Source organism: Pseudomonas sp. A0308 (assembly GCF_044218815.1).
Taxonomy (GTDB): Bacteria; Pseudomonadota; Gammaproteobacteria; order Pseudomonadales; family Pseudomonadaceae; genus Aquipseudomonas; species Aquipseudomonas iridis.
Map to the genome: position 1 here is coordinate 1,032,396 of NZ_CP162581.1, position 53,815 is coordinate 1,086,210.

Genomic DNA, 53,815 nt, shown 5'->3' on the forward strand with positions numbered 1-53,815 from the left:
ATACAGTGGCAAAGAGGATTAACAGCAGCCAGCCGAACTGCCCTTCGGCCACAGTCCATTGCGGATGCACGAGCAGTAACGCCACCAGCAGCACAAATAGAATAGGCAAGCAGGCCAATCGCGCCAGCACTCCGGCGACGACCAGTAGCGGACAGAGGACTTCGGCGAAGATTGCCAGGATCAGGGTAAGGTGGGATCCAAGGTGGAAAGGGTCTTCGATCAGTTGCAGTTGCGCGGTGAAGTCGAGCAACTTGGGCATGCCGTGCACGCAAAGCAGAAACAACCCGCCGCTGACCCGCAGGAACAGCAAACCGACGTCGCCCGACCGTTCATCGCATTGTGAAGCGTTCATGACCCGACCCTTGAAATGTCATTGGCCTGAATGATGCCGATGCCGGGCGGGGGGAAATTGAACAGGTGTGCTCAGTTGGTCGTTCGAGCCAAATCTCAAGTGCACTAAAGATCTCTGTGGGAGCGAGCCTGCTCGCGAAAGCGGTGCGTCAGTCGGTCAATATGCCGCTTGGCACACCGCTTTCGCGAGCAGGCTCGCTCCCACAGTTCTCACGGTCGTTTCGTCAGACCGGGGGGATATCCAGCGCTGCCGACATGAACTGGCTGATCTGCGCCCTGAGCCATCTCTCGGCAGGATCGTTGTCATGCACACCGCTCCAGGCCATCGACAATTGCGCGGCATCAATCGGGAACGGCGGGTCTTCGGCGCGCAGGCCACAGCCTTCAACCAGCGCACACGCGGCGTAATCCGGCACGGTGGCGATCATTTCGGTGCCGGCGAGCAAGGCGCGCAAGCCACTGAACTGCGGCACGCCAAGAACTACGCGGCGCGAGCGGCCAAGCTTGGCCAGGTCGAGGTCGATGTTGCCGCTCAAGTCGCCCGAGAACGACACCATTGCGTGCGGACGCTCGCAGTATTCGTCGAGTGTCAGCGGCCCCGGGCGATCATCGCCGCGCAGGACTTTGCAGGGAATGTCGCGCAGTTTCTTGCGTTTGGCGTTGGCAGGCAGATCCGTGGTGTAGCTGACGCCGACGGAGATTTCCCCGGAGGCCAGCAATGCCGGCATCAGCAAGTAGTTGGCACGGCGCACCACCACGACGATGCCCGGCGCCTCTTGCTGCAAATGGCGCAACAGCGGTGGAAACAGACCGAACTCGGCATCGTCCGACAGGCCGATGCGGAACACGTCGCAACTGCTCGCCGGTTCAAACTCCTTGGCGCGACTGACGGCCCCGGAAATGACGTCCATCGCCGGTTGCAACTCCTTGAGGATCGCCAGGGCGCGGGCGGTCGGTTCCATGCCGCGACCGTTGCGCAGCAGCAACGGATCATCGAACAGGTCACGCAGACGCCCGAGCGCTGCACTCACCGCCGGTTGGCCCATGAACAGTTTCTCGGCGACGCGGGTCAGGTTCTTTTCGAACATCAGCGCTTCGAAAATCACCAACAGGTTCATGTCGACGCGACGCAGATCATTACGGTTCATCGGCTCGGTTTCCTTCTATGGCCAGCCACACGCACGTGCTACGCACTTTAGCCGATCAATGACGCTGTAAACGCCGTGCCAGCGCGAAATTAACAACGATTAACTCGTCAGTCACAGCAGCGCATTCAACAATGAATGCCTCTGCGCAGCGTTGTTTTTTTGATTGAGGGAGAGCGCTGACCGTGCCTTCCCCACCGACACGGACATTGGCCATGGCTCAATTACACCCCACCGTCGCCCTCGCCCCTGCCTGCGAACCGCGCAAAAGCGGAATCGGCGGACTCAGCCCGCAACGCGAACGACGCGTCAAACAACTCATCCTCGAACGCCTCGGTGAAAGCCTGGAAGTCACCGAACTGGCCCACGCCTGTTCACTGTCACGCAGCCACTTCTCCCGGGCATTCAAGTGCAGCACCGGGCTCTCGCCGCAAGACTGGATCCGCACCCAACGCATCGCCCGCGCCAAACTGCTGATCCAGCACACCGACCTGAGCCTTACGCAAATCAGCCTGGAATGCGGTTTCTGCGATCAGGCGCATTTCTGCCACATGTTCACCCGCAGCGAAGGCATCAACCCGTTCGCCTGGCGCTGCCAGATCATGGGTGAACCCAAAAGACAACGCTCACCCTGCGCCGTGTTTTGACCGTTGCTCCTGCGTCACCCGTTGCACTGATCGCAAAACCTGAGGATTATGCCCGGACACCCCAGAATAGACGGCCTGCGCTTGCGCCCAGCGCTGTTTCGCTCTGTCCGCCGCAGCATCCCAGGAGTGAGCTGTTGAGTCTTCCCCCGAATCAGGCCCTCGGTTTCGGTCCCTATCGGATTCATCCCGGGCAACGGCTGGTGCTTGAGGGCGATCAGCCGTTGCGACTGGGTCGGCGAGCGATGGACATTCTCCTGACTCTGCTGGGCCACGCCGGCGAGGTGGTGAGCAAGCAGCAATTGATGGCCGCAGTCTGGCCGGACAGCGTCGTCGAAGACATCAACCTGCGGGTGCACATGGCAGCGCTGCGCAAGGCTTTGGGCGACGGTCAGGCTGGCCAGCGCTATATCGTCACCGTGGCGCAACGCGGTTACAGTTTTGTTGCGCCGATCCTGCACGAGACTATCGAACAGCGACCGGCGGGCGATGCCGACGGTCGGCACAATCTGCCCCTGCGGCGCACGCGGATGATTGGCCGTCAGCCCCTGGTCGACCGGTTGATGACGCAGCTGCCACGCCGGCGCTGCATTACCCTGGTCGGCCCCGGCGGCATCGGTAAAACCACTGTGGCTTTGCGCGTGGCTGAACAGTTGATCGGGCATTATCGCGACGGCATTCGACTGGTGGATCTGGCGCCGCTCAACGACCCACAACTGATTTGCTCGCACCTGGCGGCCCTGCTCGAGCTGTCGCTGCTCGACGGCGATCCGCTGGTGTGTCTGGTCAATGGTTTGCGCCAGCGCCAGATGCTGCTGGTGCTCGACAACTGCGAGCACCTGATCGACGCCGTTGCAGCGCTCAGTGAGCGCATTCTGCGCGGCGCGGCACAGGTGCATATTCTTGCCACCAGTCGTGAAAGCCTGCGAGCGGAAGGCGAATTTGTGCAACGTCTGGAAACCCTCGATTACCCACCGTTGCCTGTCGAACTTGACCGGGCCCAGGCGCTGGGTTTTTCCGCGTTGCAGCTGTTTGTCGAACGGGCGACCGAGGCGCAGGAAAGCTTTGAATTGAGCGATGCCCAGTTGCCGCAAGCCATCGAGATTTGCCACCGACTGGACGGTATTCCACTGGCGCTGGAACTGGCGGCGGCACAAGTCGCCGAACTGGGGCTGGACGGCTTACTGAGGCACTTGCAGGGCCGTTTGCCACCCTTGACGGCGGGTGACCAGAGTAGCGCCGAGCGCCACCTGACGTTGCGTGCCACGCTGGACTGGAGTTTCAACCTGCTCGATCGCTGCGAGCAAACCTGCTTGCGTCGACTCGGTGTGTTTCGCGGCGGGTTTACCCTGGAGTCGGCGGCGGCCGTCATCGTCGGGCAGCAGATCGACCCCGCTGCGGTGTTCGCCTCGATCACGCAATTGGTGGCCAAATCCTTGCTCAGTGTCGAGGTGGGTGATGAAGAGGTGTTCTATCGCCTGCTCGATACGACACGCCGCTATGCCCTGGAAAAACTCGATGTCGCGGCTGAACTCGATGAGACTCGTCAGCGCCACGCCGAACGCTGCCTGGCCCTGATGCATCAGGCGCAATCGCACTGGGAAAACACCCCCACTGCGTTGTGGATCGAGCGCTATGCCCGAGGTCTGGAGGATTTGCGCGCAGCGCTGGAGTGGAGCCTGAACAGAGCCGGGCCGGATAATCTGGCCATTGAGCTGACCGCAGCCTCGGCGCCGTTGTGGCAGGAGCTGTCGCTACTCAAGGAGTACGGCGATTACGTGCGGCGGGCGTTGCGCCTGCTGGATGAAATTGGCGCCCCCTGCCCGCATCTGAAAATCGCCCTGAAACTGGCCTTGGGCAGTGCCTGTTATCACACCTGGGGCGCCACCCCGGAGACTATCGGCGCTTTTGTCGACGCCCGCCAACTGGCCCACACACACGCTGATATCTCCGGCCAACTGCGCGCGATATCCGGGCATCTGGCGGTCAACCTCAGTTGTGGGCGCTACCGGATGGCGCTGGAGCAGAGCGAAGAATTCGACCGCCTAGGCCCGCAGGGCGACCCGTTGCTGTCGCTCAGCACGCACCGCTTGCGGGTGCTGGCCCTGCATTACGCCGGCGACCAGCCACAGGCGCGCATTCATGCCGAGCAAGTGCTCGAACGCATGGCGCACAGCGGCCACCTCAACCGCTTTACCCACGGTTTTGGCGTGCAATACGACCAGAGTGTCGCCTCACTGACCGTGCTCGCCCGGGTGCTGTGGCTGCAAGGATTTCCCGAGCAAGCGTGGCGCACGGCGCGACAGGCATTGGACATTGCCGTGCAGATCAATCACGGCACCTCGATTTGCTACACCCTGGCACTGGCCAGTTGCCTGATCGCCCATTACAACGGTGACAAGCAGAACGCCCGGGCACTGTTGCATCTGTTGCTTGAGCAATCGCAGAAGCATTCGGTGCTGTTGTTTTATCGCTGGGCGCTGCACTACGCACAGGTGATCGACGCTGAAACCACTATGCCGGTGCCGACGGATGGCAGCGGGCTGGTGCGGGAAATCATGGTGACGCTGGATGAGCGATTTGTTGATGATGATTTGCTGACACGGGCGCTGGCCGGTGATGCGGGTTGGAGTACGGCGGAGATCTTGCGGGCTCGGGCGAATGCGTTAATGGTTGATGACTCAGGGCGTCCGAGCGGACGGCTTCGCGAGCAGGCTCGCTCCCACAATGGTTTCGTGTTAAACGCAAATTCTGCGTACCCCCAAAATCCCTGTGGGAGCGAGCCTGCTCGCGAAGAGGCCAGCTCAATCACCGCAAATGTTCAGGAGGCAGAAGCCATCCTGCATCAAGCCCTGTGCATCGCCCGCACCCAAGGTGCCCTGGCCTGGGAGTTGCGCAGCGCCACCTCGCTCGCCCAGCTCTGGCAACGTCAATCCCGTCATCGCGAAGCGCTGGATCTGCTGACGCCGATCTATCAACGTTTCACCGAAGGCTATGCCACGCCGGACTTGCGGAAAGTGCGCCAGTTACTCGACGAATTGCGCGATCCCGTGCTCGCCTGACGCATGACGCACACGACTGATAAAGCGTGCATGTCGACGCTCCAGTTCAATGCCTTCACCACTGCGCTCAAGTTGCTCGCGGGCATAACGCCGGGTGGTATTGAGCATCCGGTATCTGCCCGTGCCAGCGCCCCGCTCCACCGCCAACAATGACGTGTGCACCAACCGTTCGATGATCGCCGCCAGCTGCGACGCAGACAGCATTGGGCAAATGATCACGCCCTGAGCGGCCTCCAAAGTGAAGACCCGTTTGAACACCGACAAGCGTTGCAGCACGCGCTGTTCCTGCTCGTTCAAGCGTTGATAACTCCAGTCGAGTGCGGCCTGCATGGATTGATGACGAGGCACTGCCGTGCGCCGGCCATGGTTGAGCAATTGCAGGCCGTTGGCCAACTGCGCGTGCAATCCGACCAACGCCAGTGCGCCGATCTGCGCAGCCGCCAGTTCGATCGCCAACGGCAGGCCATCGAGCTGACGACAGATCTCACGTACGGTGGGCAGATCCTGTTCGCGCAAACTGAAATCATGCTGTCGAGCCCGGGCGCGGCTGACAAATAGCTGCACTGCCGGATAGCCCATGGCCTGCGCAACACAATCGACTGCCGAACTGTTAGGAAAAGTCAGCGGTAATAACGGTTGAACGGTTTCCACCCTGGCCTGCAAGACTTCACGACTGGTCGCGAGAATCGTCAGTTGCGGCGCGGCGTCCAGCAGCGTCTCGACCATTGCCTTGCAGGCCTCGCGCCGGTATTCGCAATTGTCCAGCACCAGCAATGCATGACGCACGCACAGCGTGGCGAAATCGCAATCGAGGGTGCGTAACAGGTGTTCCAGCAAGGGGATTTCGACATCGATCTGCGCCAGATCGACCAACCACACGCCATCACGAAAATGTTGCAGCAGTAACTCCGCCACGCGCAGCGCCACGGTGGTCTTGCCGACACCGGCAGGCCCGGTGACAGTCATCAGTCGACACAGCGGCAGACGCCGCACCATGCCGCCAATCAGTGCATCGCGGCCGGTGACCGGGGTCAGCCGCGCGGGCAAGTTGTGCTGCGGTGATTGCAGCCCTTCGAAGACTGCTTGCGGCACGCTGTCGTAATGCACCGGGGCGATAAAGCTGTACCCGCGCTGCGGCACAGTGACGATATAACGCTGACCATCCTGACCATCGCCCAACGCCCGCCGCAGTGCAGCAATGTGCACGCGTAAGTTGATCTCTTCGACCACCGATGTTGGCCAGATCCGAGCAATCAATTGCTCCTTGCTGACCACCTGCCCCGCCCGCTCGACCAGCAACTGAAGAATGTCCAGCGCGCGACCGCCCATGCGCAATTGCCGATCCCCGTCGAGGATCAGCCGCTGGCGTAAATGAAACGCGTAAGGGCCGAAACGCAGCACCGCCGCCGTGTTCACATCGTTGAAATTGTCCATGCCAACTATCTTGGCAGCCTCAGATGACGGCACAACCGCCACACAGGACGTCGCACGGACATCCGGGTGCCCTGGACGGACAGAGCCGCTCTAGCTGAACTGTTCGCGGTACTGCGCAGGGGTCAGGCCGAGCTTTTCAGCGAATAGCGAACGCATGTGCCGCACGCTGCCGAAACCGCTTTTATAGGCCACGGTTTTCAGCGGCAGATCGCTGGTTTCGAGCAAATGACGTGCACAGTCGATGCGCGCACTTTGCAGAAACTCCATCGGCGTCATGTTGACGTCACGGGCGAACACCCTGGCGAAATGCCGCGCACTCATGTTCGCTAGCCCCGCCATGCGCTCGACGGTAAACGCCTCGTCGAGGTGTTCCAGCACATAGTGCTGCACCCGGGTGACGGGGGTTTCCTGCGGAGCCACAGCAGCCATCAACGGGCTGAACTGCGCTTGACCGCCCTGGCGCTTCATCACCACCAGCAACACTTTGGCCACATCCTGAGCGATTTTCTTGCCATGATCCCGGGCGACCACGGCCAACGCCAGATCGATACCCGCAGTGACGCCGCCCGAGGTAATCAGATTGCGGTCTTCGACGTAAATCTGATCGGTCGTCACATTGGCTTTCGGGAATCCCTTGATCAGGCGTTCGGTATAGTTCCAGTGCGTGGTCACGCGATAACCGTCGAGCAATCCGGCATGGCCCAGCACGAAAGCGCCGGTGCAGATCGAGCCAAAACGCTCGGCACGCTGCACGGCCCCGGGTAACCAGGCGAACAGCGTCGGGAATTTTTCGTTATAGGCCCCCGGGCCACCCGGCACCAGCAGCAAGTCATAGCGCTCGTCGCTTTCACCGATAAGCAGGTCAGCGTGCACGCATACGCCATTGGAGGCGCGCAGCGGGCCGCGTTCGGTCCCAAGGGTAATCAGTTGATAGTGTGATTTTGCTTCCAGAAAGCGATTGGCAACCGAAAACACTTCCATCGGGCCGGCCATATCGAGCAGGAGAAAGTCGGGGAACAACACCATTGCCACGGTTTTCATGGTTTTACATCACTGATCAAAAAAGAATAAACGCGAAAGTCAGGGTGAGCATTATGGCCAAACGCGCTCTGAACGTTAGAAAAGAATGCGTGAACTGGCGAGCAGAACTGTCAACCTGATCGCGACAGTCTTTCAATTTTCATCTACTTATTGCTTCAAACGGTTAACAGTAAGCTTCTCCTCACTCGGACGAATTCACGTCCCGCCAGGAGATTTCATTATGCTGACTCTTCGCAAAGCCTCCGATCGTGGCCTCGCCAATCATGGCTGGTTGAAGTCGTTCCACACCTTTTCCTTTGCCAGCTATCGCGATCCGCGTGAACAGGGCTTTTCCGACCTGCTGGTAATCAACGATGACCGCGTTGCCGCCGGTAAAGGTTTCGGCCAGCATCCGCATCGCGACATGGAGATCTTCTCCTACGTGCTCGAAGGCGCACTGGAACATAAAGACACTCTGGGCACCGGTTCCGTGATCCGCCCCGGCGACGTGCAACTGATGAGCGCCGGCAGTGGCGTGGCGCACAGTGAGTTCAACCATTCGGCAACCAAACCTGTGCACTTCCTGCAAATCTGGATCGTGCCGGAAGTCAGCGGCGCCAAACCGCGTTATCAGCAGGAGCACTTCAACACCCAGAAAAAACGCGGTCGGCTGCAATTGATCATTTCGCCTGACGGCAGCAACGGTTCACTGAAAGTACGCCAGGATGCGCGAGTGTTTGCCGGACTATTCGATGGCAAAGAGAGCGCTACGCTGGAACTGCACGCCAATCGTTACGCCTACGTGCATGTGGCGCGCGGCAGTGTTGAACTGAACGGCCAGCGATTGCAGGAAGGTGACGGCGTGCGGGTTCGCGAAGAACAGGCGCTGACGTTGAGCAATGGCGTGGATGCCGAGGTGCTGGTGTTTGACTTGCGGCCGCACGAGTTGCCGCAGATGCCATGAGGTTGCTTGACCACCACAAAAAACGGCCTTCTCATGAAGGCCGTTTTTATGGCGGTGGTGTAAGTGAGGGTAATGCCAGCGGTGACGGTGCGTGGATATCCTTGCCCGCTTGAACCGCTGCCAGGGTGGTTTGTATCGCGACATACATGTTGGCTTGGTTCGCGTAATAGGCACCTGCGACGATGGCAACGATTCCAAGCAACTGGACGACAGTGGCTGCCCAGACATTAGCCTTGACGGTAGCCCCTTGCCTCGCGGCTTCCTCAGCTCCCCGGGAAATTTTTCGCATATCCTGCGAAATCAGGTCGTAACGCTTGTCTCTTTCAACTTGAGTCTTGTCTCGTTCAATTTGAGTCTGATCTCGCGTCTTGTCCCGCTCGCTCTGAATCGCAAGGAACTCGCGAATTTCTGCGCGTACACCATCGATTCGAGCGTCCATTCTGCTTTCAATGGTCTCGATCCTCGCATTGAATTCTTCGCGGCTTACCGTGCTCATGACTTGAGTATTGCGACCTTTGCTCGATGTCTCACTGACTGGATATTGATGTAACTCACTGGCTTTCAATCCGATCCGCTTCCTTGGTTACCGATACCCGTCCCTGGTTGATCACTCACAAGCGTGATTTCTATCGCTACGAGTTGCAGCAACAATAGAGCCCATCAACCAAGCCCGCAAGCCAGCGGATTCTGCCTAAGTTGTAGGCCGTTTCGTCGAGCAACGTAGCTTCTCCAAAACACGCCAGACACTCACCCATTCTCCAGCGCAAACCCTTCGACAATCTGCTCGATCACCGCCCGAACCCGTGCGGTGTGGCGTAAATCCGCATGGGTCACCAGCCATACTTCATACGGCTGCGGACGATTACGCTCTGGCCAGAGCCTGACCAAACCATCGTGTTCGCCCATGTACACCGGGATTTCTCCTACCCCCAGACCCGCCGCAATCGAGCGGCGCACCAACAGGCTGGAACTGAGACTGGCGACGATACGCCCGCGATGCAGCGGCTCAGCAACCAGCGTCATATCCTTGTTGTTCTGCAGATACGGCTGGTAAACCACCAGGTCATGCCCCTCGAAAGCCGCGCCCGGAACAGGAACGCCATGAGTGTCGATATAGGTCTGTGAAGCGAACAACCCCACCGGCCATCGGGCAATCCGCCGTGCGATCAGGTCCGGATTGTCAGGTCGGGTATTACGCACGGCGATGTCCGCCTCGCGCTTGGCCAGGCTGAGGATCTGCGTCGAGGCATCAAGTTGCACGCGCACGTCCGGATGCTGCTGGTGCAGACGGGCGATGGCCGGGATCAGAAAGTCGATGGCCAGCGAGTCGGTGGTGCTGACCCGCACGTTACCGGTCAGGCGATCATCCAGCCCCTGAATCTGCCGCTCCAGCTCCAGCGCCGAGTGCTCCATTTTCTCCACGTTCTTGAGCGCCGCCTCGCCGACAGCCGTCAGCGCGTAACCCTCAGAAGTACGCAAGAACAGCGTCGCGCTGAGGGACTTTTCCAGCGCCGTGATCCGCCGCCCGACGGTGGCCTGATCCACGCCCAGAACCCGCGCCGCGCCACGCAATGTCGATTCACGACAAACCGCGAGAAATACCCGTGCATCGTCCCAATTCATCCTGCCCCCTTGTGATGCAGATTTGCATCGCTGCGCAGCCAATTCGCTGCGCGAATGCAGCAAACATAGCCGATATGCTGGGCGCCATAAACCTTCTTGAGATCGCGCTCATGCGTACGTCATCCTCAGCATCGGCAATCTTCGCCGGACTCTGCGCCAGTCTGGTCAGCATCGGCCTCGCACGCTTTGCTTACACCCCGCTGATTCCCGCGCTGATTCAGGCGCAGTGGTTTTCTGCCAACGATGTGGTCTATCTCGGCGCGGCCAATCTGGTCGGCTACCTGATCGGCGCCCTGCTCGGGCGGCCAATCGCACGATACCTCGGTAATAAAAATGCGTTACGGCTGATGATGCTGTTGGTCACCGCTGCATTTTTTGCCTGTGCGTTTCCGTTGTCGGTGAGTTGGTTTTTTGCTTGGCGGTTGCTATCGGGAATTACCGGTGGCGCGATCATGGTGTTGGTGGCAGCGACGGTGTTGCCGCATGTACCGGCAGCCCGAAAAGGACTGGCCAGCGGCGCGATCTTCCTTGGCATCGGCCTGGGGATTGCCGGCTCCGGGACGATTGTCCCGCCACTGTTGAGCCTGGGCCTTCAATCAACCTGGCTAGGGCTCGGCGCATTGTCGTTGCTGTTGACCGCGGTGAGCTGGTTCGGCTGGCCTGCTGACTTGCCGCATCCGGTTGCGACCCAAGAGCGCGCGGCGGTTCAGCCAACCCCACCGGGCGTGTATTTACTGTTCGCGCAATACGCCTTCATGGCCGCAGGTCTGGTGCCAGCCATGGTGTTTCTGGTGGATTACGTGGCGCGCGGGCTCGGAGCCGGAGCGCACGTCGGCGCGCTGGTATGGGTGATGTACGGGTTGGGCGCGATTGTCGGACCGGTGACTTATGGTTTTCTGGCGGACAAGTTGGGGGCGCGGACGAGCATTCGTGTGGTCCTGGTGGTGCAGGCGATTACGCTCGGGTTGCTGGCGACTTCCCACTCATTTGTAGCGCTGGCAGTGCTGGCGGTGATTCTCGGTTCATTCCCGCCCGGCATCGTGCCACTGGCTCTGGCCCGCGTGCACGAATTGATTCCTGAACATCATCGCCAGCAAATCGCCTGGAGCCGGGCCACCGTATCGTTTGCCACGTTCCAGGCACTGGCCGGGTTTGCCTATTCGGCGATGTTCAATGCCTCGGGTGGACATCACACGTTGTTGTTCGCGATTGCCGCAGGCGCGATTGCAGTGGCGTTGTTGCTGGAGCAGGCAATGAGGTGGCTGCCCTCTTCCATTGAATCGCGTGTTTGCACTCACTGAAGGGAATCATTGCCTTTAAACCACGCTCCCATCTACAGAACCTTTAATCACAGGAGTCGACATGACTTTACCCAATGAAATGACCCGAATCGAAATTACCCAGCCCGGTGGCCCTGAAGTCCTGCAACCCAAGCGCGTGCCGTTGCCGGTGGCTGCCGAAGGCGAGGTGCTGATCCGCGTGCACGCTGCCGGCATCAACCGGCCGGATGCCTTGCAACGCGCCGGAAAGTACCCGATGAAGCCCGGAATGAACCCGATCCCAGGCCTGGAAGTGGCCGGCGAAGTCGTGGCACTCGGTGCTGGAGTCAACCAGTTTGCCCTCGGCGACCGCGTGTGTGCGCTGACCAATGGTGGCGGCTACGCCGAATATTGCTGCGTTCCGGCCGGCCAGACCCTGCCCATTCCCGACGGACTCGACTGGGTGCAGGCCGCCGCGATTCCGGAAACCTTCTTTACCGTGTGGGCCAACCTGTTCGGTCTCGGCGGCGCCAGCCGAGGGCAACGCGCGCTCATCCATGGCGGCACCAGCGGCATCGGCACCACGGCGCTGATGCTGTGTCGCGAATTTGGCATCGAAGCCTTCGCCACGGCCGGTAGCCCGGCAAAATGCGCGGCGATCAGCAAGTTCGGCGGCCAACCGATCAACTACCGCGAAGAGGATTTCGCTGCGGTAATCGCCGAGAAAACCGCTGGCCAGGGCGTGAATGTGATTCTCGACATCATGGGCGGCTCGTACTTCAACAGTAACGTCAGCGCTCTGGCGATGGATGGGCGATTGGTGATGCTGGGCTTCCTTGGTGGCGGCAAGGCAAACGACGTCGATCTGCTGGCGATCCTGGGAAAACGCGCAGTGGTCACCGGGTCGCTGTTGCGCGCGCGCACTGCGGCGGAGAAATCGGCCATTGCCGATCAGTTGCGCGAGCACGTTTGGCCGGTGCTGAGTGCCGGTCGCTGCCTGCCGATCATCGACAAGGTTTATACACTTGAAGAGGCGGCACAGGCCCATGCGCACATGGAGGCCGGCGATCATATCGGCAAGATCGTGCTGAAGGTGAATTGAGCCGCTGCAGCATTTTGTAATTGTTGCGTACGGGCGGTGGTCGAAAATATCGCGCGCAGACCGAGGCATCTGGTAAAAAGCGTTCTTTGCCTGCGCCGTGGTGAAACGTTTAATGTTCCTGTCCTTCATGACTCGTCTGCGCCGTCGCCGCTTGGCGTTCGCCTGCATGGCCGCTTTGATTATCGGCATGCCGACGAGTTGTGCCGTGCTGGAACATACCGAGCGCAAACTGCTGTTTCGCATCGAGCCGGGGACTGCCGGCTGGTATCGCGGTTTGCCGGGCAGCGTGCAGGAACTCGATCTGCAACCCAAGAGCTTCAAGGCCGGGGAAAACATTCATGCCTGGTGGTGGCCGGCGGAAAAAGCCAACGCCCCGGCGATCCTCTATCTGCATGGCGTGCGCTGGAACCTCACCGGGCAGTTGTTCCGCATCGAGCAATTGCGCGCGGCGGGCTACTCGGTACTGGCCATCGATTACCGCGGATTCGGCCAGAGCAAGGGGGATCTGCCGTCCGAAGGCAGCGTTTACGAAGATGCGCGGGTGGCGTGGGAGCGCTTCAAACTGCTGCAACCGGATCCGAACAAACGCCTGATCTACGGCCACTCCCTGGGTGGTGCGGTGGCGGTTGATCTGGCCGCCGAACTTGGCCAGGACGCCGCGCGCGACAAGACGCCGCTTCCGGTGCGCGGCTTGGTGATCGAATCCACCTTCACCTCGCTGGCGGATGTGGCTGCCGCCGTGGCCAACACCTCGCTGCCGGTGCGCTGGCTGCTGTCGCAGAAATTCGATTCCATCGACAAGATCGCCGACATTCACATGCCGTTGCTGGTGGTGCATGGCATGGCCGATGCGTTCGTGCCGCCGCGTTTCAGCGAGCAACTGTTCAACGCGGCTCAACAACCCAAACGCTTGTTGTTGGTTCCTGGCGCTACGCACAACAACAGCATGGCGCTGGGCGGGCAGAATTATCGCAAGGCGCTCGACGCCTTGATGCAGACCAAACCGTTGCCACGTGTCGCGGGGCCGGCGCCGCTACGCAGCGCACGCGACTCCTAACGGTAACCGCGAGCCTGTAAATCGAAGAGCTGCGCGTAATGCCCGGCAGTCTCAATCAAATCATCGTGGTCGCCCTGCTCCAGAATCCGTCCCTGTTCCAGCACAATGATGTGATCAGCATTGCGCACACTGGAAAATCGGTGCGAGATCAGCAACGTCATGCGACCTTCGGTGTGCTGGCTGAAATGTTCAAACACCGCCGCCTCCGCTGCCGGATCGAGGGCCGAGGTCGGCTCGTCGAGGATCAGGATATCGGCCTCACGGCGCATGTACGCCCGCGACAGAGCAATCTTTTGCCACTGCCCACCCGACAACTCCTGACCGCCGGCAAACCAGCGGCCGAGTTGTGTGGCGTAACCGCGCTCCAGCCCCTCAATGAAGCGCGCAGCCATGCCTTCGGCAGCAGCGTCTTTCCAGCGCTGTTCATCACTGAATGCCGAAGTGTCGCCAACCCCAATGTTTTCACCGACGGTGAACTGGTAACGAATGTAATCCTGGAAGATAACCCCGATGCGTCGACGTAACGTGGTCTCCTCCCAATCCTGCAAATCGCTGCCATCGAGCAGAATGCGCCCCTGATCAGGCCGATAGAGTCGCGTCAGCAATTTGATCAGTGTGGTCTTGCCTGAGCCATTTTCACCGACCAGCGCCATGCTTTTGCCGGGTACCAGATGCAGGTCGATGCCCTCCAGTGCCGCACGAGTCGCCCCCGGATAACGGAAGCCGACGTTTTCAAAACGCAGACCATCGCCCGGTCGCACGCCAGCGGTGAGATGACCACTATCGGCCAACACCGGCTCAGCGAGATATTCGTAAAGGTTCGACAGGTAGAGGCCGTCTTCGTACAGCCCACTGATCGCACTCAAGCTGCTGCTGACAGCGCCCTGCCCTTGCTTGAACAGCACCAGATACATGGTCATCTGGCCCAGACTTATATTGCCGTGCACGGCATCGATCACAACCCAGGCATACGCCACGTAAAACGCCGCCGTGCCGAGCAATCCAAGACCAAAGCCCCAGCCATCGCGACGCAACGTCAATTGCCGGTCTTCGGCGTACAGTCTGGCGAACGTGTCTCGGTACCGTTGTAAAAGCAACGGCGCGAACCCGAACAGTTTGACCTCCTTGATGTACGCCTCGTGGGACAGCAAGGTTTCGATGTAACTTTGCTGGCGGCTCTCCGGCGCTCGACGGGTGAACAGCCGAAAGGCATCGCCGGAAAAGTGCGCCTCCGCAAAGAACACCGGTAGCGCGCCAATCACCAGCAAGACCAGTGCCCACGGTGAAAAATGCACCAGCAGCACACCGAAGCTGATCAACATGATCAGGTTCTGGACCAGCCCCAGTGATTTCATGACCAATGCCAGGGGCCGGGTCGAGGCTTCGCGGCGTACGCGCACCAGCTTGTCGTAGAACTCGGAGTTCTCGAACTGCACCAGTGACAGGGTCTGCGCCTTCTCCAGAATCAACGTATTGACCTTCTGTCCCAGTTGCACCCGCAACAACGACTGCTGCACGGACAGCGCCCGTTGCGTTGCGGACATCAACGCCAACACCCCGGCCTCCATCAGCACGTAACGCAACACCGGCCACAACGGCGCATCGCCCTGCTGCGCATGCAACTGCATCGCCGTCACCACCGCATCGACAATCCGTTGGCCCAGCCACGCCGCCAGCGCCGGCAACACACCGGCAACCAACGTCGCCAGCACCAGTCCCAGAAACAAACTGCGCGACGTGCCCCAAACCAGGCGCAAGGCACGCTGCGCCTGGTCGAGTAACGAAATGACGCGCGATAAAACAGGCATAGGGCATTGAGCTCGGCAAGGGATGAGAGTGCGTCATGGTACTCCAGCGCCGACGTTACGAATCTTCGAGGCAAGAAAAAGCCCGACCTGAAAAAGTCGGGCTCGATGCTGCAAGCGCTTACTCGAACGCGCCGTTGAGGACTTCATAGATGAGGCCAGTGGCGAGGGCAACCAGTATCAGATCCGTACCGGCTTGCTGCCATTGGTAACCGTCGTAGTGCGGAAGGTGGCCGAGCAGACGATTGTCGAGTTTCTTCGCAATACCCGGAGGCAGCGGTTTGCCACGCGCGAGATTTTTCTGGACTCCCGGGGGCAATGCAGGGCCGGGTTGCCAATAATCACGGTATCCACCGACCAATCCGATGACCTGGCTGCGGTCGATGGCCGGGCCATGGCTGCGATCCCCATGGTCAGCGTTTTTGCCTTTGTTTCCTGCCCCTTGTGCACTGTGCGGGTTGCCTTTGCTATTGCCCTGCCCCTTACCGTTGCCGGGATCCGCGAGCGCGGCCATCGGGCCCGCGACCAGAACCAGCGACATCACACCTGCAATGCATCGAGTTGATCTGAACATATCCATACTCTCAGACAATGGCGTGATTCACAGGATAGTAGATCGGGATCCTACAGTCGTTGGCAGTGCTGATTTGTCCCTAACGCTGAGCCAGTTCGTGGCGCACACATTGCTCGTAGTAGGTCTGCTTGACCGCCGCCGGCTTGAGTTTAGAGGTGCTGTTATAGGTTTGTTCGGTAATCCCCATCGCGGTCATGCGCATCCACGGCTGCTGGAATTTGCGCACCTGCAACTGCTTGCGTGCGCCATACAAAGAGATGCCTGACAGCTTGGATTGCTGCGCACCTGCAGCGATATCCGCCCCCCAGTTACAGGCAAAACGATGGCCTTTGCTTAACTCTTTCGCTTGGAGTCCTGAAGCAAAGACAGCCAGGGAAAGCGTTGCAACGGTCATGACAATCGTCCGCATATAGCCAACCTAACCTTATGAAAAAAGGAGAGTTTGACGATGAAAATGGTACTCGGGGGCCAGCAATTTGCCCTACCACTCGTCCAGCACCCTGCACCTTTGTCTCTCTCGCACCTCCAAACCGGTACATCCCCTCGCGTGAAGGCTTAGATGATGAACAAGAAAATTGCGCTGCTATCGCTTGCCAGCCTGCTCATGATTGGTCCGATGAGCGCCTCGGCAACAGAGAAAAACACTGCTGAATCTGCCGCCCCACCGAATGCCCTGCCGGGCGTCAATCACTCGAAAAGTTCGAGCGCACATGATGATAAGGCGAACAAAAAGGGCGAGGAGTCTTCAGGAGGTAATGCCGGCGCGCAGGCGCATGAAACGGAAAAGGATGCTGCGACTTCAAGTGATTCAGAGGACATGAAGAAAGAGCCGAAACAGTAGCGTCTGTTGAATGGGCTGTTCGCAATTGCCCACCCAAGGCTCGACGATCCTTGCATCAAGCTTCACCTAAGCTTGAATAGCAGCTGTCTGCTGTTATTAAATCCGCCTCTGATGTCATCAGAGGGCCTATTGATGCGCCCTGCGGGGCGACGCATACAACTTAAATGCTCACCTCGGCGCCCCCTTCACCAAGGAAGACCCATTGCACGACTCTAAATACCTCGAAGACCTGCGCTCCCGATTCAACTGCGCAGAGAACATGGAATTTACTTTTTTCTGGGGGCACCAACCCGGCAAGAAAGGCGTTACCGCGTCATGCTTCAGCCAATGGTATATCGCCGAATTCATTGTTGATGGGCAACGCTACCGTAAGCGGCCAGCGAACACACCTTGCGCAGATTAGGCAGGCGTCCACTGATGCGGCAGCAGTCGCTCCATCTCGCTGGCCCGCTGCGTCGGCAGCCGCGTCAGTACATCCTTGAGATAAGCATACGGATCATGCCCGTTGATGCGCGCTGACTGGATCAGGCTCATGATCGCGGCCGCCCGCTTGCCGCTGCGCAGCGATCCCGCAAACAACCAGTTAGACCGCCCAAGCGCCCACGGCCGGATCAAGTTCTCGATCTGGTTGTTGTCGATGGGCACAGCACCATCTGCCAGGTAGCGCGTCAGCGCTACCCAGCGTTTGAGGCTGTAATCCAGAGCCTTCGCTGTGGCCGAACCCTCGGGCACAATTTCACGCTGGGCCAGCATCCACTCATGCAGCTTTTCAGCGATGGGCACTGCTGTTTCCTGGCGTAATCGCCAACGGTCTTCGTCGCTCATTTCCTTGGCGTGTCGCTCGACTTCGTAAAGCCCGCCAATCGAGTGAAGCGCCTGCTCCGCCAATTGGCTTTTATTGGCTACATGCAAGTCAAAGAACTTACGGCGTGCATGGGCCATGCAGCCGATCTCGGTGATGCCCAGCTCAAAGCTGGCCTTGTAGCCGGCAAAGTCATCACAGACCAGCTTCCCGTTCCAGGTGCCCAGGAAGTTGCGCGCATGTTCGCCGGCACGGCTGGGGCTGAAGTCGTAGACAACAGCCTTGAGTGCCGAAAAAGGCGTGCTGCTGTAGGCCCAGACGTAAGCACGATGGGTTTTCTTCTCTCCCGGAGCCAGCATTTGTACCGGCGTTTCATCGGCGTGAACCACGCGCTGGGCCAGCACCACTTCGCGCAACGCATCGACCAGGGGCTGAAGCTGCACGCCGGTTTGACCCACCCACTGCGCCAGTGTCGAGCGCGGGATGGCCAGGCCGGCACGGCCGAAGATCTTTTCTTGCCGGTACAGCGGCAGGTGGTCGGCGAACTTGGCCACCATCACGTGGGCCAGCAGGCCGGCAGTGGGGATACCCTTGTCGATTACCTGCGCCGGCACCGGGGCCTGGATCAGTGTTTCGCACTGCCGACATGCCCATTTCCCACGCACATGCTGTTCGACGGTGAACACGCCCGGCGTGTAGTCCAGCTTTTCGCTGACATCTTCACCGATGCGCTGAAGCTGGCAGCCGCACGCGCACTGGGTGTTGTCCGGCTCGTGATGGATCACAGTACGTGGGAACTGCGGTGGCAACGGCACACGCTTGGGTTGCTGGCGTGGTTCTGCCTGTGCGGGAGCGGGATGAAGGGCTTTTAACTCCGCCTCGATGGCTTCGAGGTCGGTATTGAGTAGGTCATCGAGCAGGCTGCCCTGCGCCGGGCTGATCTGCTCGCTGCGCTTGGCGAACTTGTGCCGTTTAAGGATGGCGATCTCGTGAGTGAGCTGCTCGATAATCGTTTCATCACGATGGATCTTTCGGCTCTGGGTGTCGACCTTGGACATCAACTGCGCAGCTAGTGTGCGCAGTTGTTCGGGGGTCATTTGGTCGAGATCGGGCAAGGAAGTCATGGGGTGGATTTTACCAAAGCAGCCCGACTGCTTCAGCTAAAAGGCAGCATTTAAAGCAATGTAATTGCACCGCCCGCACCGACTCGTTGCCAGGGTAATCCAAGTACCAGCGCCTGGAGTTGTTCGGGGTCGAGTTCGACCTCCGTTCCACGATGGAGGCCTGGCCAATGAAACTTACCTTGGTTCAAGCGCCGTGCCGCTAGCCAGATACCGACGCCGTCGTGCACCAGGACTTTCATCCGATTGGCCCGACGGTTGGCAAAGAGGTAAGCGCAGTGCGGCTTCGCCGCACCGAACACCGCGACCACTCGGGCCAACGCAGTCTCAGTGCCGGCGCGCATGTCCATAGGCTCGGTGGCGAGCCAGATTGCATCGACGCGAATCATTGGGCCAGGCTACGAATGAAACAGGCGCAGCCGTCCGGATCCGAGGCTGGCCATTTTACGGTGATGGATTTATCACCCAGAGGCAGCGAGATGATCACCATCTCTTCTGATGCTCGCCTTGGTCCCGTTTTTACCGGAACGAAAGCCGGCAAGGTTGCAGGCGATTGATCCCGGTAAGTCGGTAGCCACTTGCGGATCACGTTGGCGTTGATGCCGTGATGGATGGCTACGCTGGAAATTGTCGCTCCGGGTTGCAGGCATTCCTGGACGACCTGGGCTTTGAATGGTTTCGGGTAAGAGCTTCGTTGGCGCATGGAAATCCTTGCGATAAGGGCGATCGCGTCCGCTTAAAAATACGCGGACACCATCGCCCTTAATGCTGGAGTTCGGTAGGTGACTTGGCCGGACGGTTACCGCTACCCAACCGCCGAACACTACATGATGGCCGAGAAGGCAGTTTTGTTTGGTGATCAGGAAACTCGCGCCCAAATACTTCAGGCCCCCACCCCCAATGCAGCCAAAACACTGGGCCGCAAGATCTCCGGATTTAACGAGCAGGATTGGCTGCAACATCGATATGAGATTGTTGTGCGCGCGAACAAAGCCAAGTTTTCGCAAAACCCGGAGTTGAACAATTTCCTCAAGGACACCGGTTCTTGCATCATCGTTGAAGCGAGCCCGGTTGATAACATTTGGGGCATTGGGCTCGCCCAGGATCACGCGGACGCTAATAATCCAAATCTGTGGCAGGGCTTGAATCTCTTGGGGTTTGCGTTAATGCAGGTACGCGATGGGAAATGATTCCACCCTGCCAGAACTCATCTCGGGGCGGACGAGTCAGGCAGCTCACAGGTTGCAGCTGTATTGATATTCGAAGGGGAAAAATACCGTATCGACCACTAATGAAAACGGTGCATCGATTAGTAAAAACGGGATCAGTTTCCCTTTGGAAGTGCCCACTAACCACCAATCAAACCGCACACCAATGTAGGGACAGCGATGCTTGTCGTAATCCATTCGCATAGCGGTTGCCGCGCATCCGCTTAAACCGGCGATAAGAACCAGCAAAATAATTGTTCGAAACACGTAACGTCCTTATTACTTCACGGCGCAGATCAGTTCGCGCAGGCACAAAAAAGCCGATCTATCTGATCGGCTTAAGTGTCTGATTTACTCATTAAATATGGTCGGGACGGAGTGATTCGAACACTCGACCCCTAGCACCCCATGCTGGGACCTGTACGCGCTTAACTCATTGATATAAAACAAATACCGCCCCTATTCTGGGTGACAAAAAACACGTTTTTTTGTGCTTATGCAAACGGTAATCCGTGGCCTCCACCGGAGGTTTTGCGCATCACTCCTCCAGCTAGCTAGAAGTGAACTGTGCCGCTGCGTTAGGCGCATAGTGCACACGAGAGGTGGCGCTTAGCCATTTTCCGTATACCATGACCATACGAATAAGGAGAGTTACGCCAGTGAAATTCGTCGTGAATGTCCCGTTTGGGCTCTACCTGTTTGTAATGTTCGTGACCTTTGCCATTGCAATAAAGCTGGCATTTATCATGCTCGGGTTGCTTGTCCTATACCTCGCTTGGCGTGAACCTGGCCTCTTCCTGCCTCCAATACTCCTTGGGCTATGCGTTGGATACTGGCGTGTTGCGGCACCTATTGTAGGAGCCATACTCCCGATTTTTTTTGTGCATGCCATATACGTAAAACAAAAAGCAAAACGGGCCGCTCTACAGATTGAGCCCCAAAACGATATTAAACCTTTAGAATGAGCCCTGTTCCTGTCGTAGATGAGAATTACACCGCGATTCTAAAGGGGTAAGGCAAAGTAACAATAGTCAATGAATCCGGGCACTTGCCTACTTAGGCATACCCGGTTTTTACCTGCTTTACACGGTCATTGGTACAAAAATTGGTACAAGCATTTTTCCACCACATGCCAATCAAAGGAATGAAAAAAGCATGGCTGAGCATTTCGATCTGACTACGCGCGAAGGCATCAAAGACGCTATGGATAGTATCCAGGACAGGGTAGGTTTCGTCCCGATCTTGTGGGCTGTCGGAAAGCTTATAGACACCATAGGCAGTACCTCACAGGCTACAGGTGTTTCCAAGCAAGCCGAAGCTGCCACCGCAATCATCCGTGAGGGACAGCGAAGTGGTGTAGATAGCATGACAATAGTTATGGACGAGCAAGTGGGTGCTCACTTCAGCGTGCCAATCGAAGGTGTAGAGTTTTCCGCATCGCTTGGAAGCAAAGGCAAAGTGACTATCGATGTGAAGTACAAGTAGTTGATGACATGGCAAGGTATCAGTTTGGTTTGGGCCGACAGCCTCTCCTACCCGGAACACCCCCCACTATGTCAAGGTGACCCCGAAACACACGCAACCTATTGATGCATAAGTAAAACAGCCCTAAAAGCGCAGGGTAAAAAAGCGCCTTTACACACTATAAGAATCAACAACTTAGCGCTGTATTTTCCTACAGTGCTTAGCCTTCCTCCGGCGTCCTGCCGACGAACACCAATCCAAAATCCTACAGCTCGTCGCCTCACCCTCGCCCGCTTGCGTCGGCTCGATTACTGTACATCCAAACAGTAATCAGCAAGGCGCTCCCGTGGATCCCCTCTATATAGAAGACACCGACGACTGGCTCGGTACCCCGACTTCGCTCGAAACCTGCCGACACCAGATCAGGATGTACGAAAACGAATTCGAAGCACTCACGCTTGCGGAAGTCGCCTTCGATCAACTCGTTGTCGAGCACGATCGCGCCATTGGACGATTCGTTAAAGATATCGAGGTTGTCCTGGACACGCTCCAGGTATGCGGTTTGCGCCTCATCGTTGTAGATGATCAGGTCGCTGTTCACAGTCGTTGCCATGGGTGAATCCCCTTACTTGGGCAATTGCAGGTATGCGGTTTGGCCGTGCTTGCGCTGGTAGTCGCGCTTTTGCTCGGCAGTCATTTCGGAGCGCTTGAATGCAGCCTGGCCGCCACCCCCGCCCGGGGCTTGTGTCCCTGAGGCCCTTGGCCACAGATGAGGTGCGCTTTCGCGCAGTGATTCCGCCCATTCGAGCGGAGTCAGAGGGGTCTTGCCGTCTTTGCCAAGGATGACCTGGCCGGATTCATCAACGGCGACCGCTTCACCCTCTTCGTTCAGCGAGAACACGCCTTTGGCGCGCAGAATGATGTCGTCGGTTGCTTCCGGCAGTGCGCCGGCTTTCAGTGCAGCACCGCGCACCGAATCGCTCAGGACTTTGCCCTGAAACTTGGCAGCGAATGCTTCGGCCTTCTCAGCTCGCGCCGTAACGGTCTTCAACTGCTTGTCGTAGTCGCCACGCAGGCGCTCGGTGCGGCGATTGAAGACCTCATCCACCTTGCCCTCGGTCAGCAGCTTGGTTTCTTCGTCTTGGCCTGCTCGGCTGAGCAGACCTTTGACGGCGTCGATGTCGATGCCTTCGAACTGCGTTTCGAACTGAGTGAGCTTGCCGGTGGTGTCTTTCAGTTTGCCCAGCAGCTCGGTGTTCTTGGTTTTCAGGCCAGAAACGGAAGCTTCAACGGCAGTCGCGATAGCGGCCTTGACTGCCGGATTTTCCAGGTCGATTTCGTTTTCTTCTGCCACGTTGATGCACCCCTTGGGAATATGTCGCCCGCTTTACAGGCATAAAAAAACCCGCCGGAGCGGGTTTATAGTTATTCAGATCTAATCAGCTCAATTTGAAGTCGTAACACATTTCCAAAACATCGATATGGGGTGTCATCGAGGTCAGAAACCTCTCATACTCATACGCCGCACCCGATTCATGTAAACTAGAAAAAATTTGAAATGCGCCACCTGAGTTTGCAGCTCTTTCAATCCTATAGTGCGCAACCATAATCCTACAAATTCGTCGCACGTCCCTGCTTGAGACTCTCGAACGATCGCCAATCAACGAGAACGCAAATTCTATATTTTTCCTCGTTACATTTGACCTTAGAATCTCGTTACGCCTAATAAGAATCAGCGCTAGAAAAATCGAGTTAGCGACCTCTCTGGCTAGACGCCCCCTATGGAATAAGTCATATAAAATAGCCCTAAATTCACCAAGCCCCTTATTATATGATTTAAACATCGAAGATCTTCGCGAAAGGCAAGGATTAAACTCACATAAAAAGTCATATGCAAAATCAAAAACAATTTTTTTATCTACGCCATTAATATTACTTAGCATCAAATCCGCCCCGTCCCTAGAATTCGAAAAAAACTGACATCAAAGGCACTATAGGTCAAGTAATCCTGCACGCTCGAATGCCAGAGGCTCCAACAACTTCATTTGCACCAACGTCAGCGGCGCGAAATTGCGATCAAGCTGTAGTTCTGCGAAACGCTCAATGCTCAGTCCGCCCTCGCGCAACAGCTTTGCCCGCATCGGCCCGATTGCCACGTGTTGGAACGAAGCAGGCTGCTGCTGAAGCCAGTGGTAATAGTCGAGGCTCGCGCTGACCTGTCCTGCTCCATCTGCGCCCACCGCTGCCCGCGTAGCGCCCTTGGCGAACATCTCGCTGAGCCTGGTCAGCAGAACGAACGTCGTACGGCAATTCGGGTGAAACGGTGGCCTCGGCCCGGAATCGACCGGAAACCTTCGTTTGTCCATCGACCGGCATTGTTGGCTGGTTTTACTGTCCAGCGTGGCGACCATCTCCACTTCGGACACGATGTCCGTGTTGGCCTTGGCCACCTCCATGCGCGCCTGAGACGACACATGCTGAATCGCGGTGTGCACGACCGTGCTGGCATTGCGGTTGGTGTGTTCCCAGTACCGCTCTTTGATCCGGCGGATCATGTCTGGCGTGTCATAGCCATCCATCAACTCGTCCACGGCGCGCGGCAGGCCCTGGTCACGTTTGACATGGGTGATCGCCGCCATCTTGCCGACGTTGAAGTCCATGCCGATGAACAGCGGCTCGCCTGGCTGCACTGTGTCGAAGCACTGGTTCAGCTTGCGGTCGTAGGCGTGGTAGATCGACCCGGACGTCAGGTTGACGAACTGGCCATTCAGGTACGCGCGGATCAGTTGCTCGGGGTACGACTCCACCAGCTCTTGCACTTGAGGGCTCGCCCCATACCGACGCACCACACCGACGAACTCTTCAACGTCGTGTCCGCGCATCTCAAGCTTGGGTAAACCATCTTGGGTGAACGCTGGCTGACCGTACTTATCGGTCGCTTGGGCTATGTGATACAGCTCGTGTTCGACCAGAGCGCAGAAGTCAGCGTCGCTGCACTGGGCGCAGTAGTCGGCAGCCAGGGTGATGATGTAGCCCGGAACGTCGCCGAACCAATCCAGCATCTGCTGTTCCATCCGAGCCTTCTGCCAACCACCAGCGCGGAACGATACCTGTTCGGCCTGGCCAACTACTGTCCGCCCCTTCTTCGTGAAGGCAGCAGATGCCCACATCACACGAATGTCCGCATCGATCAGATGGGCGTGGTCTTCGTTGTGGATGCTGCCTGTGTCGGCAAGGATCTCGGCTTGGAGCCATTCCCATACTTCGGGGGCTGGCATCAGGCGGGTGCCGAAATCCGAAAGATCGGATAGCTCGACCAATCACGCAGGAGGACGCGGCCGATTCATACCAGAAGAACCTTCTCAATTCAGAGTTCGCCCCCAAAAGAGGGGCAGATTGCCCGCCAATGTGCGAGCCAGCCGGGGCCTAATGAGCGCTCATTAACCAACGAGGCTCGCAGGATGAAAAACACGATTTACTTAGTACTTGCAGTAGCAGTCATCATTTTCATGATCGCTCCGGAATGCGTAGAGCCCGGAATTGTTGCTTGCCTGCTCAGTAAGCCCAGATGTTTGCAATCTCGGCTGGGCAGGCTCGTTCGATCGCCTCCCAGTCGGGTTGCTTGGTTGTCATAAGGGTTCACTGATAGTTAGAAGGAGGGATTGAAAAGATGGCGTGTTGCCTGTATTAGTTGGATCCAATCAGGCAGTCATTAAAATGACGTCATTTTTTGGCTGGACTGAGAACCGCACAAAGGATTGAGCTCCCTATCAGCTTTTGAGAAACAGACATGACCCCTACGATTGGCCTATTCAGCTTTGCTTTAGCAGTTTTATGCCCTTTGCTTTACTTGTTAGCCCGCCAGCTGCGGAAGGGCATCGCGTACGCAAATGGTACAGATGGCCCAAAAGAACGCCCTAAGATCTACTGCGTTATTTGGGCGATCATGGGGTTTATTTTGGGAAGTCTCTATCAGCCGTTGCACGAACGAGGTGAGGAGTGCATCGCAGCGTCCCAGCCATTGGTGCAATGTGTCGTCTTCCCGAGCCGTTAAGCGCAGAAAATTTTAGTTTTCGTGCCGCATTCACCTGCGGCACACCTACTCTTCCCCGCCATCCAGCAGCACATCAATCAGTTTCTGCTCGCCGAGCAGCATCGCACCCAGACATTGCAGGTCGTGGCACTTTGGCCCGAGACCGAACACCGTGACTTCGTCTTTCGGCCCTATTCGGCTGACGGTACCGGTCGCTGCGATCCCACCAAAGCTTGATTTCGCACGAAACGACCCCCAATGTCGGATAAGCCAACCACAAGGATCTATTGGACATGATTGACTTCATAAACCAGGCAGGCCAGGCCGCAGTGCAGCTCGCGGCCTCCATGCTGTTGCTCGGGAATCGCGATAAGGCAAATGAGACCGCGATCGCTTTTGCCCGTAATCACAAGGAGGCAGCTGTTGCGATTCTTACGGCAGAGGGCTATTTACTGACTCAGATGCAGGAAGTGCACGTGAATCGCGATCCTCGGGATTTTTTGACTTTGCTAAGCCCCATTACTGACCTGAAAATTCCGCACCCAGAACAAGCGAAAACACTCTTTGTCACCCGCGAAGAGGCCATCAACGCTTGCTGGGAATTGTACAAAGTCCGCATATGAACCAATGAACATCAGTTGAAAGGATCAGCGGGTTTTGCGATCGAGCGAACGAACCACATGAAGCCTTGCTGCAAGTTGGTCTTGGCCAATGCCAGCAGTCGCGAGTCGACACCTTCAATCTGACCAATCTGTTTGAACAATTCGCCGGCGTCCGCCTCAAGAGTCTTGATCGAATTCATGCTGTCGATTTCAGATTGGATCAGATCGCGGTAGCCGGTGATCTTCTTGTGCTGGTTATCCATGTTGCTCTCCTCGTCGCGTGTCGCGACACAACTTGATGATTCTCGAAACGTGTCGCGACTTACTCGGCCTTGCGGCTCGGCAACTTGAAGTCAGTCACCCGAGCCGCGATGTTCCGGATCTTCTCCACTCCCAGAAAGCCTACCCAGCCGCCGGCGAAGGTGGCCATGCTCTGTGGCAGGCCGAAGAAATCCAGGCCGCTGATGATGGTCAGTGTAAGGCCGCCGCAAATGGCGCCCTCCACCAGCATCTGGCGACGTGTGCCGCCTCCGTAGGTAATCCTCAAAACGGCCATCGCGCAGGACAGCGCAGCCGCATACCCACTCAGTTGTTTGCTCTAGATGGGTGACAGCTTCATCGTGCATTCGCTTCACCTCAGCCAATTTGGCTTCCTGTGAAATGATCGACTCAAAGATCTGCCGGTATTCGCTCTTGATCGTCTACCTCTTAGATGCGAAAGAGCCCCTGCGAATGCAGAGGCCCTGAATAGGTGCGCTCGTCTTTCCGAGCTGTCGGCCAAAGGCCTTCTCAACGTCGACGCCCCTTTGCATCTATCTCGCTGATCCAGTCACGCGCCACCCTGAAAGCATGTTTGAGGTCAGGGTGCGCGGGCTGCTGGCATTGATTCCGTACGTCGCACTATCCGGCTATCGACGTCCTGCCTTCCCGAAGGCTGTCCCGGCTGCAGTGGAATTCAAGCAATAAAAAACCCCGCGCAAGGCGGGGTTTATGCTGATAAATCTCAGCATCTAAAAAAGCATTTTAGTGCGTCTTCTGATACCCGATACTTGCACCAAATGCCGCAAGAAGTCCGATAACTGAACCTACCAGATCGCCAAAAAACAATACTTTCTCAGGGGAGTCGATTTCTTTGCTATCGAACCCGCCCGAATCCACAACCGGATGCAGCAAGTACTCCCAGCCATGTGGAATAGCCACGCAAAGCGCGAATATAACTAGGCAAGCCAAAACATAGCCCTTCTTGAATAGGACCTCACCAAAGCTTCGCTGGTAATTTGTGCTCAAGACCAAATTCATAACGATCAAGACAACCCCAATGCATATCAAAGCAAGCCAAAATGTTGGCCATGCTTGAACTGCCACTGCCTTGCCAAAACTAAATGTCTCTAAGACTCCGCTCAAACTTGTTCTTCCCTTTTCCGATCTATGACCCAGCTTGCTAAACGTTAGCATTCTTAGCTCAATCCCCTCATACGCCGTCTAGCAACGTCGGGAGGATTTCTAGCCAAGTAAATTTGATCAGATATCTCAAGAACGGACAATGGCAATGCGCCAGTAACGAGCATAAAAAACCCGGCTCGATGGCCGGGCTCAGGTATTCGTGTGCGTGTTGCGTGAATTGCGCACTATGGGAAAGATAACCGCAATTCGCCGTCAAATCCATATGTTTATGCCGCCTCTATATCTTTTTCCGCGTGAATAACCTGCCAAATAGGTTGTTGTGTCTGAATATCCACTTCCTGAATGACTTCTTTCAGGGTTTCCCAGAGTCCCATCCAGTCACGCGCCCAGTTCTTTGTGTCGATGCTGACGCCGAAGAAGGCATCCATCTCAGCAGCGACCCGCGCCGGTCCGGGCAGGCGCCGACAGATCGGTAGTGGCCAGCGTCCCAGCGACTGCACGTCATCAGGTCGTTGTCGTTCGGCATTGAGTCGCAGCTGATGCAAGGCAAGTGCGCGTCACGCAGGCGGACGTACTCGTTCACCGCGGCCTGAGCTTCGCGGAGGTGACCTACAGCGATGAGGTCATGCGTATCTCTACCGACGGTAAGTGGTTCCAGTTCGGATCGGACCGAATCAAAGCGATTGATGCGGCTAAGCAATTGAATCTGGAGTTCATGCGCGGCGCCGACCTGATCGGCGCGGTTATGGGCAGTACATCCGAATCGTTCGCCGGCTTCCTGGACGCATACGAACGCGACGTGCTGCCACCGAGGGAACTGGCGAAAGGAACCTTGGGCCTGTAAGCCGTGCATTTCCGTCGTTTCCGGAAACAGTTCGAAGGCAAAGCCATCGATCAGATCACGATCCGCATGATCGCGGAGATGCTGGACGTCCTCACCCCGCGCACTGCAAACCAGTGCCGAGCCCTTCTGATCGACATTTTCAACCATGCAGCAGCAAAAGGCCTGTGCCCGGACAACCCGGCGGCCAGCACCATCAATCGAATTGAGAAGAAGCAGCGCAAGCGACACACCGTCGAAGGCCTGAAGGCCATCCGGGAGAAGTCACCGTTCTGGCTGCAGAACGCGATCGACCTGGCGCTGATCACCGCGCAGCGCCGGACGGACATCTTGAATATGCGGTTCGATGGTGTTCGGGAAGGGTTTTTGTATGTGGTTCAGCAAAAGACGGCCAAGGCTAGCGACGCGGCGTGGATCCGGTTCAAAGTGACCGAAGAACTCCAGGCGGTGATCAGCCGGTGCCGGGATGACATCGTCTCGCCCTACCTGATCCATCGCCGCCCAGACCGCAAAAAGCAGAAGCAGGCGCAGACGAAGGACCACTGGACGCAGGTCGAAGAGCGATATTTGACGCGAGCCTTCAAGGAGGCCCGGGATGCGGCGGGTTGTTACAAGGGATGGAAGGAAGAGGAAATGCCGGGCTTCCATGAAGTGCGAGCGCTGTCGCTGCACCTGTATCAGAAAGCCGGGAAGGACGGTCAGAAGATCGCCGGCCACGCCAGCGAGACCATGACGAAGAACTACCAGAAAGACCATGCCGAGATCGTCTGGTCAGAGGCAATTCCTGATTTGAATATCAGCGAAATCACCGGGTAGTTTTGCGCGGGTTTTGCGCAGGCACAAAAAAGCCGATCTGACTGATCGGCTTAAGTGTCTGATTTTACTCAGTAAATATGGTCGGGACGGAGTGATTCGAACACTCGACCCCTAGCACCCCATGCAAGCGGACTGCTCTACAGCCCGCCAAATCAGAGGCTTCGCGCCGGGCGCTCGCTGCAACGATGCCTAACTGTGCGCAACCGCGTTTTACAAAGTCACTCGGAAAGTCACTGAGCCTTTTTGGCACCCTCCCGGCGTCCTGCCGACTGAACACCAATCCAAAACCTTACAGCTCGTCGCTTCACGCTCGCCCGTTCTGCCCACCTCGATTACTGTATATGCAACCAGTATTCAGCAAGGCATTCCCGTGGATCCCCTCTATATAGAAGACACCGACGACTGGCTCGGAACCCCTGAGCCAGTCGAAACCTGCCGTCACCAGCTCAGGATGTACGAGAACGAATTCGAGGCGCTCACCCTTAAATTGGCGAGAGCACTCGAGAACGTGCAGGGATTGGTTCAGGAAAACGACCAGCTCAAGGTTGAATTGAAGAAAGCTCAATCCGACGTTGCCCGGCTCCACTGCCAAATAAGTGAGCAGGCTGGCCAGCTCAGTAGATTTGCCAACATCGCCCATCAGGCCGACGTCTTGTTTCAGGAAAATCAACGCCTGCTCAGGGAAAGGCGCGATAGCGAGGAAGAATGATCGCCGTTACGGGACATCCTTGAAGAAGATGTGGTGCCCGAGCTTCAAGGTCTGCTTGGCCTTCGCCGACCACGCCGGCGCCTTGATGCTGGTGGCGTAGTAATGTGTGGCGCCGCCGGTAGGGTCTGCCACCTTGCCGTCGATCACCTGGTCAGCAGCAATCCGACATTGCGCCAGCTCGCGGAACGGGATTTGCTTCACGCCAATCAGAAACTGATAGTTCGGGTCGTTCTTATTCCAGCAACTGAACTGCCATGGCTTCAAGCATACGCCCGCGTAACCCTCCCCCCACCATGATTTGGCATTGCCGTCGTTCACTCGGTTGCGGATAGTCCAGGCAACGGCAATCTGGCCGATCAGGTCTTCACCTCTAGCTTCGCCCCACAGCGTGCGCGCAAGGATGTCTCGGTCTTTCTCGGTGGCGGTCATGTTTTCTCCAGACAAAAAGAAACCCGCACTAGGCGGGCTGTATAACTGAAATCTGTAGTCGATAGCCATTAGGCTGGCGGTTGGCTCATGGCGGTGGCGCTGGTAGGATCCTACGCACGTTCTCCGCCTATGAGGGTACGCAGAGAAAATAGAAACCCCGGCGACTGCGAACCGCCGGGGTTTTGCTTTTTTATCCCCCCTGGTAACATTGGCGGCAAGTTCTCGATGTCCCCATCGCAGAAATAGAAGCCCTGGTGATTACAGCTCACCGGGGCTTCGTCTTTTCAGTCTCCAGACGAAGAAAACCCCGAACGGGTCGGGGTCTTGTATTGCTTCGCGCCGCCTAGCCTGACTCCCAGCCAGAACAAATACGCTCTCCACCTCGCCACCCCTTCCGCACGTAACGCCCGGTACAGAACTGCATCCGCCTCCTTGCGACTTACCTGCCCGCCGAAGTACAGCCAGTCATGAATGGTCGCGGCATAGTTCCCGTACCCCGACACCAGCGCGAACAGCACGAATAGAAAGGCGTTGTGCAGCACCTTGATGCTGGCGAAGTCGGTGACGAAGCCAGCGGGGACGATGATCGTGCGCTCGTACTCATCGGCCAGCACCAGGTCAGCCAGCAGCGTGTAGGTTCGGCGGTCGGTCTGGTCGGTTTTCAGCGTGGTGATAAAACGGCTCATGCAGGCCACCCCTCTTCCAGCATCTCAGCGGTGATCGAGCCGTCGGCCACTGCGCCGAGAAGCACATCCTCACGGTCAAAACAGAGCTGAACGTGTTCGCTTACGGCGTCGGCAATCGCCAGCACCTGGGCGGCTGGCAGATCGACAAAGCCGTCTGAGGTTTTCCAGCGCAACACGTAGTCAGTGCTCCGGTACGCCCGCAATGCCGCGCCATTGATCAGCGTCTTGCTGCGGTCGTCGGTATCGATCGGCATGCCGGCGATCATCGTGCCGGATGTCTCGGCGGCATAGCGACGAGCCGCAATCCGATCGCGCCAATCAGCAGCAAGCAGCGCATCCCGAGCCGCCTTTTCGGCCGCTGTCATAGCCACCTGCTTGCGGGCGACCTTCACCACTTTGCGCTCGGCGTCGATGGTCAATACCTCGGCGCCCCACTTCTTGTCGGCGCCGAGTTCGCCTTCAGTGTTTTCTTCGGGCCACCAGGCCACACCCTGCACGCCTAGCGCCGGATCGGTCCACGACAGATCGGTGAGCGATTCAGGCAGCAAGCCTTGCAGGAACTGCGGAAGGGGCTCGCGCGTTGCGATATCGTTCTGTACCTTTACCATAGTTCGACCCTCACCCCGCCATAGCCACCTACAGATCCCGTTCCCCCTGAAGCCCCTACTGCGCGGCAGCCACCGCCACCGCCCCAGTCTCCGCCATTACCACCACTCAGCGTGAACTGTGTGAGCCCGGCAGCCCCCCAGTACTCCTTGGTTGCACCACCTGAAGAAACAAGGCCGCCGTTAGGATAAAGTGACGCGCCCTTTGCCATTACCCCGCCGCCGCCACCCGCTCCTCGGGTAGAGCCTAGGGAGGCGACACCGCCGCCACCCCCATCGGTCGAGTTACCTCCGGGGTCGTTGGTGTTGTTGGCCGCACCATCGCCACCATTAGAATTCGGGCCGGCTGCACCGCCGCCGCCCCGATTCACTCCAGATCCGCCAGTAAAATTGAAGTCCCCGCCCGCGCCTGTTCCGCCTGCCCCGGACACCTTACCCCCATTACCCGCAAGGGAAACGGCGCCGAAAGACGCGGTAGACGCAGCGCCGTCGCTATTTGTCGTAGGTACGGCTGCTGCGCTATATGAGATTGCCAGCCCTTGCACTACAGGAAGAATGCCGGTTCTCGCCAAACCGCCGCCGCCACCACTGTTGCCGACAGTAAAGGAGCCAGAACCCCCCGCCCCTACTGCCGTGACGCGAAAAAACGAGAACCCGTCAGGAATCGTATAGGTGCCGGAAGCCCCGTTTATGAAATCGACAATGGTCGGATTTATCGTCTTTAACCCACCGCCGGCTTTTCTAGGCAACCCGAAAGGATTGCCTAGCGGATTTCCCAGTTCCCGGCTGCCCATTACAGGTTGCCCCACTGAGCCGTAAAAACTATGCCAGCAGCTAGTGCCACTTGGGAGCCCGCATAGAGGGCGTCCCCTGCCTCAAGGCGGATCGGCGTGTCGTCGCTAATGTTGCCAAAAACCGTTTCAGGGATGGCAGTGGTAGAGGCGAGGGTGTATCCGGCCATCAGCTCGGAATCGATCAGGTTGAATACGGTCGGGGCGGAAGACTTCACAAGAAACAGAACCAGGGACGAAGCTGTAACCGTCGCTCTTGGGATCGCCGTCAGCTTAGTGACCAGTGCCCCATTAGAACCAGCGGTACAAACAGGAACAGCGCCAACGATACTGGATGTACCGATACCGGTAACGGCTGTCGGCGCGATGGCGGACTGCGTTTTGTAGGTCTGAACAAAGGGTGCGGTAAATGTATTGGACATGTTTTTAATTCCTAAAAAGAGAGGGCGACGGCATGCAACAAAGCGAGATTGCCGATTGAGCCAGGGGCGGATTCGGCGGCGACTGCCGAGGCCGCGGCGTTGTTTGCTGCTGCTGTGGCAGCGGCAACCTGCTCGCTGACATTGGTGTCAACTGCCTCTGCTCGATCTGCGGCCTGACCAGCGTATAGCGCGTCTTCCGCTACTTGCTGCGCTGTGCCGTTCATCCAGGCGCCGAGTGCATTTTCTGCCGCTACCATCGGCTGTAGCGCTGCAATCATCGCGTCCGCTTTGGGCGTGAAATCGGCCGGGCCATCGCTTCGTGTCGGCGCTGGCGGCAGGTTTGGAATAACAGGCGGATTAGCCATTAAGTAACCCCTTCAACAGTAATTGAGCAGTCGGAAACAGTCGGACCGGAAAACACGATCTGAAAGTCTTTGTAAAAACCAAACAGGATGGTGGCCTCATAAGATTCTTCGCCGATCCACACCACCGGCGTGGCCCGTAGCTCAGCCAGCAGCCGACGAACCTTGGTCACCTCAGAGGTATCAAGGGCGACATCGAACTCGGCTCGATTGGAGAACGATCGTTGAATTACAACGGTGTTGCCGAACTCATCCGTGGACTTGCGGCTGTAGTCGTTGATCCCGACCGAACTGCCATAAAGCGCGGTGCCAATCTGCTTGACCGCTCCGATAACCAAGTGTCCGACAGCGGCTTCCTCGGCTCCTGCGTCTATGGTCACCACGACATTGGCCGAACCATAGGCCGGCATATCCAACACCACGACGTCCGTGCGGATACCAACCGGCTCAAAAAACCAGTCATACCAATTGGTGACGCCGGCATCGACAAGGCTGATTTGCTTGCGGTAAACCTCACCCTCCACCGCGTCAACCATCGTGACCGTGACCGACTTGCCCTTGAGGTTGAACAAGGCCAGGGAGTTGACCACCGCCCCCGGCTTGATCGTGATTTCAATCGTGCCAGCGCGAGTGGTCAGTGATTCAACCTTGTTGTCGAACATCCGCCAGCGGTTGGTAAATCCCAAATCCAACCATTTCGTCGCGTCAGATGGATCGGCGGTGTTGGCAGCGGCCAGCGACTCATAGATGTGATGGTCTTTGATTCGCTTGTCGCCCAGACCATAAGACCCAGCGACCCAGGCCGGATATTCCGTCTCCGGCACGTTGCTGCTGATCAGCTTGGCCGGCGTTATTTCAACCGGTTTGATGAGTCTCATAGGGCATAGTCCCTTTCTTTCGGTGCGCCTTCGGCGTCCCATTTCTGAAGCAACGTGGCGACTTGCTGATTTGTCTTGGCGATCTGAAACCGCTGCGATTTGTTTTCCTCACGCATCTGCTTGAGCTCGGACAGAAGCGCAGCGTTATCACCGCCACCCCGCAACATCGAAGCCGTCTGGTTGGCATTGAAGATCCGACTCGGGCCGGTGACTTCCAGTTGTGGCCCGGTTTCTCCAATTCCCCCACCAGTAGCGAAAGCCGGGACAAGACCGGAATTCATCTGATCGAGCACCCCAGTTCCGAACATCCGCACCGCGTCAGCGCTCATGACGTATTCGCCATTCGAAAGCCGGGCAAAGATGCTGTCGCTGGTTCCAGTGCCAGGTCCATTGATCAAGCCGCCAGTGGCATAGCCTGGCAGTCCGAGAAACTTCCCGGCATTGGCCTTGGTCGCCGCTGACTCCGCACCGTTACCCAGCGCGCCCTGAGCAATGGCCGCCGCGATTTGGTCATATCCGAGCGCGCCGGACTGCAGCTGCGCAGCCCAGAACGCAGCGCCCGCCTCGTCCCCTTTGGTGTCGCGCCCGAGCACCGACTTGTAGATGGTGTCGACGAGCGTGGCGTTGTTCTGCGGGGTATTGGCTTGTGCTGCACCTGATGCCTGCGCCATCAGCGCCGCGACCACTGCCGCGTTCATGGCATTGACGGCGGCCGTAACACCCATGACCGAGTTGTCGACGCCGTTGAGGGCGTCCATTTGCGCCTGGGCGAACTCAAGCTGCGAATCGAACTGAGCCATCTGTGCTTCATACGCCGCCTTGGCCAGTTCGACTTGCGTCTCCAGACCCTTCAGCGACTTCTCGGCGGTGGTGAGCTGCTTGCCGTTGATCCCGTTCAGCTCGGCCACGACGTTAGCCGTGCGACCCTGGTCCCGAGCGAAGTCCTCCATGGAGCCGTACAAATCAGTGTTGTTGCTGCTGACCGTATCCAGCGCATCACTCAAGCCGGTGAAGCCGGACAGCGACCCACCGGAACGAGCCGTGGCCAGCGCGCTTTGCAGCGTGGCTTGTGCCTGGGCCCGCAGCATCTTCACGGCGTCATCCGAATCGCCACGCAGAGCTTTGAGCGCAGCGCCCAGATCGTTACCGACAGAAGTCAGGCCGCTGACGTTTTCCGTCGCGGTGCTGACCATGTCATTAAGCGAAGTGACGCGAGCGTTGTAAGCATCCTGTGCGGCTTTCTGCTGGGCCGAGATGGCGCGCTGTACGGCGCCTTGAGCACTGGAAACCGAGCCCATTAGGCCGTCTATGATTGCTTGAGCTGCTGCGGCCGCCTTCTGCTGCGCGTCGGTCGCCCGCTGCTCGAGAATCGAATAGGCCGAAGCAGCATTGCCGGCAAGACCCGTCAGCGTGACGAACATCGCCCGCCCTGCCTCAGTGGTCACGTCCAGCGCCTCGATAATGTCTCGATAGCCCTGGCGGCTGGCCGGAAGCGTCATGTTAATTGCTTCGAACTGCTTGCGGACAGCCTCGAGCGTGTCGTCAGCCTTCTCCGTATCCGTGAAGAAGTTGTCGTAATAGGTGCTCGCGCTGGTGGTTAGCGCCTCAATCCCACCTGCCATGGCCGACAGACTCTGCGCCATGTACCCGCCGTTAACGTTGAGATCGAAAAGCCCGACATTCAGGTTTTTCAACACGTCGTTGACGGAGTACAGGTTGTTGACGAACGTGGTCAGGCTTTCGAAGTTGAAACCGCCTAGACCTGCTCCAGTTGCGGAATCGACAGCGGAAACCATGGAGTCCGCCACGCCACCAAACCACTTGGTGATTTCTTCCTGGATCTGCTCAGCCGTCTTATCCTTCGTGCTGATCTTGGTTGAAGCAATGTTGAGGCCGTCGAGAACGCCGTCATTCAGCTGAACGTTGAGGCGATCAAACAGCGTGAGGACGGAGCCTTCCGTAGCGTCGTACGCGCCGTCCAGCGACTTCTGCATCTCTGGATCAAGTGCAGAAAGTCGGGTGCGCTTCTTGTTCTTACCGAACAGTCCGCCTTTCTTTTTCTGGTATTCGTACTGGCTGCCGACAAACTCATTGTCGGTGACTCCGAGCTGAAAACCCTGATCCTTTGTTTGCCATTCGCCCCCCCAAATAGATGAGCCAACAGTTCCTCCAAGGATTGCACCTATTGCGGCGCCAATCGCCGTGCCGATGATCGGGACAACACTACCAATTGCGGCGCCTGCGTATGCACCAGCTACAGCGCCGCCCGCTCCAGTCACAGCACCTTTAATGCCTGCTTGCTGGTAGCCCATGATCGCGCCACCAATGCCGTATGCGGCGGCACCCAGCGTGCTGACGCCCGCACCGGCCCCGGACGCAGCACCAGAAGCCGCGCCTGTTGCCGCGCTCGCTCCTGACCCGGCCTGCCCGGCGACCCAGTTCGACATGGCCGAGCCTGTGTAGCCTGCCTGCAAACTGCCGATAGCCGCGGTGTTGCCAGTTATTGAGCCAGCAAGGGATGCATAGCCAGCAGTGAGGCCGCTTTCGATACCGCCGACTATGCCGGCGCCCGACTGAAAGCCAGACATGAACGCCTGACCGGCACCACTTTGATACAAGCCGATAGCCTTCTGGCCCATCGACAGGATGTCAGTAAATCCCGATCCAGTTCCTCCGCCGAACATCTCGCCCGAAGCCTGGCCGATACCGCCGCCCGATGACGTGCTGCCGAACATCGATTGCAGCAGCGGAGCGATGACTTGCTGCTTGACCACGATTCGCGCCAGATCGGCGAGCACCGAGTCAGCGAAGTCTTTAAACGACGCCTTGCCCGTGGTGATGAAGTCGACGAATACATCTTCAATGCCTGTGAAGGCACTGCTGAAGGCAGACTGGGTCATCCCGGCGGCATCGTTGGCCTCGTCGACGTAGTTTCTCCAGGCGCGCGATACGCCGTTCGACCAGTCGCCCCTGAGGGCATCTTCCTTACGATAGAAGTCTTCCTGCTTTTGCAAGCGGGTTGCGAGTGCGTCATTGAGGATTTGCGTTTCTTGCTGGTAGACGCTCTCGCTGATTTGGTTGCGCCCACGGTCCCGTGTCAGCTTCTCCAGCTTGTCCTGATAATCCTGCTGGATTTTCAAGTCTTCCTGAAGACGCTGGCGTGCCCGATCGCTCAGACCGAACCCGGCCAGCTGACTGTCCAGCCCTCGCTGAGCGAGATTGAGGCTGTCCTGAACCGTCTGCGCGAACGCCTTGATCGCGGCCTCGTCCTTGTCCAATCGGCCACGCATCTCGATGGACAGCACTTCCTGATCAGCGTCCAGCTTCTTCAGGGCGTCGACCATCTTCGACCGCGCGTCGGCGATCTTCTGGTCTATCTGAATACGCTGGGCGCCGGTAGTGGTCGACTTCTCACGCACAGCTTCAAGAGCCGTGATCTGGCCGTTATAAGCGGCCTCGACCTCGGTCTTCTCCTTGCCGATCAATGCCGACTTCTGCTCAGCATACTGCTGAGAACTGATCAGGCCGGCCTTCTGCGAGGCGTCCAGAATCCGCATCGAGTTCTGGAAGCTTGCAGTGAGGGATTTGAGCTTGTTGTCGGCGTCGTTGAAGCCGGTGAGATCTACGGCGCCAACCTTTCCTTTTGGCTGGCTTTTGTCGTACTTCGCCTGGATGTTGGCGACTTCTTTGTCGATCTCAATCTGGGACTTTCCAGCGGCCAGGCCGAGCTTTCTTGTTTCATTGATATCATCTTCAAGCTTTGCCTGATCGAACAGGTTTGCTTTGTGGCGTGATTCCCACTTTGCCTGCGCCTCAATTCGGAGCTGATCTGCCTTGCCGGCCTCGCTCGAGACGGTCGCTTCTTGCTGCCCGAGACGGATGCGCTCTCTTATCAGCGCCAGCTTCTTTTCTAGGGCTGGAGTTGAGTCATCATTCTCGCCATCGCCCAGCCCCAGCAGACTGTTTGCCTTGCTAAGGCCATTCGAAATAGCACCTGCAACCCCTCCATCCTTTCGGGTTTTCAGGATTCGCTCAATGATCTCCGCTTCTTTGTTAAGGTCTGGAAATAGCTCCGCCTTGACCTTGCTGTAAGCGTTGCTGATCGCCGTGCTGATATCGTTCCACTTGCTCTCAATTCCAGAAAGAGAGGCTTTGTATGCAGCTAGGCGCTTTTGGGCGTTCTCATTGAGAAATCCGCTCAATGCATCAAGCGCCTCTTGCTTTTTACCCTGCTCATCCAGGGCGGCAATCACCTCGTATTGGGCGCTAGTTAGCAGCCCATACTTCGCACTGATCTTTTCGGCAGCCTTAGTTGCGCTGTCGCCAACATCACCAAGGGATTTCGCTACCTCGGCCGCATTGGCGCCAGTGAATTCAGCGATAGACGCAGAGGCTTCAGCAAGGTTGACGAACTGGGTCGCGCTCAGCTTGGCCGCCCCGGACAGGGCAATCACGGCGTCCTTTGCGCTCGACATGTCACCAGTGATAGCGAAGATAGTTTTCGATATCGCCGCAAGGCTTTCTACGGTCTGCCCAGATGAGGCTGTGCCTGAGTAAAGAGCCTCATTGAAAACACTAATCTCTCTTGCGGCATCATAGAATACCGCTCCGACAGCGGCGGCCGCGGCGACAGCGGCGCTAAGTGGGCTTATCAGCTCGGCAGCGTACCCCCCCACCGCCTTGGCAGCAGCACCAACCCCGCCAAAGGAATCCTTAAGCTGGCCGCCCTGCTGGATGGCCACCATCATGATTGGCTGGCCGGCAGCTATGGATGTAACGATGTCGGTGATCTGGGATGGAACTGTCCGCAAAGCAGCAGCGGTTGCTCTTGCGGACATGTCTGTGCTGTTAAGTGTTTTCCCGAAACCATTCAGGGATTGTTCTGCTTGCTGAAGCCTGGTCTTGTACTCAGCAAAGGTGGCAGGATCGAGAACTCCGGCCGCCTTGAACTTCTCCAGCTGGCGATGCTGATCGCCCAGCCTGGCAAGCGCAGCAGTAGTTGGGTCGATTTGCGCCAACAGCTTTTCAAGCTGAGTCCGCTGCTCCGCTATTGCGGCGGTAGCCTTCTTTTCAGATGCGGCGATCTTTTCTTGGGCGGCTACGCCCTCGGTTGTGGATTTTGCGCTCTGTCGCATTGCGGCGGAGTGGTTTAGCTGTTCTCGAGCCGCCGCAGCCACACTCCCGGCCGTCGCTTCGTATGCGCGGTTCAGGGTTTCTTGATATGTACTTGAATCAAGAGCCGCCTTGGCGAGACCGAGAACGCGAGCTTTAGCCTGCTCAGAGGTTTCCCCGAGGTGATTAACTGCCTGCTCCGCCCGGACTCCCGACTCGACCAGTCTATCCAGATTGTCGGCGGCCTGGACTGCCGACTCGGAGTGGATGGCAAGCCCAAGTTCGCCGATAGTCCCCATTGCTTTTCTCCAGGCATAAAAAAACCGGCTCAGTGGCCGGTTTGCAGATAATAAAAAACCCGCCGAAGCGGGTGGTTTTCAACTAGATGCTCAGCTGCTCAGAAGCCTTGACTTCTCTGCCTGATATTCATCATCCGTGATAAGTCCGCGCTCTTTCAGCGAGCCAAGCTTTTCCAGCTGCTGGTATTTATCCGGCTCCGGCACCTCAGTGCTCTTAACTCGTATCGGCTCGGGCGGAGCTATAGCAGTTGCTGACCACACCAGCGCTGCCACCCATCCGATGAGTGTCCACCCCAAAAACAAATTGAGAAGAAAAATAGAGGATCTATTCGGATGCTTGCGACTTTTAGCGTTTATGGTTGGCAAAAAATAAACAACCCCACCGACAATCAACAGCATTATCGCACCAACAGCGCCAGCCCAATCAGACATGATGTTTCTCCCTTTTTGATGTCGGCAATCTAACACTATCAGCGGGAACGACCAAAGCCCCGCATGTGCGGGGCCATGTTGCGCTAGTGAAGGTGATCAGGCTATGCAGACTTCCTCGACGCGCCATGCAGCGATTCGTACACCGCGGTCAGCTCGTCCTTGCGCTTATTGAGAGTCGCGTAGGATCCGTGGCCGTCGTACAAATGATCGAAAATGTCCATCAGACTTGACGACCCAAGCGCCCTTGCTGCTGAGAGCATGCTGTCCTTGTACTTGAACATCTTCCAGAATCTATCCAGCATCAGATACAGGTGCTGGGCTTCGTGTTGGTCAAGGTAGATTCCGCTTGCTTGCTCGATAACTCGCGCAGTTGGGATTTCTCCATCAAGCGGCTTACAGAGCATGAATTCGCAGACCGCTGGGTATTGGCTGTCGGGGATGTCTTTGTAGCTACCCACTTGAAAATGATCTTTGATCCCGCGCCAGACCGCCGGGTATTTCTTGCGGTCCATTCCTGCCAGTTCAGCCACCCGATTCAGGATGTGGCGCTGATGAGCCGGGGTCAGTGTTTCGAGCTTGTGTTCGATTGCGATGGCTTGAGCCTGGGCTTGGCCTTTACCGAAGTAGCTGTCTTCCAGCTTTTCGAAGACCTCCCATGCCTGCTCAGTGTCGAGCATCTTGGCGTGACGTGCTGCGCCGCGCTCAGTCCAGAGGATCATCTGGCGGGTGTTTTTGGGAATCTGAACTACCCGACTAGAAGACGTGTAGTCCTTCAAAGCCTTTAATTCCGCGCCCTCTAGCTTGAAGAAGTGTTTTCCAGCTACGAATCTATCGATGTTTCGCTGATAGTTGCGTGTGATGTTGCCATCATCGGAGCCGTACAGCTTTGCCAGCAATGCAGTCGTTACGACTGGGCGACCCGCGTGCGTGATCGACGGGAGGTTGTCCACGGTTAAAGCTGTGCTATTATTCGCCATGACGTTTCTTTCCTGATAGTTGGATTCGTTACCTGAAACCCCTTGCGCTCGAACGCTTGGGGTTTTTTTATGCCTGCCTGAGTTGCTCATCTTCCTGCTCCAGTGACTTGCGAAGCCGGTAGACAATCTCCCCGCTCAAACTGCGGCCATTTTCGGCCGCCCGATTTTCAAGCTTTGCCCGCATATCGCACAGCATTCGTACCGCCGTGGTTATCTTTGAATTGCTCATACTCACCCCCTGTTTGCATTTTGTGAGTTTATTGCATTACATGCATTTGTCAAACAAGTTTTGAGTTTCGTGCGTTTGTATTACTCTAGGGTGATATCGGGGAACGACATGTCTAAAGAATTTGCTTCAAAGCTTGTGGCCTTGCGAGGCGAAAAAAACATGACGCAGCAACAGCTTGCGGACGCCGTGGGGATAACGCCCTCTCAAATATCAAGATACGAATCGGGCACTTCCAAGCCGCGCAAAACGGTGATGATTAAGCTGGCTAAGGCGCTCAACGTCAGTCAGGAAGAGCTAGAAACCAAATCCGCTAAGACCGTAGTGATCGGAGAAAGGGCTCCCATAACTCCGCCGAGCATGATTCGTCAGAAAATGCTTCAGGAGCTGCGCGATATGGATTCGGACGAGATCGAGGCTGTAAAGCTAGAGGCCATCGCTGCAGGAGTGCCCTTCGAGCAGTACATATGCGACGAGGCCGAGAAAGAGTTTCTGGAGAATATCAAGCAGGCCGCTTTGACTGGCGACTCAGAAACCGCCTCTCTCTTTATGGTATTGGCTAGGCTTATGTTCGGAACAAACGTCAAGCTCGTAGATATGGATAAGTCTGTCACTGATAGCCCAAAAGATTGAGCAAGGCCCAGTCATCGGCCCGGATGGCGACTTACCTTTTGCCATGCTGTTCCATACCCCAACGGATATCAGCACCTACCGCTTTGAAATCTTTCGCCATGGCATCTTTGTCAGAACCTGTGCTCGGGCGCACATAATCTGCCTGCAATACCTTGCCATGTCGGCGCCGGGGTGACAGGTCGAAGACGGAACCCAGCGCATCGGCTAGAGTTTTGGCTTTCATGGCGTTGCTCAATATTGATCAATGAGTCATGAAAATAGCGCGCACAGCTTCAACCTTCAAGCCCTGCTTCGCCAAAGCAATCATAAGGCGCCGCAATTTCCGACGCCCTACTCCTGACTATCCGCCATCGCTCGCAACGCCTCCTGCTCCATGGTCCGCACGTCGCGGAAAACCTGCTTGCGGTCGTCCGCTTCGACACCCTCCAGGTCCATCACTATCGGCAGGGAGGTGTAATCCAGGCCGGTCGCCCCGCTCATGCCGGCTCGCCACTGCGTGCTCATGGAGTTGAACACGCTGAAGGCTTCGGCGTTGACAGCCCACAGCTCCACCTCTTCTTCCAGGTCGTCCAGGCTCATTCCAAACAGCGCAGCCTGCTCGGCCGTGGCGGACGGCGTGTAGACCGCCCGGACGACCTCGATTAGTTTCCCTGGCGAGCCTTGTTGTAGGACTCTTGGTACGCCCCGATGATCGCATCAGGCACCGCTGCATAGCTGCGAACCAGGGCGCGGATGTTTTCTTCGTTCAGCTCGTCATCGAAGCCCCAGCCCTTCACGATCAGCTCGATCTGCTTAACCTGGAACTCTTCGGACTTGCTCGAAATCTCCCGAACAGTGGATTCCTTTTCGATCAGTTCCCGCAATTCTTTGCCGTGCTGGAGGCCGCTGTCGGCGAACTCAGCCAATTCCTCGCGGTCGCGATAGGCGAACACAAAAGGAACCTTGACCGGCTTATCACCGATGCGCGGGATCTCTACATCGATTTTGAAGGTTGGGTTCTGCTTAATGGAAATCTTGGCCATGGGTGAAGCTCCTGATGCGATTAAGGGGAGGTTGGTCGAATTGGAAGGAGGGTGAAGCCGCGAGTTACGCGGCTTTTACGTAGCGAACCGGGCGACCAGACAGGGCGAAGTTCACTGTGCGGGTCATCAGGGCATTACGCTCCAGAGTCGGCGTATCAGTGATGGTGCAGAAGCCTGGATACAGGATCTTGTCGCCGTTAGGCAGGTTCAGACGCAGGATGGTCTGGGTCTTGTTGTCGGTGTAGCCCTCGGCGACCGGCACGTAAGCGGCAGTTGGTTGGTCTTCAACCGTCAGGGCCATGCTCATCGGGTTGCGGTTGGTCGGGTACTGGCGGTCGTCGTCGTCAGCCAAGTAGCCAACAGTCAGGAACTGCTGTTCGCCACCGGTCAGGGATACGCCCGTGATCTTGGTGATTTCCACCCAGGTCGCCGCCAGCTGGAAGTTGCCCGCGCCGCCGCCGGCGGTGTAGAAATCGAGGTTCTCGGTACTGATGTTTTCCAGCGAGAACGTGTCGGTGGCCGGATCGGAAACTCGAACGGCTCGACCATTCAGCTTGCCCCAGTTCGACTCCAACAGGACGATGTCGCCCTCGAGCAAGCCGTTCGCTGTAGCGCTTGCCACGGCAGGGCTGGCGTTGCTGATGGCGGTGATCAGTTTGGCAGCAGAAAAGCTTGCTGCGAGTTGCATAGTCGCGCCGTTCGGAAGCGCAATGCGAGTAGCCATGGGGTATTACCTCTTAGTAACGAGAAAGCCCGCTCATGGCGGGTTGTTGGGGTTTGGTGTTCTTGATGGCTGCGCCAGGCCGGGACAGTCATTCGGTTATACGGAGCTTGCCAAGGGGTGCCTCACTTTGAGCGCCCCCCTTTAGGCGTTCGTGATCGTCACGCGGCGTCGAGGCCGAGAGTAAGCTGAAGCTGGTCGCGCCAATGGGCTACCTGGCCTTCCAGCCTGGATTTGTGCCATCTGTGCAGGGCCATTTTGCGACCGCCAATGCTTGCGCCACTCTGCGAATCACTCAGCTCTCTGCAAGCCTTATCGAGCTGCTGCTTTTCGTTAAGCTCGCCGTGGAGGAGCGCGTCAATATGAAGGTCGCACCAAACGGAAAATTTCATGTCAAGCCACCGAGCAAACGCCACGCCCAATTTAGGGTGCAGCCACGTACCGCTCTGGTAGCGGCCGCGCTTGGTTTCTAAAAGTGACTCAGGGTCACAATTAAGAGCTTCGCCAAGCGCAACGAGGTACTGCCGGGTTTCATCTTGTTTCAGCCAGTCCACGGGCCGCTTGCCGTAGCGCTTGGCTTTTCAGCCTGTAATGCGTTTGGGCGTGCCGATCACGGCTATGGTGATTGCGATTACCATCAGCTGGTTTCGGTCAAGGACCGGGATCATGAATCCGCTGGCGTAGCCCGAAAACACGATGCTGACCTGGCCGCCGGGTAGCTTGAACTTCCATGCCAGCGCCGCCCTGGAATCCCTTCCCAGCTCAATTGCCGTTGCGAATGCCGATCCAGGCGCATCCTGGAAGCTCATTTGAACGTCCATCAGGTTGCGGCCAGACGGTGTGCGAACGTCTTCGTAGCTGCCGAGTGGTGAGTAAACCGAGAACTTCTCGTCGCCGCCCGAATGGGTCAGCGCAGTTACCTTCTGCACCTCAATCCAGCTTGAGTCGCTTGGAACTGGCGGTGTAAGCGTGCCAGGTGCAACGGCCGGGCTTACCCAGATCGTGGTCCCGTTGGGTAGAGGGATACGTTTTTGCATTGCTCTGCCCTATGGCGGGGCGCTCCCGCGGTAAGTGAATGACGCGGGAACCGTGTACCGGTCAGGCTCCGTGATGGTCGGCCCCTGTTCGACTGGATTGGATACCAGCCCCAGAAAGCCCGCTCTTTCCAGCGAGGAATCCAGCGGGAACAACGCCGAGAGCTCGTCGAGGATTTGCTCGGGCACAGAAATAAGCTGGTCGGTCGGGGTCACGATGCTGACCTGATAGATGCCTCGGTACTCCAGCTCGCTTGCATTCAGGAAGCGGCAGGTGGTGCTGGCCGGCAGCAAGAAGGCGCGCAGATAGACCTGGCCTTCAGGTGGGTCGAATGCCTCGGCGCCGTGCGCGATCATGATCCCCTTGGCGTCTGCCCAGGCGTCCAGCTTCACCTCTATGGCGCGTCGTGCGCGGGCATGGCTCATTCTGCGACCTCCCGGACAGCCTGATCGACAATGTCCTGAAATCGTTCCTTTGTGATTCGTACCATGCCCGTCAGGGCCTGCCTGCTGTGTCCATATTCCAAGCTCACCGCGTAAATCAGGTTGTTGACGATATACGCCGTCTGCCCAAATGTGAGGGGCTGCGCATCCGATACAAGCCTGGCAATGGTGTCATGGCCTTCCTTGTCGTAATTGTCGAGGCTGGCTGATGCTGGAGCGTCGATAGTCATCTGCCAGTTGCCAAGAAAACGGCCGGTGTCCACTGGTGATAAGCGGATAACAGAAGTGCCGATCTCGATCACGACCTTGCGAAATACTTCGTCCACATCAGCGAGCGCCTGGTCCCGATACTGGCGCAGCGTTTCCGAGAACGAACCATTCAGGCCACCATACCTTTCTGTCATGTGGTGTGGTTGACTCGCCATTACGCCCTCGCCTGCACTTCAAAGCCGACCGCGAGGCCGGCGTAATTCCACGGATTGACCTGAATGACGGTGTAGAGCTTGCCGTCGAACAGGATCTTGTCTTGAGTGGCTGGCTGCGGCATATCCACGCCAGAAAGCAGCACGGGCGAGACCAAGAACTTCACGTCGCCGATCTTGATCAGTGACCCGTCGATGTCCTTTTGCGCATACGTCTCGCGCACGCCCGAGCCAATGAAGTTGGTCACTATCGTGGACGATCCGCCCGTATCCGGGTCTCGCGGGCCCTTCTCGGTCCTTGTGAGTGTCAGCTCTGCGCCTTTCCCGCCCTTACTACGGGGTGCAAGCATCCGCACCGCGAGCGCTTTGCTGCGGTCATAAATGTCTGGCATAGGTCAGGCCTTCAGATGGTAGATGCAAATACAGCGACAGTTTGATAGCTCGTCCCAGCCAGCACCTAGGCTGGAATCACCAGGGAACCGCAGCAAGGCGCCGCTGTTGGTCTGGAATGCCTGGCCGAGCTTGGCGCGCACGCCGCGCATGTATCGATGACTGTTGCGCACCTTCTCGTCATTACGGTCGCGCCATTCCTTCTCGACGCGCTCACGAGCAATCCCCTGCTCTACCAACTGCTCCCATGCCCGATCACGCCCGGCGTTGAGTGATTCATGCGCCAGGGTGCGGGCCAGCATTTCGGTATGGGTCTTTAGCAGCCGCTCCGAATAGCGCCCGGCAATCCTGTCCACGTCCTTGACCGCCACCGGCTTGCTGCTCGCGATGGCGCGGCTCACGATGCCGTCAAATCGACGATCACGCCGCGTCCGAGCCAGGTACTGCCTGAGCTGCGCAGGGTCGCCGCTGAGCAACTGGCGACGGGCATTGACGACAAACTGGGCGAAGTTACCGGGAAGCCCTACGACTCCGCCGGAGCGCACCCCGGTCTGCGGACTCACCCTCCCAATCAGGTCAAGCGCGGCCTGGCGGTTCGTGCGAACAACCGCCTGTGGCCCGCCGATAACCCGGCGAGAACCCATCACAGAGCGGATCGCCTCGCGGACGTTGTCGGTAGTCGTGTTGCGGGTTTCGACGATCTGGCGAGAGAGCCAATTACTGGCCTCGGCACTGGTGACGTCGAACTCTTTGCGACCCGCAACCTCTCGATCAGCCTGCGGAATGAAGATGGCCACCATCTCGAATCGACCGCCGGCAATGAACGAAGACCGAACCGACTCGATCAGCAGCGCCATTGCGCCCATGCTCAGCAGCTTGATCAGCCCATTTTCATCTTCGGCAGCCAGCAGGCGCTCCACCTCGATGACAGTGGCCGCATCAACTGTGGCGCGCACCGAATCGAGATAGGCCTTCTGCATACCGGGCTCCATGGCCTCGACCTTCTGGAGTATCTCGGCGGCGTTCATACAACGAACACCACGGGGAGCGCATACCGTGCAACCAGAACCGGAGCAATCATCTCGTCGATCGCGCTGACGACCGGGCGAACGGAAGCTGCAGCATCAGCGCCGTTGCCGACGGCAAACTCGGTCTCCAGCGGCCCGACCTTCTCGCGCTTGATGGTTTGAGCAGCAACGAAATCAGGACTGAGGCTGCCGGGCGAGGCTAGCTCGCGCAGCGCGGCTTCGAAGGTCGCATTTTCGACTTCTACCGGGACCTGGTCGGGCTCGACTGCATGCCCTTCATAATCCTCGGCACCGGTGCGCGGCCACTCCCTGGCTTGCCCTCTGCCCTCAGTCTTCACGCCGGGGAACAATGACTGCCAGGCGCCAGAAGCGAGCAGCTTCCGATAGCGGCCGTCGATGTAGACCGATGCCCTGAGCAGTGCCGCCTGTTTTGCAGTGTCATCACCAGTCCAGGCCGCATTTGCACGCGCAAGGTGATAGGCGTCCGCCGCGGCAACGGTTCCGTAGAATTCAGGCATCGGATTGTCTCGAATAGGTGGAGCGGCCAGCGCTCCGGGTTTTGCGGGGTGTTACGCCTTGGCAGCAGCAAGTGCTGCTTGCAGGGCTTCCAGATTTGCTTCTGGGTCGAACTGGACGTTCAGCGCGGTCAGATCGTCGATGACCTTCTGCTTTTCGGCCTGAGCCGCTTCGGCTTCTTCCAGCTTCTTGCGCAGGGTTTCGACTTTGCTGTTGCCAGCAGCATCGATGCCCAGCGCCTTCAGCTTGGCGAGCAGCTCAGCCTTTTCGTCGCCGTCGGCGGCAGGCGCCTTGCCATCGACGCTCATGAAGGCGAGACGCGACGTGCCTTTGTGCCCTTCTGGCGTCAAGTCCAGGTCTTGCGTTTCACCAGGGAGGACGTAGACAACGCCAGCCGTGGTGTGCACGCCCTGAAGCGCCTTCGAGTTGTTGGTCACTTTCATGTCGACCTCCTATCAGGCTGCTGGTGGGGTGATTTCGTCGAGGTACGCCACGGCGCCCGGCAGACGGATCTCGGTGCCGCCGGTACGCGCGATGATCCCGGTTTCGAAGCCCATGATGGACTTCTGACGAGGAGCCAGCACACGGCGAGGCATTGGCAGGTGGAAGCGAACCACCTCCGGGTCCTTGCGGTATGCAACGAGGCGACCGCCGCCATCAGCGGAAGCGTTGCGGGCTTCGCGAAGGGGTGCGATGTCCAGAGGCAGGCCGGTTTCGGCGGTGTAGATGTTGTTCTTACGAACGTACTCCAGCACGGTGATCATGCCGTCACCTACGCCCAGGCGAGCCGTAGCGATGTAGCGGAATGCGTCAGGTGGCAGGCGCAGCGTGTCAGCCCACTCGACTTCGCCGGTGTTGGTCCGGATCGAGCCAAGAACACCGTTGATGTCAGCCATGATCTGGTCGATGGTCTTGTCTTTCCAGAACGTCGAGGTGCCGGTGCCGCTGGCAGCTGCATCGACGCGCGAGACGTTGGAGTCATTCAACAGGCCAGTCCAGCGCTTCTCGGTGCTACCAACGAAAGCGATGGAGTTCAGCAGGCGCTCGACCTTGTCGGCAGCCGAATCAGCCTTGGTGCCGCTGAGGTTGATGCCGTACAGCTGAGCCTGATTCACTTCTTCCAGGTTCCACTCCCAGCCCGAGCCGATCATCGCGAAGTCATGCGATGCCTGGTCATGGGTTGCGGAGTTGAAAGGCATGTCGGTACCGGAGCCCGACAAGAACTTCGCTTCACCGGCAGTATCGACGGTGAAAAAGGTGGTGCCGATGGCCCATGGGGCGCCCTCGGTCACGACCGGGATGCTTGCCGCGTAGTTGAACGCTGGGTAGCGGCGCGTGTAGATGCGGGTTTCGATGTTCCGGCCTTGGGCCAGAACGAACGGGAACGCCGACTGAGCGTCTTCGAAAGCTTGTGGCATGTTAAGCGCTCCGATGTTTGAGGGAGATTTCGACGATGTCGCCGTTCGCACCGGTGGTGTCGAAGAAGGCGCCCGGGATCAGCACGGCGCCGGCGGCGGCAGTCGTCACGTAACGGTTGGTGGCGGCGACGTAGTACACGTCATCGCCTGGCGCTACAGCGGCGCCGGCAGTTACATACATCTGGCCATCGGTCATGAACGCGCCGGTGAAGTCCTGCGGGTAGCCGTCGACCAGCGTCGAGCCAGTGGCAACTGGCGGGACAGCAGCAGTGAGCACGGCCAGGCCGAGGAACAGGGTGCCAGTGGCAGCGATCTTGTGATCGTTGCCAGCACCAGCCACACGGAAGCCAGGCGCGCCGAAGACAACGCCCTCAGCGTTCGAGACGGTGCGGCTGATCTTGTTGCACTTCTCTTCGTTGGCGACCAGGCCGGGCACGCCCTTGGCTGGAGCGTTGGTGTACGTGTTTTGGTAAGTAGCCATTGCTGTGCTCCTTATGCCTTCGGCAGGTGGGCGGTTTGCATGTCGGCAATCATCTGCAGACGCGCTTTTTCCGATTCATCGCCGACGGTCTTGCCGTCCTGCTGAATCATGTGTTTGCGGAACGGGTCGCCGGCCGGATCTTTGGCGGCGTCTTCGACCAGAATCTCGAAGCGCGCGTCGATGTAGGCGTCAGCCTTGCCGGCCACGGCCGCATCGCCCAGCTTGGCGACCACGACAGCCTTGCGGATGTCGGCGTCGGTCTTCCCGGTGTAGTCGGCGTCCGCGATCGACTTGGCCTTGCTGATCAGATCAGCGCGAGCGGTGACGCGCTTGTCGATATCGGCATCGCTGAGCTGCTTGGCCTTGAGGGCGTCGATCTCAGCGTCTTTCTTCGCCAGTTCGCCATCCTTCAGCGCCAGCGCAGCGGTATGCGCGTCGGTCAGGGATTTGATGTTTACCCCGGCATCGGCCAGCTGCTTGGTCAGCTTGTCGATCGCCTGGGCGCCTTGGTCGGTCGTCTGGACGGACAGGCCATCAACGATGACCGTACGCAGTGAATCAGCCATGTCATGGCCTCCTTGGGGGGTGTGTGGTTTATGGTCACCGATGCGAAGGTGCTCGCCACCCCGAGCGCGATGCTCAAGGCTGAGGTGATTCATTTTCATAGGGCCGAGGAAGCAGTCGTACTGCTCGCCATCGGGGGAAACGCCATCCTGAAACACGACTTCGGCGCCGTAGCCCATGGACAGCTCTCGCTTGCCGGACTCGTAGTCCTCGATCGCCTTGGCGTCCATCAGCACCAGCGGCACCTTGACGAACTGCCCGTCGCGGACAACCTCGCCACCGGTTTGGCCGATCGCGACGTCTTTCCAGTTCTTGGAGTTGACGCCGTCCCCGCCCGGGTGGCCGTTGGTCATTGGCCGGTAGGCGTACGAGTGCATGGCGTCAGCGTGGAAGACCGCGCTCTCTGGCCGGTACACACGAACGATTGGCTTATCCCGCAGGCCGTGTTCGTTGTCCGGGTCGATCTCGGTACCCAGATAGTCCTGGATGCCGGTGCGCGCGACTCGAGCCTCGGCCACCAGATAGCCGTCCTCGGTGCGCCGCACTCCCGTGACTGGCACGGAGTCGGTGAAGATCATGGGGCGAGCTCCTCGAAGATCTCAGGACCCAGCTCAATCGCGCCACGGTATGGCTCGACCTTGTCGATATCGACGCTGCCGGGTTCGTAGGTGAAGGTGATGTGGGGCTGATAGTCCGGCCAGTCCCAAGAGGCGCCAGCCTCAACGATGGAGACGTGCCGCCAAGCCAGTTCGGAGCTGTTGAACAGCAGCACCACCGCGCCTTCGCCGAACTTGTCGATCAGCCGTGCGCCACCTGGTGCAATCTTGAGCTGGCCCTTGCCATCGCCCGACCATGACTCGCCAACCTTCATCCAATCCACCGGGTTGCGGCTGTAGGCAACGGTGACGTGCAGGTCAGCAGCCGGGACGGTGGATTCAAAGCCCTGCGACTTGGCCCACGCGATGACCTCGGCGCCGTTGATGACCTTGCGGGACACATACAGGGAGCGAGGCGCGGCGTCAGTGATCGCTTTCTTCGCCACCGGCCGACCCGCGGCGGTGCCCGGCAGGTCGGCGTCGTCATCGTCTTCATCGGGCAGCTCGGCGCCGAACTTCTCGATCGCCGCTTCCAGACCCGGCATTACGCTCAGCTCGACCAGCAGGTTCACTGCGGCGGTCGAGAGCGCATCCTCAGGGAACAGTCCGGAGTCTTTCAGCGCCTTGATGGTGTCCGCTGTGGTCTTGCCGATATCGGCCCGCTCTTTCGCCGTGGCCTGCCAAAGTGGCGCCCAGGTGTAGTGCACCTCTTTCGGCCGACTGCCGAGCGCGGAGCGGATCAAGCCCTCATCCAGCACGCTCATGGCTGGCTTGATCTCCAGCTTCTGGCGTGAGGCGACGTTGTCGTAGTAGTTGCGGGTGTTCTCTTCGCCGTTCGCGCCGAGCCCTGTCGAGGACTGGCCGAACATGCGGGTTCCTGGGATATCGAACGCGCCGGCGACGCCCTGCTCTGTCTTGGCGATCACTTCAGGCAGGTTGCCGAAGCTCGCCGATTTGGAGCTGTGCGTCTCTTGCCCGTCGAGGATCAGCGTTCCGTTGATCCCCTTGGCCGTAGCGGCAAGCCGCAAGCGCTCCAGCAGCAAGCGCTCGTAGTTCTTGTCCTGCATGCTCGACATCAGGTTGGGGATGTTGATGACGTCGATCTTGGCCTCGTAGACCAGACTGACCACGTTGGCGACCGTCTCGTCGTAGTGACGTACGGCCGGCATGGCCGACAGCAGTACCGAATCACCCCAGCCGAAGCCCGTGCCTATGGCAAGCTCGGGGTCTGGATGCGGCACGCCTACAAAGATGACAAGGCGCGACGGGTGAATCTCCACCGTCGAACCGGGGAGCCGGTAGGCCTTTGGCTTGCCGAAGCGCGGGCTTTGCGGGTCCTGCTCGATCTCCGTGGCACTGAGTTGGCGGCGAGTCATCACCGTCAGGTACTTTATGCCGCCCTTCCCGACTCGATCCGGCTTCAGCTCAGATGCCGTGTCACGCTCACCGGTGCCGATGAACACTGCGGCCCCGCCGAACAGTCGAGCCTTCAATAGGGCCTCCAGAATCTTGCCCTTGACGTTCAGGCGATCCTCTTCGGCTTCGATCAGCTCGATCTGAGCCTTGTCGGCCTGCCAGTTGCGCCAGTTGCGGCACGCATCAACGGCCGGGATGCTCACGCCTTTCTGCGCCGTCCACGAACCACGGAAAGCGTTCAGCAGTTGCTGGTCATCCATCACTGGGAGCGCGTAGTGCGAGTGCGATGCCTTGTCGCGCGCAGTACCCAGTCCTGCGACCAGGTTCTGCAGGCTGTCTTTCAGATAAGTGAATGCGCTCATTGGTCGCTCACGTTCGCGAGTGTGTAGCTGCCCGCAATCGGGAAGCGCTGGACAATGAAGTAGCCGAGTGCGTCGACCGGGTCTTCAGTGCCGTCCTTGTTGGGTTCGCCGTTTTCGCTGTAGGCCTGCTGTTCGAGCACCTGCGTACTCACCGGACAGTTGTCGGTGTTCACCAGGTAGCGGCGCTTCTGATCGATGTTGAGGAACATGGCGTTCACGGCCAGCACCCGATCGCGAACCGCTGGGTTCGACGGGTTCACCATGACCATAAAGCCGGCGGCGCGGAGCAAACTGTGGTCTGACTCGCTGCCGCTGACGCTCTTGCGGTTCTTGCCGCTGGCGTCCGGGTAAACCGTGATGCTGTGGCCCGGATACCGCCGTTTGAGCTCGACGATCATCGCCGGCGTGTCGAACAGGTGCGTGGCCTCTTCCAGCAACAGCGGCAGCCCGTCACGAATGACATGCACCGTCGCGGCCATCCGGTTGATGTTGAAGTCCATGCCGACGTGCAACTGCTCGCCCGGGCGAATCGTGGCGTCCGTGTGGTTCTGCTTGCGGCAGAAGTTCGGGTACACGCTGCCCGACGTCAGGTTGACGAACAGGCCGTCGATGTATGCGTCCACCAGGTTGGCCGGGTACGACTCACGCAGCGACTTGATGTAGTCCTTCGGCAGGTTCTTCGCGTTTTGCCGCGTCGAAGCGTGCACGATGCCGTACAGCGGGCGCTGGCTCGGGTTGGCCGCCAGCTCCTTGACGAACTTGCGATAAACCCAGTTGAAGCCCTCCGGCGTCGTGGTGACGTCGATGGTGTTCATGGCCCGCGTAGGCCAAACCGTGGACATCCGCGCGATGATCTTCTTCCAGGCGCTGTCAGCCTTCTTAATCGCCATGCAGTCGATCTCGTCGACCAACGCATGAGCTATGTTGAAGCCGACGATGCGGTGCGGGTGCTCCATGCTCTTGCAGACGATCGTCGACAGGCACCGGCCTCGGTTGTCGCGCAGGTACACGCGTTTCTTGCTCGGTACGATGTCGGCGAACAGGCCGAATGCCTCGGCCACCACCGGCATGGTGTCGTAGAAGATGTCCGCGATCTGCGGATAGGTCGGCGCGAAGTAGCCCTGCGGAATGCCTGGGTGCTCCAGTGCGTTGATGCACATCCGGACACATCCCACGAACGTCTTGCCGCTACGGTAGCCGCCGACGAACGCTGAAAACTTCTTGGGGTGACTGATGAACTCGAACTGCGGCTTATTCAGCTTCAGGGTCGCTTGCATCTTCTACCCCGATGATTACTTGTTTGGGCTCGGGCAGGCCCTGATTCGGGTCTTCCAATTCGCGGCGCAGCTTCTCGTTGAGCAGGCGCTTGTTCTCGACCTCGATGCGTTTGAGCTCGGTTTCGAGGTCGGCATGGCCAGGCGGTGAGAACATTCCAAGGTGACGGCCGATATCGACCAGCGCGCCCTTCTTATCGTGCAGCTTGACCTTCAAACCGTCCCGACTCTGGGACACCTCGGCAATGGCTGCCGCCGTAGAGTCATCCACCTCAGTCGAATCGATCAGCGCTAGGCCGTGATACGGAACCATGTCCTCCGCATTGCCTTCTTCGTCCTCGACCATGCGGACCTGCGTCTCACCCCAGCGCACGACCTTACGGATGTCGCTGAA

56 protein-coding genes, 1 tRNA gene and 7 pseudogenes (2 of these 64 only partly in view) are annotated in these 53,815 nt (G+C 58.1%); 14 read left to right on the plus strand and 50 right to left on the minus strand.

The window, feature by feature from the left end; translation table 11 throughout:
* Together AB4P92_RS04765 and AB4P92_RS04770 are read right to left on the minus strand one after the other, a co-directional pair.
* Positions 1-352 carry the 5' portion of a DoxX family protein gene (locus tag AB4P92_RS04765; RefSeq protein WP_042558724.1) on the minus strand. Its footprint begins 65 nt before the window's first position, so the window shows 352 of its 417 coding nt (coding positions 1-352); it begins with the start codon at positions 350-352; the stop codon falls past the left edge of the window.
* 223 nt (positions 353-575) lie between these two features.
* Positions 576-1,499, minus strand: coding sequence for a LysR family transcriptional regulator (locus AB4P92_RS04770; RefSeq protein ID WP_047300519.1), 924 nt, complete (start codon positions 1,497-1,499; stop codon positions 576-578).
* Positions 1,500-1,711: 212 nt separating this feature from the next.
* On the opposite strand from AB4P92_RS04770, the gene AB4P92_RS04775 reads away from it, so the two are divergent.
* Positions 1,712-2,143 carry a helix-turn-helix domain-containing protein gene (locus AB4P92_RS04775; RefSeq protein ID WP_042558722.1) on the plus strand — a complete coding sequence of 144 codons (432 nt, stop codon included), beginning with the start codon at positions 1,712-1,714 and terminating at the stop codon, positions 2,141-2,143.
* A 134-nt stretch (positions 2,144-2,277) separates the two neighbouring features.
* Positions 2,278-5,202 (plus strand): ATP-binding protein, encoded by a 2,925-nt coding sequence (locus AB4P92_RS04780; RefSeq protein ID WP_395598995.1) that lies wholly within the window; start codon positions 2,278-2,280, stop codon positions 5,200-5,202.
* Here the strand turns inward: AB4P92_RS04780 and AB4P92_RS04785 are convergent.
* The gene (locus tag AB4P92_RS04785; protein WP_395598996.1) at positions 5,167-6,636 is read right to left on the minus strand and encodes an ATP-binding protein; all 1,470 of its coding nucleotides are present in this window, start codon (positions 6,634-6,636) and stop codon (positions 5,167-5,169) included. The genes AB4P92_RS04780 and AB4P92_RS04785 overlap by 36 nt on opposite strands.
* A gap of 90 nt (positions 6,637-6,726) precedes the next feature.
* Positions 6,727-7,677 (minus strand): GlxA family transcriptional regulator, encoded by a 951-nt coding sequence (locus tag AB4P92_RS04790; RefSeq protein ID WP_395598997.1) that lies wholly within the window; start codon positions 7,675-7,677, stop codon positions 6,727-6,729.
* Positions 7,678-7,897: 220 nt separating this feature from the next.
* On the opposite strand from AB4P92_RS04790, the gene AB4P92_RS04795 reads away from it, so the two are divergent.
* Positions 7,898-8,620, plus strand: a complete 723-nt coding sequence (locus AB4P92_RS04795) for a pirin family protein (protein ID WP_395598998.1) — start codon at positions 7,898-7,900, stop codon at positions 8,618-8,620.
* Positions 8,621-8,666: 46 nt separating this feature from the next.
* Here the strand turns inward: AB4P92_RS04795 and AB4P92_RS04800 are convergent, their stop codons facing one another.
* Both AB4P92_RS04800 and AB4P92_RS04805 read right to left on the minus strand, forming a co-directional pair.
* Positions 8,667-9,185 (minus strand): hypothetical protein, encoded by a 519-nt coding sequence (locus AB4P92_RS04800; RefSeq protein ID WP_395598999.1) that lies wholly within the window; start codon positions 9,183-9,185, stop codon positions 8,667-8,669.
* Between the two features lie 182 nt (positions 9,186-9,367).
* Positions 9,368-10,243, minus strand: coding sequence for a LysR family transcriptional regulator (locus AB4P92_RS04805; RefSeq protein WP_395599000.1), 876 nt, complete (start codon positions 10,241-10,243; stop codon positions 9,368-9,370).
* A 110-nt stretch (positions 10,244-10,353) separates the two neighbouring features.
* Between AB4P92_RS04805 and AB4P92_RS04810 the strand changes: the two genes are divergently transcribed.
* The 3 genes from AB4P92_RS04810 (at position 10,354) to AB4P92_RS04820 (ending at position 13,661) form a co-directional block, all read left to right on the plus strand.
* On the plus strand, positions 10,354-11,544 hold the full coding sequence (locus tag AB4P92_RS04810; protein WP_395599001.1) for a YbfB/YjiJ family MFS transporter: 1,191 nt from the start codon (positions 10,354-10,356) through the stop codon (positions 11,542-11,544).
* A gap of 61 nt (positions 11,545-11,605) precedes the next feature.
* On the plus strand, positions 11,606-12,604 hold the full coding sequence (locus AB4P92_RS04815) for an NAD(P)H-quinone oxidoreductase (RefSeq protein WP_395599002.1): 999 nt from the start codon (positions 11,606-11,608) through the stop codon (positions 12,602-12,604).
* A 112-nt stretch (positions 12,605-12,716) separates the two neighbouring features.
* Complete coding sequence (locus AB4P92_RS04820) at positions 12,717-13,661, plus strand: alpha/beta hydrolase (protein WP_395599003.1); 945 nt, start codon at positions 12,717-12,719, stop codon at positions 13,659-13,661.
* Here the strand turns inward: AB4P92_RS04820 and AB4P92_RS04825 are convergent.
* From AB4P92_RS04825 to AB4P92_RS04835, 3 genes are all read right to left on the minus strand, one after another.
* Entirely contained in the window at positions 13,658-15,469 is a 1,812-nt protein-coding gene (locus tag AB4P92_RS04825; RefSeq protein WP_047300509.1) for an ABC transporter ATP-binding protein, read from the minus strand. The genes AB4P92_RS04820 and AB4P92_RS04825 overlap by 4 nt on opposite strands.
* Before the next feature lie 118 nt (positions 15,470-15,587).
* Positions 15,588-16,040, minus strand: a complete 453-nt coding sequence (locus tag AB4P92_RS04830; protein WP_042558711.1) for an anti-virulence regulator CigR family protein — start codon at positions 16,038-16,040, stop codon at positions 15,588-15,590.
* 79 nt (positions 16,041-16,119) lie between these two features.
* Positions 16,120-16,449, minus strand: coding sequence for a hypothetical protein (locus tag AB4P92_RS04835; protein WP_042558710.1), 330 nt, complete (start codon positions 16,447-16,449; stop codon positions 16,120-16,122).
* 153 nt (positions 16,450-16,602) lie between these two features.
* Between AB4P92_RS04835 and AB4P92_RS04840 the strand changes: the two genes are divergently transcribed.
* Positions 16,603-16,881, plus strand: a complete 279-nt coding sequence (locus tag AB4P92_RS04840; RefSeq protein WP_042558709.1) for a hypothetical protein — start codon at positions 16,603-16,605, stop codon at positions 16,879-16,881.
* Positions 16,882-17,280: 399 nt separating this feature from the next.
* Here AB4P92_RS04840 and tnpC read toward each other — a convergent pair whose 3' ends face one another.
* The 3 genes from tnpC to tnpA are packed head-to-tail and all read right to left on the minus strand — an operon-like array spanning position 17,281 to position 19,507.
* Positions 17,281-18,807: an IS66 family transposase gene (gene tnpC / locus AB4P92_RS04845; protein ID WP_106120196.1), complete on the minus strand. Its 1,527-nt coding sequence runs from the start codon at positions 18,805-18,807 to the stop codon at positions 17,281-17,283.
* 50 nt (positions 18,808-18,857) lie between these two features.
* On the minus strand, positions 18,858-19,193 hold the full coding sequence (gene tnpB / locus AB4P92_RS04850; protein WP_040266828.1) for an IS66 family insertion sequence element accessory protein TnpB: 336 nt from the start codon (positions 19,191-19,193) through the stop codon (positions 18,858-18,860).
* Positions 19,190-19,507 (minus strand): IS66-like element accessory protein TnpA, encoded by a 318-nt coding sequence (gene tnpA, locus AB4P92_RS04855; protein ID WP_106120197.1) that lies wholly within the window; start codon positions 19,505-19,507, stop codon positions 19,190-19,192. The genes tnpB and tnpA overlap by 4 nt, the downstream gene beginning before the upstream one ends.
* A 79-nt stretch (positions 19,508-19,586) precedes the next feature.
* Here tnpA and AB4P92_RS04860 point away from each other — a divergent pair, with 79 nt between their 5' ends.
* Complete coding sequence (locus AB4P92_RS04860; RefSeq protein ID WP_395599004.1) at positions 19,587-19,994, plus strand: NADAR family protein; 408 nt, start codon at positions 19,587-19,589, stop codon at positions 19,992-19,994.
* A gap of 45 nt (positions 19,995-20,039) precedes the next feature.
* On the opposite strand, the gene AB4P92_RS04865 is transcribed toward AB4P92_RS04860, so the two are convergent.
* Positions 20,040-20,279, minus strand: a complete 240-nt coding sequence (locus AB4P92_RS04865; protein ID WP_395599005.1) for a YceK/YidQ family lipoprotein — start codon at positions 20,277-20,279, stop codon at positions 20,040-20,042.
* Positions 20,280-20,671: 392 nt separating this feature from the next.
* Here AB4P92_RS04865 and AB4P92_RS04870 point away from each other — a divergent pair, with 392 nt between their 5' ends.
* Positions 20,672-20,977, plus strand: coding sequence for a hypothetical protein (locus AB4P92_RS04870; protein ID WP_395599006.1), 306 nt, complete (start codon positions 20,672-20,674; stop codon positions 20,975-20,977).
* A gap of 190 nt (positions 20,978-21,167) precedes the next feature.
* The gene (locus AB4P92_RS04875; protein ID WP_395599007.1) at positions 21,168-21,497 is read left to right on the plus strand and encodes a hypothetical protein; all 330 of its coding nucleotides are present in this window, start codon (positions 21,168-21,170) and stop codon (positions 21,495-21,497) included.
* 429 nt (positions 21,498-21,926) lie between these two features.
* On the opposite strand, the pseudogene AB4P92_RS04880 reads toward AB4P92_RS04875, so the two are convergent.
* The 4 genes and pseudogenes from AB4P92_RS04880 to AB4P92_RS04895 form a co-directional block, all read right to left on the minus strand.
* A pseudogene (locus AB4P92_RS04880) lies at positions 21,927-22,089 on the minus strand (major capsid protein); the annotation flags it as partial.
* A gap of 12 nt (positions 22,090-22,101) precedes the next feature.
* Entirely contained in the window at positions 22,102-22,830 is a 729-nt protein-coding gene (locus AB4P92_RS04885) for a hypothetical protein (protein WP_395599008.1), read from the minus strand.
* A 637-nt stretch (positions 22,831-23,467) separates the two neighbouring features.
* Positions 23,468-24,295, minus strand: a pseudogene (locus AB4P92_RS04890) (minor capsid protein); the annotation flags it as partial.
* Positions 24,275-24,754: pseudogene (locus AB4P92_RS04895) on the minus strand (putative metallopeptidase); the annotation flags it as partial. The pseudogenes AB4P92_RS04890 and AB4P92_RS04895, both read right to left, overlap by 21 nt.
* A gap of 1,048 nt (positions 24,755-25,802) precedes the next feature.
* Here AB4P92_RS04895 and AB4P92_RS04900 point away from each other — a divergent pair.
* A complete protein-coding gene (locus tag AB4P92_RS04900) occupies positions 25,803-26,132 on the plus strand; it encodes a hypothetical protein (RefSeq protein WP_395599009.1) in 330 nt (109 codons plus the stop codon).
* Positions 26,133-26,143: 11 nt separating this feature from the next.
* Here the strand turns inward: AB4P92_RS04900 and AB4P92_RS04905 are convergent, their stop codons facing one another.
* The 4 genes and pseudogenes from AB4P92_RS04905 to AB4P92_RS04920 all read right to left on the minus strand — a co-directional run.
* On the minus strand, positions 26,144-26,374 hold the full coding sequence (locus AB4P92_RS04905) for a hypothetical protein (protein ID WP_395599010.1): 231 nt from the start codon (positions 26,372-26,374) through the stop codon (positions 26,144-26,146).
* Positions 26,375-26,433: 59 nt separating this feature from the next.
* Positions 26,434-26,691, minus strand: a pseudogene (locus AB4P92_RS04910) (phage holin, lambda family); the annotation flags it as partial.
* 443 nt (positions 26,692-27,134) lie between these two features.
* On the minus strand, positions 27,135-27,566 hold the full coding sequence (locus AB4P92_RS04915) for a hypothetical protein (RefSeq protein ID WP_395599011.1): 432 nt from the start codon (positions 27,564-27,566) through the stop codon (positions 27,135-27,137).
* Positions 27,567-27,957: 391 nt separating this feature from the next.
* Positions 27,958-28,122 (minus strand): annotated as a pseudogene (locus AB4P92_RS04920) (recombination protein NinG); the annotation flags it as partial.
* 21 nt (positions 28,123-28,143) lie between these two features.
* On the opposite strand from AB4P92_RS04920, the pseudogene AB4P92_RS04925 reads away from it, so the two are divergent.
* A pseudogene (locus AB4P92_RS04925) lies at positions 28,144-29,172 on the plus strand (tyrosine-type recombinase/integrase); the annotation flags it as partial.
* Between the two features lie 78 nt (positions 29,173-29,250).
* On the opposite strand, the gene AB4P92_RS04930 reads toward AB4P92_RS04925, so the two are convergent.
* Positions 29,251-29,319, minus strand: a tRNA-Pro gene (locus AB4P92_RS04930).
* Positions 29,320-29,542: 223 nt separating this feature from the next.
* Between AB4P92_RS04930 and AB4P92_RS04935 the strand changes: the two genes are divergently transcribed.
* On the plus strand, positions 29,543-29,881 hold the full coding sequence (locus AB4P92_RS04935) for a hypothetical protein (protein ID WP_395599012.1): 339 nt from the start codon (positions 29,543-29,545) through the stop codon (positions 29,879-29,881).
* Between the two features lie 6 nt (positions 29,882-29,887).
* On the opposite strand, the gene AB4P92_RS04940 is transcribed toward AB4P92_RS04935, so the two are convergent.
* From AB4P92_RS04940 to AB4P92_RS04985, 10 genes are all read right to left on the minus strand, one after another.
* Positions 29,888-30,310: a cell wall hydrolase gene (locus AB4P92_RS04940; RefSeq protein ID WP_395599013.1), complete on the minus strand. Its 423-nt coding sequence runs from the start codon at positions 30,308-30,310 to the stop codon at positions 29,888-29,890.
* A 284-nt stretch (positions 30,311-30,594) separates the two neighbouring features.
* Positions 30,595-30,996, minus strand: a complete 402-nt coding sequence (locus tag AB4P92_RS04945) for a DUF1353 domain-containing protein (RefSeq protein ID WP_395599014.1) — start codon at positions 30,994-30,996, stop codon at positions 30,595-30,597.
* Positions 30,993-31,604 (minus strand): DUF4376 domain-containing protein, encoded by a 612-nt coding sequence (locus AB4P92_RS04950; protein WP_395598613.1) that lies wholly within the window; start codon positions 31,602-31,604, stop codon positions 30,993-30,995. The genes AB4P92_RS04945 and AB4P92_RS04950 overlap by 4 nt, the downstream gene beginning before the upstream one ends.
* 790 nt (positions 31,605-32,394) lie before the next feature.
* Complete coding sequence (locus AB4P92_RS04955; RefSeq protein ID WP_395598612.1) at positions 32,395-32,814, minus strand: hypothetical protein; 420 nt, start codon at positions 32,812-32,814, stop codon at positions 32,395-32,397.
* Positions 32,815-32,825: 11 nt separating this feature from the next.
* On the minus strand, positions 32,826-33,179 hold the full coding sequence (locus AB4P92_RS04960; RefSeq protein ID WP_395598611.1) for a hypothetical protein: 354 nt from the start codon (positions 33,177-33,179) through the stop codon (positions 32,826-32,828).
* Positions 33,179-34,054, minus strand: a complete 876-nt coding sequence (locus AB4P92_RS04965; protein ID WP_395598610.1) for a hypothetical protein — start codon at positions 34,052-34,054, stop codon at positions 33,179-33,181. Before AB4P92_RS04965 ends, AB4P92_RS04960 begins: the two co-directional genes overlap by 1 nt.
* Positions 34,051-39,465 carry a phage tail tape measure protein gene (locus AB4P92_RS04970; RefSeq protein ID WP_395599015.1) on the minus strand — a complete coding sequence of 1,805 codons (5,415 nt, stop codon included), beginning with the start codon at positions 39,463-39,465 and terminating at the stop codon, positions 34,051-34,053. Before AB4P92_RS04970 ends, AB4P92_RS04965 begins: the two co-directional genes overlap by 4 nt.
* A gap of 90 nt (positions 39,466-39,555) precedes the next feature.
* Positions 39,556-39,897 carry a superinfection immunity protein gene (locus tag AB4P92_RS04975; RefSeq protein ID WP_395599016.1) on the minus strand — a complete coding sequence of 114 codons (342 nt, stop codon included), beginning with the start codon at positions 39,895-39,897 and terminating at the stop codon, positions 39,556-39,558.
* Between the two features lie 101 nt (positions 39,898-39,998).
* Positions 39,999-40,964, minus strand: a complete 966-nt coding sequence (locus AB4P92_RS04980) for an ORF6N domain-containing protein (RefSeq protein ID WP_395599017.1) — start codon at positions 40,962-40,964, stop codon at positions 39,999-40,001.
* On the minus strand, positions 40,942-41,103 hold the full coding sequence (locus AB4P92_RS04985) for an Arc family DNA-binding protein (RefSeq protein ID WP_395599018.1): 162 nt from the start codon (positions 41,101-41,103) through the stop codon (positions 40,942-40,944). Before AB4P92_RS04985 ends, AB4P92_RS04980 begins: the two co-directional genes overlap by 23 nt.
* 108 nt (positions 41,104-41,211) lie before the next feature.
* On the opposite strand from AB4P92_RS04985, the gene AB4P92_RS04990 reads away from it, so the two are divergent.
* Positions 41,212-41,733 carry a helix-turn-helix domain-containing protein gene (locus tag AB4P92_RS04990; RefSeq protein ID WP_395599019.1) on the plus strand — a complete coding sequence of 174 codons (522 nt, stop codon included), beginning with the start codon at positions 41,212-41,214 and terminating at the stop codon, positions 41,731-41,733.
* A gap of 31 nt (positions 41,734-41,764) precedes the next feature.
* Here AB4P92_RS04990 and AB4P92_RS04995 read toward each other — a convergent pair whose 3' ends face one another.
* The 18 genes and pseudogenes from AB4P92_RS04995 to AB4P92_RS05080 all read right to left on the minus strand — a co-directional run.
* Complete coding sequence (locus AB4P92_RS04995; RefSeq protein ID WP_395599020.1) at positions 41,765-41,956, minus strand: hypothetical protein; 192 nt, start codon at positions 41,954-41,956, stop codon at positions 41,765-41,767.
* A 107-nt stretch (positions 41,957-42,063) separates the two neighbouring features.
* On the minus strand, positions 42,064-42,312 hold the full coding sequence (locus AB4P92_RS05000; RefSeq protein ID WP_395599021.1) for a DUF1799 domain-containing protein: 249 nt from the start codon (positions 42,310-42,312) through the stop codon (positions 42,064-42,066).
* 62 nt (positions 42,313-42,374) lie between these two features.
* Positions 42,375-42,755 carry a phage tail assembly chaperone gene (locus AB4P92_RS05005; RefSeq protein WP_395599022.1) on the minus strand — a complete coding sequence of 127 codons (381 nt, stop codon included), beginning with the start codon at positions 42,753-42,755 and terminating at the stop codon, positions 42,375-42,377.
* 64 nt (positions 42,756-42,819) lie between these two features.
* On the minus strand, positions 42,820-43,479 hold the full coding sequence (locus AB4P92_RS05010) for a phage tail protein (RefSeq protein WP_395598605.1): 660 nt from the start codon (positions 43,477-43,479) through the stop codon (positions 42,820-42,822).
* Between the two features lie 158 nt (positions 43,480-43,637).
* A pseudogene (locus AB4P92_RS05015) lies at positions 43,638-44,033 on the minus strand (KilA-N domain-containing protein); the annotation flags it as partial.
* A 24-nt stretch (positions 44,034-44,057) separates the two neighbouring features.
* Positions 44,058-44,513 carry a phage tail tube protein gene (locus AB4P92_RS05020; RefSeq protein WP_395599023.1) on the minus strand — a complete coding sequence of 152 codons (456 nt, stop codon included), beginning with the start codon at positions 44,511-44,513 and terminating at the stop codon, positions 44,058-44,060.
* Between the two features lie 9 nt (positions 44,514-44,522).
* Entirely contained in the window at positions 44,523-44,936 is a 414-nt protein-coding gene (locus tag AB4P92_RS05025) for a phage tail terminator-like protein (protein WP_395599024.1), read from the minus strand.
* On the minus strand, positions 44,933-45,379 hold the full coding sequence (locus AB4P92_RS05030) for an HK97 gp10 family phage protein (protein WP_395599025.1): 447 nt from the start codon (positions 45,377-45,379) through the stop codon (positions 44,933-44,935). The genes AB4P92_RS05025 and AB4P92_RS05030 overlap by 4 nt, the downstream gene beginning before the upstream one ends.
* Positions 45,379-45,768 carry a hypothetical protein gene (locus tag AB4P92_RS05035; protein ID WP_395599026.1) on the minus strand — a complete coding sequence of 130 codons (390 nt, stop codon included), beginning with the start codon at positions 45,766-45,768 and terminating at the stop codon, positions 45,379-45,381. Before AB4P92_RS05035 ends, AB4P92_RS05030 begins: the two co-directional genes overlap by 1 nt.
* A 3-nt stretch (positions 45,769-45,771) precedes the next feature.
* A complete protein-coding gene (locus AB4P92_RS05040) occupies positions 45,772-46,794 on the minus strand; it encodes a hypothetical protein (protein ID WP_395599027.1) in 1,023 nt (340 codons plus the stop codon).
* On the minus strand, positions 46,791-47,312 hold the full coding sequence (locus tag AB4P92_RS05045; protein ID WP_395599028.1) for a DnaT-like ssDNA-binding protein: 522 nt from the start codon (positions 47,310-47,312) through the stop codon (positions 46,791-46,793). Before AB4P92_RS05045 ends, AB4P92_RS05040 begins: the two co-directional genes overlap by 4 nt.
* A gap of 51 nt (positions 47,313-47,363) precedes the next feature.
* A complete protein-coding gene (locus AB4P92_RS05050) occupies positions 47,364-47,753 on the minus strand; it encodes a hypothetical protein (RefSeq protein WP_395599029.1) in 390 nt (129 codons plus the stop codon).
* A gap of 12 nt (positions 47,754-47,765) precedes the next feature.
* Entirely contained in the window at positions 47,766-48,728 is a 963-nt protein-coding gene (locus AB4P92_RS05055) for a DUF2184 domain-containing protein (RefSeq protein WP_395599030.1), read from the minus strand.
* Position 48,729: 1 nt separating this feature from the next.
* Complete coding sequence (locus AB4P92_RS05060; RefSeq protein ID WP_395598597.1) at positions 48,730-49,209, minus strand: hypothetical protein; 480 nt, start codon at positions 49,207-49,209, stop codon at positions 48,730-48,732.
* Positions 49,210-49,220: 11 nt separating this feature from the next.
* A complete protein-coding gene (locus tag AB4P92_RS05065) occupies positions 49,221-50,351 on the minus strand; it encodes a DUF2213 domain-containing protein (protein ID WP_310219773.1) in 1,131 nt (376 codons plus the stop codon).
* Entirely contained in the window at positions 50,348-52,147 is a 1,800-nt protein-coding gene (locus AB4P92_RS05070) for an anti-CBASS protein Acb1 family protein (protein ID WP_395598596.1), read from the minus strand. Before AB4P92_RS05070 ends, AB4P92_RS05065 begins: the two co-directional genes overlap by 4 nt.
* The gene (locus AB4P92_RS05075) at positions 52,144-53,424 is read right to left on the minus strand and encodes a terminase large subunit domain-containing protein (RefSeq protein WP_395598595.1); all 1,281 of its coding nucleotides are present in this window, start codon (positions 53,422-53,424) and stop codon (positions 52,144-52,146) included. Before AB4P92_RS05075 ends, AB4P92_RS05070 begins: the two co-directional genes overlap by 4 nt.
* Positions 53,399-53,815, minus strand: partial view of a terminase small subunit gene (locus AB4P92_RS05080; RefSeq protein ID WP_395598594.1) — the 3' portion only. It continues 231 nt past the right edge of the window; 417 of the gene's 648 nt are visible here — the last part of the coding sequence; its start codon lies off the right edge, out of view; it ends in the stop codon at positions 53,399-53,401. Before AB4P92_RS05080 ends, AB4P92_RS05075 begins: the two co-directional genes overlap by 26 nt.

What these genes read in the sequence shown, in the direction of transcription:
- AB4P92_RS04770 (WP_047300519.1), bottom strand. Translation starts at nt 1,499, where the DNA reads ATGAACCGTAATGATCTGCGTCGCGTCGACATGAACCTGTTGGTGATT.
- AB4P92_RS04775 (WP_042558722.1), top strand. Translation starts at nt 1,712, where the DNA reads ATGGCTCAATTACACCCCACCGTCGCCCTCGCCCCTGCCTGCGAACCG.
- AB4P92_RS04785 (WP_395598996.1), bottom strand. Translation starts at nt 6,636, where the DNA reads ATGGACAATTTCAACGATGTGAACACGGCGGCGGTGCTGCGTTTCGGC.
- AB4P92_RS04790 (WP_395598997.1), bottom strand. Translation starts at nt 7,677, where the DNA reads ATGAAAACCGTGGCAATGGTGTTGTTCCCCGACTTTCTCCTGCTCGAT.
- AB4P92_RS04795 (WP_395598998.1), top strand. Translation starts at nt 7,898, where the DNA reads ATGCTGACTCTTCGCAAAGCCTCCGATCGTGGCCTCGCCAATCATGGC.
- AB4P92_RS04805 (WP_395599000.1), bottom strand. Translation starts at nt 10,243, where the DNA reads ATGAATTGGGACGATGCACGGGTATTTCTCGCGGTTTGTCGTGAATCG.
- AB4P92_RS04810 (WP_395599001.1), top strand. Translation starts at nt 10,354, where the DNA reads ATGCGTACGTCATCCTCAGCATCGGCAATCTTCGCCGGACTCTGCGCC.
- AB4P92_RS04815 (WP_395599002.1), top strand. Translation starts at nt 11,606, where the DNA reads ATGACTTTACCCAATGAAATGACCCGAATCGAAATTACCCAGCCCGGT.
- AB4P92_RS04820 (WP_395599003.1), top strand. Translation starts at nt 12,717, where the DNA reads ATGTTCCTGTCCTTCATGACTCGTCTGCGCCGTCGCCGCTTGGCGTTC.
- AB4P92_RS04825 (WP_047300509.1), bottom strand. Translation starts at nt 15,469, where the DNA reads ATGCCTGTTTTATCGCGCGTCATTTCGTTACTCGACCAGGCGCAGCGT.
- AB4P92_RS04830 (WP_042558711.1), bottom strand. Translation starts at nt 16,040, where the DNA reads ATGTTCAGATCAACTCGATGCATTGCAGGTGTGATGTCGCTGGTTCTG.
- AB4P92_RS04835 (WP_042558710.1), bottom strand. Translation starts at nt 16,449, where the DNA reads ATGCGGACGATTGTCATGACCGTTGCAACGCTTTCCCTGGCTGTCTTT.
- AB4P92_RS04840 (WP_042558709.1), top strand. Translation starts at nt 16,603, where the DNA reads ATGAACAAGAAAATTGCGCTGCTATCGCTTGCCAGCCTGCTCATGATT.
- tnpC (WP_106120196.1), bottom strand. Translation starts at nt 18,807, where the DNA reads ATGACTTCCTTGCCCGATCTCGACCAAATGACCCCCGAACAACTGCGC.
- tnpB (WP_040266828.1), bottom strand. Translation starts at nt 19,193, where the DNA reads ATGATTCGCGTCGATGCAATCTGGCTCGCCACCGAGCCTATGGACATG.
- tnpA (WP_106120197.1), bottom strand. Translation starts at nt 19,507, where the DNA reads ATGCGCCAACGAAGCTCTTACCCGAAACCATTCAAAGCCCAGGTCGTC.
- AB4P92_RS04875 (WP_395599007.1), top strand. Translation starts at nt 21,168, where the DNA reads ATGGCTGAGCATTTCGATCTGACTACGCGCGAAGGCATCAAAGACGCT.
- AB4P92_RS04900 (WP_395599009.1), top strand. Translation starts at nt 25,803, where the DNA reads ATGATTGACTTCATAAACCAGGCAGGCCAGGCCGCAGTGCAGCTCGCG.
- AB4P92_RS04905 (WP_395599010.1), bottom strand. Translation starts at nt 26,374, where the DNA reads ATGGATAACCAGCACAAGAAGATCACCGGCTACCGCGATCTGATCCAA.
- AB4P92_RS04915 (WP_395599011.1), bottom strand. Translation starts at nt 27,566, where the DNA reads ATGCTAACGTTTAGCAAGCTGGGTCATAGATCGGAAAAGGGAAGAACA.
- AB4P92_RS04940 (WP_395599013.1), bottom strand. Translation starts at nt 30,310, where the DNA reads ATGACCGCCACCGAGAAAGACCGAGACATCCTTGCGCGCACGCTGTGG.
- AB4P92_RS04945 (WP_395599014.1), bottom strand. Translation starts at nt 30,996, where the DNA reads ATGAGCCGTTTTATCACCACGCTGAAAACCGACCAGACCGACCGCCGA.
- AB4P92_RS04950 (WP_395598613.1), bottom strand. Translation starts at nt 31,604, where the DNA reads ATGGTAAAGGTACAGAACGATATCGCAACGCGCGAGCCCCTTCCGCAG.
- AB4P92_RS04955 (WP_395598612.1), bottom strand. Translation starts at nt 32,814, where the DNA reads ATGTCCAATACATTTACCGCACCCTTTGTTCAGACCTACAAAACGCAG.
- AB4P92_RS04960 (WP_395598611.1), bottom strand. Translation starts at nt 33,179, where the DNA reads ATGGCTAATCCGCCTGTTATTCCAAACCTGCCGCCAGCGCCGACACGA.
- AB4P92_RS04965 (WP_395598610.1), bottom strand. Translation starts at nt 34,054, where the DNA reads ATGAGACTCATCAAACCGGTTGAAATAACGCCGGCCAAGCTGATCAGC.
- AB4P92_RS04970 (WP_395599015.1), bottom strand. Translation starts at nt 39,465, where the DNA reads ATGGGGACTATCGGCGAACTTGGGCTTGCCATCCACTCCGAGTCGGCA.
- AB4P92_RS04975 (WP_395599016.1), bottom strand. Translation starts at nt 39,897, where the DNA reads ATGTCTGATTGGGCTGGCGCTGTTGGTGCGATAATGCTGTTGATTGTC.
- AB4P92_RS04980 (WP_395599017.1), bottom strand. Translation starts at nt 40,964, where the DNA reads ATGAGCAACTCAGGCAGGCATAAAAAAACCCCAAGCGTTCGAGCGCAA.
- AB4P92_RS04985 (WP_395599018.1), bottom strand. Translation starts at nt 41,103, where the DNA reads ATGAGCAATTCAAAGATAACCACGGCGGTACGAATGCTGTGCGATATG.
- AB4P92_RS04990 (WP_395599019.1), top strand. Translation starts at nt 41,212, where the DNA reads ATGTCTAAAGAATTTGCTTCAAAGCTTGTGGCCTTGCGAGGCGAAAAA.
- AB4P92_RS04995 (WP_395599020.1), bottom strand. Translation starts at nt 41,956, where the DNA reads ATGAAAGCCAAAACTCTAGCCGATGCGCTGGGTTCCGTCTTCGACCTG.
- AB4P92_RS05000 (WP_395599021.1), bottom strand. Translation starts at nt 42,312, where the DNA reads ATGAGCCTGGACGACCTGGAAGAAGAGGTGGAGCTGTGGGCTGTCAAC.
- AB4P92_RS05005 (WP_395599022.1), bottom strand. Translation starts at nt 42,755, where the DNA reads ATGGCCAAGATTTCCATTAAGCAGAACCCAACCTTCAAAATCGATGTA.
- AB4P92_RS05010 (WP_395598605.1), bottom strand. Translation starts at nt 43,479, where the DNA reads ATGGCTACTCGCATTGCGCTTCCGAACGGCGCGACTATGCAACTCGCA.
- AB4P92_RS05020 (WP_395599023.1), bottom strand. Translation starts at nt 44,513, where the DNA reads ATGCAAAAACGTATCCCTCTACCCAACGGGACCACGATCTGGGTAAGC.
- AB4P92_RS05025 (WP_395599024.1), bottom strand. Translation starts at nt 44,936, where the DNA reads ATGAGCCATGCCCGCGCACGACGCGCCATAGAGGTGAAGCTGGACGCC.
- AB4P92_RS05030 (WP_395599025.1), bottom strand. Translation starts at nt 45,379, where the DNA reads ATGGCGAGTCAACCACACCACATGACAGAAAGGTATGGTGGCCTGAAT.
- AB4P92_RS05035 (WP_395599026.1), bottom strand. Translation starts at nt 45,768, where the DNA reads ATGCCAGACATTTATGACCGCAGCAAAGCGCTCGCGGTGCGGATGCTT.
- AB4P92_RS05040 (WP_395599027.1), bottom strand. Translation starts at nt 46,794, where the DNA reads ATGAACGCCGCCGAGATACTCCAGAAGGTCGAGGCCATGGAGCCCGGT.
- AB4P92_RS05045 (WP_395599028.1), bottom strand. Translation starts at nt 47,312, where the DNA reads ATGCCTGAATTCTACGGAACCGTTGCCGCGGCGGACGCCTATCACCTT.
- AB4P92_RS05050 (WP_395599029.1), bottom strand. Translation starts at nt 47,753, where the DNA reads ATGAAAGTGACCAACAACTCGAAGGCGCTTCAGGGCGTGCACACCACG.
- AB4P92_RS05055 (WP_395599030.1), bottom strand. Translation starts at nt 48,728, where the DNA reads ATGCCACAAGCTTTCGAAGACGCTCAGTCGGCGTTCCCGTTCGTTCTG.
- AB4P92_RS05060 (WP_395598597.1), bottom strand. Translation starts at nt 49,209, where the DNA reads ATGGCTACTTACCAAAACACGTACACCAACGCTCCAGCCAAGGGCGTG.
- AB4P92_RS05065 (WP_310219773.1), bottom strand. Translation starts at nt 50,351, where the DNA reads ATGATCTTCACCGACTCCGTGCCAGTCACGGGAGTGCGGCGCACCGAG.
- AB4P92_RS05070 (WP_395598596.1), bottom strand. Translation starts at nt 52,147, where the DNA reads ATGAGCGCATTCACTTATCTGAAAGACAGCCTGCAGAACCTGGTCGCA.
- AB4P92_RS05075 (WP_395598595.1), bottom strand. Translation starts at nt 53,424, where the DNA reads ATGCAAGCGACCCTGAAGCTGAATAAGCCGCAGTTCGAGTTCATCAGT.